This is a genomic window from Nocardioides solisilvae (assembly GCF_003194625.1).
Classification (GTDB): domain Bacteria; phylum Actinomycetota; class Actinomycetes; order Propionibacteriales; family Nocardioidaceae; genus Nocardioides; species Nocardioides solisilvae.
In genome coordinates this window covers 337,477-392,803 of sequence record NZ_QHKX01000003.1, presented here as the reverse complement: position 1 = coordinate 392,803, position 55,327 = coordinate 337,477, and the positions used below count along the sequence as shown (strand labels likewise).

General features: G+C 73.2%; 57 protein-coding genes and 1 pseudogene (2 of these 58 running past the window's edge). 29 read left to right on the top strand and 29 right to left on the bottom strand.

All coding sequences use genetic code 11. The features are described 5' to 3' along the window. Positions 1 to 260, bottom strand: the 5' portion of a protein-coding gene (gene serA, locus DNK53_RS13225; protein WP_110182797.1) for a phosphoglycerate dehydrogenase. Its footprint begins 931 nt before the window's first position; only the first 260 of its 1,191 coding nucleotides appear in the window; its start codon is at positions 258 to 260; its stop codon lies off the left edge, out of view. 72 nt (positions 261 to 332) lie between these two features. Here serA and arfB point away from each other — a divergent pair, with 72 nt between their 5' ends. Together arfB and DNK53_RS13215 are read left to right on the top strand one after the other, a co-directional pair. Next, a complete protein-coding gene (arfB, locus tag DNK53_RS13220; RefSeq protein WP_110182796.1) occupies positions 333 to 737 on the top strand; it encodes an alternative ribosome rescue aminoacyl-tRNA hydrolase ArfB in 405 nt (134 codons plus the stop codon). Positions 738 to 941: 204 nt separating this feature from the next. Next, positions 942 to 1,979, top strand: a complete 1,038-nt coding sequence (locus DNK53_RS13215) for a right-handed parallel beta-helix repeat-containing protein (RefSeq protein WP_162599935.1) — start codon at positions 942 to 944, stop codon at positions 1,977 to 1,979. Positions 1,980 to 2,009: 30 nt separating this feature from the next. On the opposite strand, the gene DNK53_RS13210 is transcribed toward DNK53_RS13215, so the two are convergent. Continuing rightward, the gene (locus DNK53_RS13210; RefSeq protein WP_110182794.1) at positions 2,010 to 2,366 is read right to left on the bottom strand and encodes a biotin/lipoyl-containing protein; all 357 of its coding nucleotides are present in this window, start codon (positions 2,364 to 2,366) and stop codon (positions 2,010 to 2,012) included. Positions 2,367 to 2,495: 129 nt separating this feature from the next. Here DNK53_RS13210 and DNK53_RS13205 point away from each other — a divergent pair, with 129 nt between their 5' ends. Further along, positions 2,496 to 3,722, top strand: a complete 1,227-nt coding sequence (locus DNK53_RS13205; RefSeq protein WP_110182793.1) for a SpoIID/LytB domain-containing protein — start codon at positions 2,496 to 2,498, stop codon at positions 3,720 to 3,722. A gap of 87 nt (positions 3,723 to 3,809) precedes the next feature. Here DNK53_RS13205 and DNK53_RS13200 read toward each other — a convergent pair whose 3' ends face one another. The 5 genes from DNK53_RS13200 to DNK53_RS13180 all read right to left on the bottom strand — a co-directional run bounded on the left by DNK53_RS13200 (position 3,810) and on the right by DNK53_RS13180 (position 11,923). Further along, entirely contained in the window at positions 3,810 to 5,588 is a 1,779-nt protein-coding gene (locus tag DNK53_RS13200; RefSeq protein WP_239456524.1) for an acetyl/propionyl/methylcrotonyl-CoA carboxylase subunit alpha, read from the bottom strand. Between the two features lie 62 nt (positions 5,589 to 5,650). Beyond that, complete coding sequence (locus DNK53_RS13195; protein ID WP_110182792.1) at positions 5,651 to 8,329, bottom strand: AMP-binding protein; 2,679 nt, start codon at positions 8,327 to 8,329, stop codon at positions 5,651 to 5,653. Then, positions 8,326 to 9,375, bottom strand: coding sequence for an ABC transporter ATP-binding protein (locus DNK53_RS13190; protein ID WP_110182791.1), 1,050 nt, complete (start codon positions 9,373 to 9,375; stop codon positions 8,326 to 8,328). Before DNK53_RS13190 ends, DNK53_RS13195 begins: the two co-directional genes overlap by 4 nt. After that, complete coding sequence (locus DNK53_RS13185; protein WP_204163916.1) at positions 9,372 to 10,724, bottom strand: ABC transporter permease; 1,353 nt, start codon at positions 10,722 to 10,724, stop codon at positions 9,372 to 9,374. Before DNK53_RS13185 ends, DNK53_RS13190 begins: the two co-directional genes overlap by 4 nt. 173 nt (positions 10,725 to 10,897) lie before the next feature. Continuing rightward, complete coding sequence (locus DNK53_RS13180; RefSeq protein ID WP_110182790.1) at positions 10,898 to 11,923, bottom strand: extracellular solute-binding protein; 1,026 nt, start codon at positions 11,921 to 11,923, stop codon at positions 10,898 to 10,900. A gap of 141 nt (positions 11,924 to 12,064) precedes the next feature. Between DNK53_RS13180 and DNK53_RS13175 the strand changes: the two genes are divergently transcribed. Beyond that, entirely contained in the window at positions 12,065 to 13,261 is a 1,197-nt protein-coding gene (locus tag DNK53_RS13175; RefSeq protein WP_110182789.1) for an acyl-CoA dehydrogenase family protein, read from the top strand. 75 nt (positions 13,262 to 13,336) lie between these two features. Next, positions 13,337 to 13,807, top strand: a complete 471-nt coding sequence (locus tag DNK53_RS13170) for a GtrA family protein (RefSeq protein WP_110182788.1) — start codon at positions 13,337 to 13,339, stop codon at positions 13,805 to 13,807. On the opposite strand, the gene DNK53_RS13165 is transcribed toward DNK53_RS13170, so the two are convergent. Continuing rightward, positions 13,796 to 14,461 (bottom strand): Maf family protein, encoded by a 666-nt coding sequence (locus DNK53_RS13165; RefSeq protein WP_110182787.1) that lies wholly within the window; start codon positions 14,459 to 14,461, stop codon positions 13,796 to 13,798. The two genes, DNK53_RS13170 and DNK53_RS13165, sit on opposite strands and share 12 nt — an antisense overlap. A gap of 41 nt (positions 14,462 to 14,502) precedes the next feature. On the opposite strand from DNK53_RS13165, the gene DNK53_RS13160 reads away from it, so the two are divergent. Beyond that, positions 14,503 to 15,249, top strand: a complete 747-nt coding sequence (locus DNK53_RS13160; RefSeq protein ID WP_162599934.1) for a hypothetical protein — start codon at positions 14,503 to 14,505, stop codon at positions 15,247 to 15,249. A 32-nt stretch (positions 15,250 to 15,281) separates the two neighbouring features. On the opposite strand, the gene DNK53_RS13155 is transcribed toward DNK53_RS13160, so the two are convergent. Together DNK53_RS13155 and DNK53_RS13150 are read right to left on the bottom strand one after the other, a co-directional pair. Further along, positions 15,282 to 15,521, bottom strand: a complete 240-nt coding sequence (locus tag DNK53_RS13155) for an acyl-CoA carboxylase subunit epsilon (protein WP_110182785.1) — start codon at positions 15,519 to 15,521, stop codon at positions 15,282 to 15,284. Beyond that, positions 15,521 to 17,128, bottom strand: coding sequence for an acyl-CoA carboxylase subunit beta (locus tag DNK53_RS13150; RefSeq protein WP_110182784.1), 1,608 nt, complete (start codon positions 17,126 to 17,128; stop codon positions 15,521 to 15,523). The genes DNK53_RS13155 and DNK53_RS13150 overlap by 1 nt, the downstream gene beginning before the upstream one ends. A 94-nt stretch (positions 17,129 to 17,222) precedes the next feature. On the opposite strand from DNK53_RS13150, the gene DNK53_RS13145 reads away from it, so the two are divergent. The 9 genes from DNK53_RS13145 to DNK53_RS13105 all read left to right on the top strand — a co-directional run bounded on the left by DNK53_RS13145 (position 17,223) and on the right by DNK53_RS13105 (position 25,241). Beyond that, positions 17,223 to 18,011: a biotin--[acetyl-CoA-carboxylase] ligase gene (locus DNK53_RS13145; RefSeq protein WP_110182783.1), complete on the top strand. Its 789-nt coding sequence runs from the start codon at positions 17,223 to 17,225 to the stop codon at positions 18,009 to 18,011. A 12-nt stretch (positions 18,012 to 18,023) separates the two neighbouring features. Further along, positions 18,024 to 18,557 (top strand): PH domain-containing protein, encoded by a 534-nt coding sequence (locus DNK53_RS13140; protein WP_110182782.1) that lies wholly within the window; start codon positions 18,024 to 18,026, stop codon positions 18,555 to 18,557. Between the two features lies 1 nt (position 18,558). After that, positions 18,559 to 19,542: an adenylate/guanylate cyclase domain-containing protein gene (locus DNK53_RS13135; RefSeq protein WP_110182781.1), complete on the top strand. Its 984-nt coding sequence runs from the start codon at positions 18,559 to 18,561 to the stop codon at positions 19,540 to 19,542. Between the two features lie 83 nt (positions 19,543 to 19,625). After that, positions 19,626 to 19,973, top strand: a complete 348-nt coding sequence (locus DNK53_RS13130) for a winged helix-turn-helix domain-containing protein (protein WP_110182780.1) — start codon at positions 19,626 to 19,628, stop codon at positions 19,971 to 19,973. 10 nt (positions 19,974 to 19,983) lie between these two features. Then, positions 19,984 to 21,144: a 5-(carboxyamino)imidazole ribonucleotide synthase gene (locus DNK53_RS13125; protein ID WP_110182779.1), complete on the top strand. Its 1,161-nt coding sequence runs from the start codon at positions 19,984 to 19,986 to the stop codon at positions 21,142 to 21,144. Next, a complete protein-coding gene (gene purE / locus DNK53_RS13120; RefSeq protein ID WP_275425757.1) occupies positions 21,137 to 21,682 on the top strand; it encodes a 5-(carboxyamino)imidazole ribonucleotide mutase in 546 nt (181 codons plus the stop codon). The genes DNK53_RS13125 and purE overlap by 8 nt, the downstream gene beginning before the upstream one ends. Before the next feature lie 14 nt (positions 21,683 to 21,696). Further along, entirely contained in the window at positions 21,697 to 23,124 is a 1,428-nt protein-coding gene (locus DNK53_RS13115) for a heparan-alpha-glucosaminide N-acetyltransferase domain-containing protein (protein WP_110182778.1), read from the top strand. 7 nt (positions 23,125 to 23,131) lie between these two features. Further along, positions 23,132 to 23,578, top strand: a complete 447-nt coding sequence (locus tag DNK53_RS13110; RefSeq protein ID WP_110182777.1) for an SRPBCC family protein — start codon at positions 23,132 to 23,134, stop codon at positions 23,576 to 23,578. 7 nt (positions 23,579 to 23,585) lie between these two features. Next, a complete protein-coding gene (locus tag DNK53_RS13105; RefSeq protein WP_239456523.1) occupies positions 23,586 to 25,241 on the top strand; it encodes a phytoene desaturase family protein in 1,656 nt (551 codons plus the stop codon). Positions 25,242 to 25,315: 74 nt separating this feature from the next. Here the strand turns inward: DNK53_RS13105 and DNK53_RS13100 are convergent, their stop codons facing one another. The 3 genes from DNK53_RS13100 to DNK53_RS13090 are packed head-to-tail and all read right to left on the bottom strand — an operon-like array spanning position 25,316 to position 26,559. Next, positions 25,316 to 25,651 carry a hypothetical protein gene (locus DNK53_RS13100; protein ID WP_162599933.1) on the bottom strand — a complete coding sequence of 112 codons (336 nt, stop codon included), beginning with the start codon at positions 25,649 to 25,651 and terminating at the stop codon, positions 25,316 to 25,318. Further along, positions 25,648 to 26,061: a CoA-binding protein gene (locus DNK53_RS13095; protein ID WP_110182775.1), complete on the bottom strand. Its 414-nt coding sequence runs from the start codon at positions 26,059 to 26,061 to the stop codon at positions 25,648 to 25,650. Before DNK53_RS13095 ends, DNK53_RS13100 begins: the two co-directional genes overlap by 4 nt. Before the next feature lie 39 nt (positions 26,062 to 26,100). Continuing rightward, positions 26,101 to 26,559 carry an SRPBCC family protein gene (locus tag DNK53_RS13090; RefSeq protein WP_110182774.1) on the bottom strand — a complete coding sequence of 153 codons (459 nt, stop codon included), beginning with the start codon at positions 26,557 to 26,559 and terminating at the stop codon, positions 26,101 to 26,103. A 90-nt stretch (positions 26,560 to 26,649) separates the two neighbouring features. Between DNK53_RS13090 and DNK53_RS13085 the strand changes: the two are divergent. After that, positions 26,650 to 27,131, top strand: a pseudogene (locus DNK53_RS13085) (pyridoxamine 5'-phosphate oxidase family protein). Between the two features lie 34 nt (positions 27,132 to 27,165). Here the strand turns inward: DNK53_RS13085 and DNK53_RS13080 are convergent. Then, positions 27,166 to 28,851 carry a ribonuclease J gene (locus tag DNK53_RS13080; RefSeq protein ID WP_110182772.1) on the bottom strand — a complete coding sequence of 562 codons (1,686 nt, stop codon included), beginning with the start codon at positions 28,849 to 28,851 and terminating at the stop codon, positions 27,166 to 27,168. Positions 28,852 to 28,987: 136 nt separating this feature from the next. On the opposite strand from DNK53_RS13080, the gene DNK53_RS13075 reads away from it, so the two are divergent. Beyond that, positions 28,988 to 29,401 (top strand): BLUF domain-containing protein, encoded by a 414-nt coding sequence (locus DNK53_RS13075; protein WP_162599932.1) that lies wholly within the window; start codon positions 28,988 to 28,990, stop codon positions 29,399 to 29,401. Between the two features lie 22 nt (positions 29,402 to 29,423). On the opposite strand, the gene DNK53_RS13070 is transcribed toward DNK53_RS13075, so the two are convergent. From DNK53_RS13070 to DNK53_RS13035, 8 genes are all read right to left on the bottom strand, one after another. Next, positions 29,424 to 31,202: a histidine kinase N-terminal 7TM domain-containing protein gene (locus DNK53_RS13070; RefSeq protein WP_110182770.1), complete on the bottom strand. Its 1,779-nt coding sequence runs from the start codon at positions 31,200 to 31,202 to the stop codon at positions 29,424 to 29,426. Between the two features lie 106 nt (positions 31,203 to 31,308). Continuing rightward, positions 31,309 to 31,599 (bottom strand): DUF1330 domain-containing protein, encoded by a 291-nt coding sequence (locus DNK53_RS13065; RefSeq protein ID WP_110182769.1) that lies wholly within the window; start codon positions 31,597 to 31,599, stop codon positions 31,309 to 31,311. A 43-nt stretch (positions 31,600 to 31,642) separates the two neighbouring features. Next, on the bottom strand, positions 31,643 to 32,404 hold the full coding sequence (locus DNK53_RS13060) for an MOSC domain-containing protein (protein WP_110182768.1): 762 nt from the start codon (positions 32,402 to 32,404) through the stop codon (positions 31,643 to 31,645). Continuing rightward, a complete protein-coding gene (locus DNK53_RS13055) occupies positions 32,380 to 34,131 on the bottom strand; it encodes a S8 family peptidase (RefSeq protein ID WP_204163915.1) in 1,752 nt (583 codons plus the stop codon). The genes DNK53_RS13060 and DNK53_RS13055 overlap by 25 nt, the downstream gene beginning before the upstream one ends. Before the next feature lie 84 nt (positions 34,132 to 34,215). Next, on the bottom strand, positions 34,216 to 35,124 hold the full coding sequence (locus DNK53_RS13050) for a helix-turn-helix domain-containing protein (protein WP_162599931.1): 909 nt from the start codon (positions 35,122 to 35,124) through the stop codon (positions 34,216 to 34,218). Positions 35,125 to 35,176: 52 nt separating this feature from the next. Further along, a complete protein-coding gene (locus DNK53_RS13045) occupies positions 35,177 to 35,683 on the bottom strand; it encodes an SRPBCC family protein (RefSeq protein WP_110182766.1) in 507 nt (168 codons plus the stop codon). Continuing rightward, a complete protein-coding gene (locus DNK53_RS13040) occupies positions 35,680 to 36,042 on the bottom strand; it encodes an ArsR/SmtB family transcription factor (protein ID WP_110182765.1) in 363 nt (120 codons plus the stop codon). Before DNK53_RS13040 ends, DNK53_RS13045 begins: the two co-directional genes overlap by 4 nt. 21 nt (positions 36,043 to 36,063) lie before the next feature. Then, positions 36,064 to 36,756 (bottom strand): TetR family transcriptional regulator, encoded by a 693-nt coding sequence (locus tag DNK53_RS13035; protein ID WP_110182764.1) that lies wholly within the window; start codon positions 36,754 to 36,756, stop codon positions 36,064 to 36,066. A gap of 136 nt (positions 36,757 to 36,892) precedes the next feature. On the opposite strand from DNK53_RS13035, the gene DNK53_RS13030 reads away from it, so the two are divergent. Continuing rightward, entirely contained in the window at positions 36,893 to 38,071 is a 1,179-nt protein-coding gene (locus DNK53_RS13030; protein WP_110182763.1) for an acyl-CoA dehydrogenase family protein, read from the top strand. A gap of 293 nt (positions 38,072 to 38,364) precedes the next feature. On the opposite strand, the gene DNK53_RS17565 is transcribed toward DNK53_RS13030, so the two are convergent. Further along, complete coding sequence (locus DNK53_RS17565) at positions 38,365 to 38,679, bottom strand: hypothetical protein (protein ID WP_162599930.1); 315 nt, start codon at positions 38,677 to 38,679, stop codon at positions 38,365 to 38,367. A gap of 5 nt (positions 38,680 to 38,684) precedes the next feature. Here DNK53_RS17565 and DNK53_RS13015 point away from each other — a divergent pair, with 5 nt between their 5' ends. From DNK53_RS13015 to DNK53_RS12970, 10 genes are all read left to right on the top strand, one after another. Continuing rightward, positions 38,685 to 38,999, top strand: a complete 315-nt coding sequence (locus DNK53_RS13015; RefSeq protein WP_110182760.1) for a S1 family peptidase — start codon at positions 38,685 to 38,687, stop codon at positions 38,997 to 38,999. 363 nt (positions 39,000 to 39,362) lie between these two features. Beyond that, positions 39,363 to 40,220, top strand: a complete 858-nt coding sequence (locus DNK53_RS13010) for a hypothetical protein (RefSeq protein WP_110182759.1) — start codon at positions 39,363 to 39,365, stop codon at positions 40,218 to 40,220. Continuing rightward, positions 40,217 to 42,112, top strand: coding sequence for a YhgE/Pip domain-containing protein (locus DNK53_RS13005; protein ID WP_110182758.1), 1,896 nt, complete (start codon positions 40,217 to 40,219; stop codon positions 42,110 to 42,112). Before DNK53_RS13010 ends, DNK53_RS13005 begins: the two co-directional genes overlap by 4 nt. 632 nt (positions 42,113 to 42,744) lie before the next feature. Then, complete coding sequence (locus DNK53_RS13000; RefSeq protein WP_162599929.1) at positions 42,745 to 43,215, top strand: hypothetical protein; 471 nt, start codon at positions 42,745 to 42,747, stop codon at positions 43,213 to 43,215. Between the two features lie 95 nt (positions 43,216 to 43,310). Next, positions 43,311 to 43,718: a four-helix bundle copper-binding protein gene (locus tag DNK53_RS12995; RefSeq protein ID WP_056863916.1), complete on the top strand. Its 408-nt coding sequence runs from the start codon at positions 43,311 to 43,313 to the stop codon at positions 43,716 to 43,718. A 100-nt stretch (positions 43,719 to 43,818) separates the two neighbouring features. Next, positions 43,819 to 44,511 (top strand): DUF305 domain-containing protein, encoded by a 693-nt coding sequence (locus tag DNK53_RS12990; protein ID WP_239456522.1) that lies wholly within the window; start codon positions 43,819 to 43,821, stop codon positions 44,509 to 44,511. Between the two features lie 313 nt (positions 44,512 to 44,824). Next, positions 44,825 to 47,197, top strand: coding sequence for a heavy metal translocating P-type ATPase (locus DNK53_RS12985; RefSeq protein WP_110182756.1), 2,373 nt, complete (start codon positions 44,825 to 44,827; stop codon positions 47,195 to 47,197). Positions 47,198 to 47,223: 26 nt separating this feature from the next. Further along, positions 47,224 to 47,739 (top strand): hypothetical protein, encoded by a 516-nt coding sequence (locus DNK53_RS12980; protein ID WP_162599928.1) that lies wholly within the window; start codon positions 47,224 to 47,226, stop codon positions 47,737 to 47,739. Positions 47,740 to 47,873: 134 nt separating this feature from the next. After that, complete coding sequence (locus tag DNK53_RS12975) at positions 47,874 to 48,521, top strand: DUF305 domain-containing protein (protein ID WP_056863919.1); 648 nt, start codon at positions 47,874 to 47,876, stop codon at positions 48,519 to 48,521. A 134-nt stretch (positions 48,522 to 48,655) separates the two neighbouring features. Beyond that, entirely contained in the window at positions 48,656 to 49,528 is an 873-nt protein-coding gene (locus tag DNK53_RS12970) for a F510_1955 family glycosylhydrolase (RefSeq protein ID WP_239456521.1), read from the top strand. 243 nt (positions 49,529 to 49,771) lie between these two features. Here DNK53_RS12970 and DNK53_RS12965 read toward each other — a convergent pair whose 3' ends face one another. The 6 genes from DNK53_RS12965 to DNK53_RS12935 form a co-directional block, all read right to left on the bottom strand. After that, positions 49,772 to 50,683 carry a cation diffusion facilitator family transporter gene (locus DNK53_RS12965; protein WP_110182754.1) on the bottom strand — a complete coding sequence of 304 codons (912 nt, stop codon included), beginning with the start codon at positions 50,681 to 50,683 and terminating at the stop codon, positions 49,772 to 49,774. Then, positions 50,683 to 51,354 (bottom strand): methyltransferase family protein, encoded by a 672-nt coding sequence (locus DNK53_RS12960; protein WP_110182753.1) that lies wholly within the window; start codon positions 51,352 to 51,354, stop codon positions 50,683 to 50,685. Before DNK53_RS12960 ends, DNK53_RS12965 begins: the two co-directional genes overlap by 1 nt. Further along, positions 51,347 to 52,036 carry a cation diffusion facilitator family transporter gene (locus DNK53_RS12955; protein WP_110182752.1) on the bottom strand — a complete coding sequence of 230 codons (690 nt, stop codon included), beginning with the start codon at positions 52,034 to 52,036 and terminating at the stop codon, positions 51,347 to 51,349. Before DNK53_RS12955 ends, DNK53_RS12960 begins: the two co-directional genes overlap by 8 nt. Further along, complete coding sequence (locus DNK53_RS12950) at positions 52,036 to 52,818, bottom strand: cation diffusion facilitator family transporter (protein WP_110182751.1); 783 nt, start codon at positions 52,816 to 52,818, stop codon at positions 52,036 to 52,038. The genes DNK53_RS12955 and DNK53_RS12950 overlap by 1 nt, the downstream gene beginning before the upstream one ends. Beyond that, the gene (locus DNK53_RS12945; RefSeq protein WP_110183143.1) at positions 52,818 to 53,204 is read right to left on the bottom strand and encodes an ArsR/SmtB family transcription factor; all 387 of its coding nucleotides are present in this window, start codon (positions 53,202 to 53,204) and stop codon (positions 52,818 to 52,820) included. Before DNK53_RS12945 ends, DNK53_RS12950 begins: the two co-directional genes overlap by 1 nt. A 647-nt stretch (positions 53,205 to 53,851) precedes the next feature. Beyond that, positions 53,852 to 54,205, bottom strand: a complete 354-nt coding sequence (locus DNK53_RS12935; protein WP_110182749.1) for a DUF1801 domain-containing protein — start codon at positions 54,203 to 54,205, stop codon at positions 53,852 to 53,854. Positions 54,206 to 54,473: 268 nt separating this feature from the next. On the opposite strand from DNK53_RS12935, the gene DNK53_RS12930 reads away from it, so the two are divergent. Beyond that, positions 54,474 to 55,327, top strand: the 5' portion of a protein-coding gene (locus tag DNK53_RS12930) for an aldo/keto reductase (protein WP_110182748.1). The gene runs 13 nt beyond the window's last position; 854 of the gene's 867 nt are visible here — the first part of the coding sequence; its start codon is at positions 54,474 to 54,476; its stop codon lies beyond the right edge, outside the window.

Genomic DNA, 55,327 nt, shown 5'->3' with positions numbered 1-55,327 from the left:
CCCTTCTCGCTCGCGGCCACGAGGTCGACCTGGTTGGTGCCGATGCAGAAGCAGCCGATGGCGACGAGGTCGTCGGCCGCGTCGAGGACCGCACGGGTCACCTTGGTGTTGGACCGGATGCCGAGCAGCGAGACGCCCTCGAGCGCCTGCACCAGCTCGACCTCGGAGAGGGACCCGGGCCGCAGGTCGACCTCGATGCCGCGCTGCTCGAGCACCTCGACGGCGCGGGGGTGGATGTTCTCCAGGAGCAAGGCCTTCATGGCGCCACACTATGCAACCCCGACCCCTCCGCCGGACGGGTGCCCCACCCGCGGACGCATACTGGGGAGACCATGGGCCACGCCGGACGAGTCACCATCGACGAGAGCGAGCTGTCCTGGCGCTTCTCTCGCTCCTCGGGCCCCGGTGGCCAGCACGTCAACACCAGCGACACCCGGGTGGAGCTGATCTGGTCGCTCGTCTCGACGAGGGCGCTGAGCCCCGCGCAGAAGGAGCTGGCCGCCCGCCGGCTGCGCGGCCGCCTGGTCGACGGCACGCTCACGGTGACCTCCTCGTCGTACCGCTCCCAGCACCGCAACCGGGAGGCGGCGAAGGCGCGTCTGGAGGAGCTGGTCGCCCGGGCCGTGGAGCCGGAGAAGAAGCGGCGCCCCACCCGTCCGACCCGGGGGTCGGTGGAGCGCCGGCTGAGTGCCAAGAAGCGCCGCAGCGACGCCAAGAAGAACCGTCGCACCTCCTGAGACTGAACCCGGCGCGTCGGCGGTGGTCGGCGGTGCGTCGGCGGTGCGAACCCCGGTCCGGGCCCCCAAAATTGTCGATTCCACCCGTGGGGTCCCGGACGTAGCGTCGAGGGACATCAGCGACGCCATCCGGAGGACCCTCCCGTTCCCGACGCTGTCGGCCGTCCTCCGGTGACGTCCCGGACCACACCCTCGGGGGACCCCATGCGGCACAGCAACGCTCTCGCACTCTCGTTGGCCGGCGCCCTCGCCGGCCTCGCCCTGGCTCAGGCGCCGGCCGGTGCCGCCGCGGTCGGCTGCGGCGACACGGTCACCACCGACGTGCGGCTCACCAGGAACCTCACCTGCGCCGGCGACGGCCTCGTCGTCGCGGCCCCGGGGATCACCGTCGACCTGGCCGGTCACCGGCTCTCGGGCTCGGGCGGCGGCACCGGCATCGACCTCACCGGGGGCCACGACGGGGTCACGGTCCGCGGCGGCCGGGTCGCCGGGTTCGGCTCCGGTCTCGACAACCTCGGCGGCACGCGGGTCGAGGGGGTCACCTTCACGGGCAACGGCTACGGCGCCGTGGCCCGCGGGGGTCGACTGGAGGTGGTCGGCTCGACCTTCCGCGACAACCAGACCGGGATGGGCGGCGTCGGCACGATGGACGTCACCGGCTCTGCCTTCCGGGGCAACGAGCGCGGGATCCAGTGCTACAACGCCGAGCTCGACGTCCGGGGGAGCGCCTTCACGCAGAACCTGCAGGGCATGACCACGTCGCTGTGCGGCGTCGTCCTCGAGCAGAGCACCTTCCGCGGGGGCCAGGTCGCCGCCACCTTCGAGCCGCTCGGCTTCGGCCTCGAGCTGCGGGGCAACACCTTCGCGGGCGCGGGGCTCGGGGTGCGCGTGCGCCAGGCGTTCGAGGGGCCGCGCGACATCAGCGGCAACCTCTTCCAGGGCAACGGCGCCAGCGGGCTGGTGGTGGAGTCCGACGCGGCGCACACCAGTCCCGGCCTCGTGGTCCGGGGCAACACCTTCCGGGCCAACGGCTCCGCCCCCGGCGCGCACACCGACGCCTCGGGACGCCCCCTCACCTCCGGGGCGTGGGTGGACGCCGGCGAGGTGGCGGCCAACCTGGCGGTCGGCAACGCCGGGCACGGCCTCGAGGCCCACGGTGCGGCCACCGACGGGGGCGGCAACGTCGCGCGCGGCAACGGCGCGCGTCCGCAGTGCGTGGGCGTCGTCTGCACCACCCGCTGACCGCAGGGGGAGGTCGCGGGCGGCCCCCGGTCAGCCCAGGACGAGCAGCAGGTCGCCGCCCTGCACCTGGCGGGTCCGCTCGGGGAGGACGCGGAGGACCCGGCCGGCGGAGGGCGCGGTGACCGCCGCCTCCATCTTCATCGCCTCGATGACCGCGACCGGGTCGCCGGCGGCCACCGGGTCGCCCGCGGCGACGAGCAGGGTGAGCGCGCCGCGGAAGGGCGCGGCGACGTGGCCGGGCGTGCCGGGCTCGGCCTTCTCGCCGGGGCGCACGAGGGCGCCGCTGCGGTCGCCGGGGGCGACGGGGCGCCGCCGTCGCTGCGGGGCGGCCGTCACGGTGCGGAGCGGGGACCCGCTCCCTCCGGCGACCAGGACCTTCGTGGGCATGGGACGACGGTAGTCGAAGAACAGCGGCGTAGTTCCCCCGTTCCGTTTGTCCGGCGCCGCCGCGTGTGCTTCCCTGCCGGTGTCACTGCTGTCACAGGGGACCCTCGCGGTCCCGAGAGGTGCTGCTCCATGCGTCCGCGTCCCCTCCTCGCCGGGCTGTCGACCGGCCTGGTCGCCGCCCTCCTCGCCCTGCCCGCCGGACCGGCCGGGGCGGTGCCGAGCGCCGAGACCTGGAGCGTCCTGGGCTCGTCGTCGGTGACGATCACCGGTCGCGGCTTCGGCCACGGGCACGGGCTGTCGCAGTACGGCGCCGAGGGCGCCGCCCGCGCCGGTCTCACCCACCAGCAGATCGCCGAGTTCTACTACCCGGGCACCCAGTGGGGGACGGCGTCGGGCAAGGTCGCGGTGCACCTCACCGCCGACACCACCGACGACGTGGTCGTCCTGGCCAAGCCGGGCGCCACCGTGCGCGACCTCGGCACGCAGCGGCGCTGGCGGCTGCCGCAGAACAGCGCGCGGCAGTGGCGCCTGACGACCAACGCCGCCAACGGCAGGACCCTGGTCCAGTGGCGGGCCAAGGGGGCCTGGCGACGCTGGAAGGTGCTCGTCGGCGACGGTGAGCTGGCCGCCCCCGGCGGCCTGACCCTGGTCACCCCGTCGGGCTCCACGACCTACCGCGGCAAGCTGCGCGCGGCCTCGCCCTCCCCGGGCAGCCGGGCCCGGGACACCGTCAACGTGCTCTCCCTCGAGAACTACCTCAAGGGCGTGGTGCCGCTCGAGATCCCCGCCGCCTGGAGCCAGGAGGCGGTGCGGACCCAGGCGGTCGCGGCCCGCACCTACGCGGCGTTCGAGCGGTCCGAGCCGCTGGCCGCGCACTACCAGATCTGCGACACCACGGCCTGTCAGGTGTACGGCGGCAAGTCGGCCGAGCACCCCCTCGCCACCGCGGCGGTCGAGGCGACGGCGGGGCAGGTCCTCACCGTCGACGGCGAGCCGGCGTTCACCCAGTTCTCCTCCAGCAACGGCGGATGGAGCGCGGCCGGCTCGCGGCCCTACCTGGCGGCGCAGCCCGACCCGTACGACGGGTGGTCGGGCAACCCGAACCACGTCTGGGAGACGACCGTGGGCGACGAGCGGCTCGAGGCCGCCTGGCCCGTGATCGGCGACCTGCAGCGCATCGACGTCACCGAGCGCGACGGCAACGGGGAGTGGGGCGGCCGGGTGCAGCGGATGGTGCTGACCGGCAGCACCGGGTCGGTCACCGTCAGCGGCGACGACCTGCGCCGGGCGCTGGGCCTGCGGTCCAGCTGGTTCACCCTCCAGGTCACCACGCGGACCGCGCGCGGCCCCTGGTAGGTCGTCACCACGCACGACGCCCGCGGCGCCTCTCGGCGGCCGCGGGCGTCGTGCGCTGTGCGTGGTCCCCCGGGGCGGGGGAGCGGATCAGTCCTTGAGCTCGCAGATGACCGCGCCGCTGGTGACCGTGGCGCCCACCTCGGCCGACAGGCCCGTGACGGTGCCGGCCTTGTGCGCCTTGAGCGGCTGCTCCATCTTCATCGCCTCGATGACCACGACGACGTCGCCCTCGGCGACCTCCTGGCCCTCCTCGACGGCGATCTTGACGATGGTGCCCTGCATGGGGCTGGCCACCGAGTCGCCGGACGCCGCGGCGGAGGCCTTCTTGCCCCCGCTGCGCTTGGGCTTCTTCGCGCCCGAGGCAGCGGCGCCGCCGCCGATCCCGGCCAGGCCCGCGGGCAGGACGACCTCGAGTCGGCGGCCACCGACCTCGACGGTGACCTTCTGCCGCTCGCCCGCCTCCTCGGCCTCGCCGGCCTCGCCGGCGTAGGGCTCGATGTCGTTGACGAACTCGCTCTCGATCCAGGTCGTGTAGACGTCGAAGGAGCCCTCGCCCGAGGCGTTGGAGGCACCCACGTAGGCCGGGTCGTCGAGCACCTTCTCGAAGAACGGGATGATCGTCGGCATGCCGTCGACGCGGAACTCGCTCAGCGCCCGCTTGGAGCGGGCGATCGCCTGGGCGCGGTCGCGGCCGGTGACGATCAGCTTGGCGACGAGCGAGTCGAAGGCGCCCGGGATGGTCTCGCCCTTCTCGTAGCCGGAGTCGAGCCGGATGCCGGGGCCGCTGGGCGGGGCCCACTCGGTCAGCGTGCCGGGGGCGGGCATGAAGTTGCGGCCCGCGTCCTCGGCGTTGATCCGGAACTCGATCGAGTGGCCCTTGATCTCGGGGTCGCCGTAGCCGAGCTCCTCGCCGGCCGCGATCCGGAACATCTCCTGCACGAGGTCGATGCCGGTGACCTCCTCGGAGACGCAGTGCTCGACCTGGAGCCGGGTGTTGACCTCGAGGAAGGAGATCGTGCCGTCGGCGGCCACGAGGAACTCGCAGGTGCCGGCGCCGACGTAGCCGGCCTCCTTGAGGATCGCCTTGGAGGACTCGTAGAGCCGATTCAGCTGGTCCTCGCTGAGGAACGGGGCGGGGGCCTCCTCCACGACCTTCTGGTGGCGGCGCTGCAGCGAGCAGTCGCGGGTCGAGACGACCACGACGTTGCCGTGCTGGTCGGCGAGGCACTGGGTCTCGACGTGGCGGGGGCGGTCGAGGAACTTCTCGACCAGGCACTCGCCGCGGCCGAACGCGCCCACGGCCTCGCGGACGGCGGACTCGAAGAGCTCGGGGATCTCCTCGAGCGTGCGGGCGACCTTGAGGCCGCGCCCGCCGCCGCCGTAGACCGCCTTGATGGCGACCGGGAGGCCGTACTCCTTCGCCAGGGCGACGACCTCGTCGGCGTCCTTGACGGGGTCCTTGGTGCCGGGGGCCAGCGGGGCGTTCGCCTTCTGGGCGATGTGCTTGGCCTTGGCCTTGTCGCCGAGGGCGTCGATCGCCTCGGGCGAGGGGCCGATCCAGATCAGCCCGGCGTCGAGGACCGCCTGCGCGAACTGGGCGTTCTCGGCGAGGAAGCCGTAGCCCGGGTGGACCGAGTCGGCCCCCGACTTCTTTGCCACCGCGATGATCTTGTCGATGTCGAGGTAGGAGTCGGCGGGCGTCGCGCCGTCGAGCGAGTGGGCCTCGTCGGCCAGGCGCACGAAGAGGGCGTCGCGGTCGGGCTCGGCGTAGACCGCCACGCTGCCGATCCCGGCGTCCTTGCAGGCGCGGATCACACGGACGGCGATCTCGCCGCGGTTGGCGATGAGGACCTTCTTCAAGCTCACGCGAGGACTCCTGGGGCTGTGGTTTCGTCGAGCGGGATCGAGCAGGGTGCAACCCGCGCAGATTACCTCGCGGCGGGGAGCGCCGACGTCCGGGTCCCGCCCACGGACAGGTGGGTGCGCGCGGGCGCCGGCCTCCGGCGGTGGCAGGCGCGGGCGAGGCGTCGCTGCAGCGGGCGCATCAGCCGGGCGTAGGCGATCCCGACCGCCAGCGCCGCGAGCAGGGCGGCCACCGGGTGGCCGGCGTCCTCCAGCGGCGGGTAGACCTGCCACTGGGTCAGGTAGACGAAGAGCGAGGCGCCCGCGAGGGTCTCGGCGGCGCGGGCGACCGGGGCCGGGCACGAGAGCCGGGGCGGCCACAGGAGCACGACCAGGCCGGCGAGCACGATCGCCTCCCGTCCGGCGTCGCCGAAGAACCCGGGGACGGTCGCCAGGCCGAGGGCCGCCACCAGGAGCCGCTCGCTGCCCGTGGTGGCGCGCGAGGCGGCCCAGCCGAGGGCGAAGAACGATGCGACCACCCACGTGGTGTAGCGCTCCGTGGGCCCCGCCTGCAGGCCGACGAGCGAGAACCGGACGGTCGCGGTGACCAGCACCAGCGCCACGGGCAGCGCGAGGGGGTGCCGCCGCTCGACGCGGTGGACGGCAGGGACGGCGAGGAGCGCGAGGGAGCCCAGCCACAGCCACGCCAAGGCCTCGAGGAACCAGAACTGCCACTGGTCGGTCCACTCCCGGCTGCCCAGCACCTGATTGAGCAGGAGGGCGGTGGCCGGGTGGTAGGCGCCGAGGAGGAGCCCGACGCCGCCGATCCACAGCACGCTGGGCACGACGAGCTGGACGAGGCTGGCCAGGCCGTTGCGCAGCCGCTCCCGCCGGTCTGGGGAGCCGAGCTGGAAGCGCGCGAAGTTGAACCCCGCCAGCACGAGCAGCAGGTGGGCCCCGCCCTCGAGGCCGACCAGGTCGACGTGGCTGGCGACGATGAGGACGATGGCCAGCGCGCGCAGGGCGACGGTGACGTCCAGGCGCTGCCGGCCCGCTCGTGCGGGCCCGGCACCGGTGCTCCCCGACGGGTCGACGGAGCCCGGTCGCCCGGCGGGGCCTGCGCCTTCCGCGGGGTCGGTCGGCCGGGCGAGCCCGGCGAGCCCGGCGAGCTCGGCGACGGGGCGGACGTGCCAGCCCGGCGGCAGGTCGCAGGCGAGCAGCCGCTCGAGGCGGGTGGCCAGCTCGACGAAGGAGAGGGAGTCCCCGCCCAGGCCCACGAAGGTGTCCCGGGGACCCGCGGTGGGCTGCCCCAGGACGAGCGCGTACTGGGCGACCAGCTGGTCGACCAGGGCGCCCGGCATCGCGGCGCGCGGCGCGGCGTCGGGGACCGGTTCGGCGGGCCCGGCGACCTCGGCGACCTCCGCGAGCTCGGTGAGCGCGGCCCGGTCGACCTTGCCCGAGGCGGTGAGGGGGAGTGCGTCGAGGGCGTGGACCCGCACGGCGCCGGCGGGCAGGCCGGCCAGCTCGGCGAGGCGCAGCCGGACGGCCTCGCCGGAGCCGGCGTCGGTGACGAAGGCGTGCAGGTGCCTTTCCTCGCCCGTGCAGTGCGCGGGGAGGCCTTCGGACTCCAGCCGCTGCTCGAGCAGGTCCAGGTCGAGCCGCAGCCCGAAGACCTTGGCCCGGCGGGCGCGGCGCCCGACGACCTCGAGGAGACCGTCCCGCTCGCGGCCCAGGTCTCCCGTGCGCAGCTCGGTGACCTCGGCGCCTCGGGCGAGGTCCGCGGGCGTCGCGGCGTACCCCATCATCACGTTGGGACCGGTGTAGACGAGCTCCCCGACACCGGGGTCGGTCGCCTCGGGCACCGGCTCGACGCGTAGCCGTCCGCCGGGGATCGCGACGCCGACGGCGCCCGGGTGCTCGGCGGCCAGGGAGGGCGGGAGCCAGGCCATCCGCGCGGTCGCCTCGGTCTGGCCGTACATCACCACCAGCTCCCACCCGCGGGACGCGCCCAGCCGGGCGAGGGCGCGGACCCGCTCGGGCGCGAGCCGCCCTCCGGCCTGGGTGACCTGGCGCAGGCTGGGCAGGTGGCGGTCGGCGAACCCGGAGCGTTCGAGCAGCTCGAACGTGTGCGGCACGCCCGCGAGGCTGGTCGCGCCGACCCGGGTGAAGAGGTCCCAGAAGCAGGGGTCGACCACGGAGAGCTCGGTGAGGGCGACGCTCGCGCCGGCCAGCAGGTGGCTGTGCAGCACCGAGAGGCCGTAGCAGTAGTGCAGGGGGAGGGTGGTGACGGCGCGGTCGTCGGGACCGAGGCGCAGGTACTCCGCGATCGCGGCGGCGTTGCTGGCGACGTTGCCCCGCGAGAGCCGGACGAGCTTGGGCGAGCCCGTGGAGCCCGAGGTGCTGAGCAGCAGCGCCAGGTCGGGGTGCAGGTCGTGGGCCGAGCCCGCGCGACGCACCTGGTCGCCGGTCGTGGAGCAGACGACGTCGGGGTCGTACGCCGCCACCATCGCGTCGCGCTGCTCCGGGCGGTCGTGGGGGACCACCAGCGCCACGTGGCCGCCCTCGAGCGCCGCCAGGTAGGAGACCAGCGGGTCGAGCCGGTTGGCCCCCTCGACGAGCACCAGGCGACGCACCGGTCCCCAGCCGGCGGCACGCTCCCGGACCCGGGCGTGCAGCTCGGCGTAGCTGAGCCGGACGCCGCCGGGGAGCAGAAGAGCCACCCGCGAGCCCCCGGCCGCGAGGTCGAAGAGCTCCGTCGTCGTCACGGACGGGCCCCGGGCGGCGCGGGGACGAGGTGGACGCCGCCGCGGACGGTGACGGTGAGGGTCTCGCCGGCGTGCGGGCGCACCCGGGTGACCCAGGCGCGCAGCTGGCGGCCGTCGGGGAGCTCGAGGCCCACCGAGACCCCCGCGCCGGTGAAGTCCACCGTGCGGACGAGGGCGGCGACCCCGTCGGGGTCCGGGACCACCTGCTCCGGGCGGACCAGCGCCGTGACCTCGCCGGCCGTGGTCGCGCCGGGGGCCACCGACCGCACCTCGAGGTCGCCGAGGGCGGTGCGCACCCGGTGGGGCCCCGAGGGCTCGCCGGGCAGGAAGGTGCCCGGCCCGAGGAGCCGAGCGGCCCGGTGGTCGACCGGGGCGTCGTAGACGTCGAAGGGGCGGCCGTGCTGGAGCACCCTCCCGTCGACCATCACCGCGACCTGGTCGGCCATGGTGAGGGCCTCCGCCCGGTCGTGGGTGACCAGCACGCCGGTCGTCTTCTCCTGGCGCAGCATCTCCGAGACCTCGGTGCGGACGGCGACGCGGGTCTGGGCGTCCAGCGGCCCGAACGGCTCGTCCAGCAGCACGACCCGTGGCCGCGGGGCCAGCGACCGGGCCAGGGCCACCCGCTGCTGCTGCCCGCCGGAGAGCTCGCGCGGCATCCGGCCGCCCAGGCCCTGCAGGCCGGCCAGCTCGAGGAGCTCCTCGATCCGGGCCCGCCGCTCGGGTCCGCGGCGCGGCAGGCCGAAGCCGATGTTGGCGGCGACGTCGAGGTGCGGGAAGAGCGCGCCCTCCTGGGGCACGAGGCCGACCCGGCGGAGGTGGGGCTGGACGTGCACCCCGGGCGCGTCGACGACGACGCCGTCCAGCGTCACGATGCCGGCGTCCGGTCGCTCGAGCCCGGCGACCAGTCGCAGCAGCGTCGTCTTGCCGCACCCGCTGGCCCCGATGACGGCGACCAGGTCGCCGGCCTCGGCGTGGAAGTCCAGGCCGTCGAGGACGGCGGTGGACCCGTAGCCGAACCGGAGGCCGGAGACCTCGATGCTGCTCATCGGCGCTCCCAGGTGGTCGAGCGGGACAGGACGACCGCCGGGACGCTGGCGAGCAGCACGAGGGCGAGCGCGTAGGGGGCGGCCGCGCCCTGGGCGGAGGTGGAGGTCCGGCCCCAGATCTCGGTCGCCAGGGTGTCGAAGCCGCTCGGCCGCAGCATCAGGGTCGCGGGCAGCTCCTTCATGGCGGTGATCACCACGAGAAGGAAGCCGGCCGAGATGCCTGGGGCCGCGAGCCGTGCGGTGACCAGCTGGGCGCGGACCCGGCCCCGGCCCAGCGACGTCGCCACCTCGGCGACGCTCGGCGGGACCGCGCCGACCGAGGAGCGGACCGCCCCGACCGCCTTGGGCAGGAAGAGGACGGCGTAGGCCAGGACCAGGACGGCCAGGGTCTGGTAGAGCGCCGGGAAGACGCGGAGCGTGAGGTAGACCAGCGAGAGGCCGACGACGATCCCGGGCAGGGCGTGTCCGGCAAAGCTGGCCGTCTCCAACGCGGAGACCAGGCGTCCGCGGTGGCGCGCCGAGAGGACGCCGACCGCGCCGGCCAGGGCCAGGGCCAGCAGCCCGCCGAGCGTCGAGACCAGCAGGGTCGACCCGACGGCCGTCCCGAGCTCGGCGAGGTCGAGCGGGCGCCGGGTGCCGAGCGAGAGGCGCCGGAGCAGAGCCAGGCACGGCACGACCGCCGCCACCAGCACCGGCAGCAGGGCGAGGCCGAGCGCGGGGACGGTCCAGGCCCCGAGCCGGGCCGGGGGAGCGGGGCGGGTCGCCCCGCGGGAGACCGACCAGCGGGCGGCGTCCCCGCGGACGAGGCGCTCGAGCCCCACCAGCGCCAGTGCCAGCATCACCAGGACCAGGGCGAGCAGGGCGGCCCGCTCGCGTCCCACCATCGAGCCGTACTGCCGGTAGACGGCGAAGGTGAGCACCTCGTGGCGCATCAGGCCGGGGGTGCCGAAGTCGGAGAGCGCGTAGAGCCCGGCGAGCAGCGCCCCCGCCAGCGCGGCCGGCGCGAGCTGCGGCAGCAGCCCGGAGCGGAACGCGCCCCAGCGGGTCCGGCCGAGCGACCGGGCGACGTCGACCAGGGAGTGGTCGGCCGCCCGCAGCGCCGCCACGGTCGGCAGGACGACGTAGGGCACGCAGGCCGCGGAGAGGATGCCCCAGGTGGGCCAGAAGCCGCGGAGCCCGGGGAAGGTGTCGAGCCACCCGAAGGCGCCGACGTAGGAGGGGACGGCGAGCGGGATCGCGCTGGCCACCAGCAGCCAGCGGCGTCCGGGCAGGTCGCTGGCGGCGAGCAGCCACGCGATCGTCGTGCCGGCGACCAGGCAGGTGAGCGCGACCGCCAGGACCAGCACCATGCTGGACCCCGTCCACTCCCACAGCCGCGCGCGCAGGAGCGTGTCCGAGGCGCCCTCGGGCAGCAGGCCCGCCGCCCGGACGACGAGGTAGACGAGCGGGGTGAGGGCGCAGGCGGCGGCCAGCAGCGCCCCGCCCAGCAGGAGGGCCGGGGGACGGCGGCCTCGGGTGCGGCTCAGCTCAGGCCTGCTTCCTCGATCATGGCCAGGGTGGCTTCCAGGTCCTCGAGCTCGGCGAGGTCCTCGATCGGGCCGCGCAGCGAGGTGAGCTCGGGCATGCCCTCGGGCCCCGCGATGCCGGGCACGAGCGGGTACTCGAAGGTCTCCTCGACGAAGTACTCCTGCGCCTCGTCGGAGACCAGCCAGGCCGCGAGCTCCTCCGCGGCCGGGGTGTCGGACAGGACGCCGATGCCGGTCACGTTGACCAGGGCGCCCGGGTCGCCGGCCCGGAGGAACTTCAGCTCGGTGTCGACGTTCTCGGCGCCGAGCTCGGCGCGCATCCCCTGCAGGTAGTAGTGGTTGACCAGGCCCAGGTCGACCGTGCCGTTCTCGACGGCCTCGAGCGTGTCCAGGTTGTTCTCGAAGGTCTGGACGTCGTTGGCCACCATGCCCTCGAGCCACTCGCGCGCGGCGTCGTCACCCTGGGAGGCCCGGAAGCCGGTGACGAAGGCCTGGAAGGACGCGTTGGTCGGGGGCATCCCGACCCGGCCCGCCCACGTGGGGTCGGTCAGGGCGGCCACCGTGTCGGGGACCTCGTCCTCGTCGACCTGGTCGGGGTTGTAGGCGATCACCCGGGCCCGGCCGGTCACGCCGACCCAGCTGCCGTCGGCGGAGGTGAAGTCGGGAAGCACCCGGGAGGTGGTCTCCTCGGGCAGGCTTCGCAGCATCCCGGCCTGGGCCAGCGCTCCCAGGGCTCCCGCGTCCTGGGAGATGAAGGCGTCGGCGGGGGTGTCCTCGCCCTCCTCCATCAGCAGGGCGAGCGTGTCGGGGGTGGCGGCGTAGCGGGTCTCGACCTCGAGGTCGTGCTCCTCCTCGAACTGCTCGATGAGGGGTCCGATCAGCGCCTCGTCGCGCCCGACGTACACCACCAGGTCGGCCTCCCCGCCGCAGGCGGTGAGCGGGGCGAGCGCGAGCGCGGCCAGCACCACGCTGGTGCGACGCAGGCGCTGGGGCCGGGACAGGGAACGGGGGCGGTGCTTCATGGTGACCTCGTAATGCGCGGGGGCGGGCATCTGGCCGGGCTCGGCCGTCAGGGTGAGGTTAGCCTTACCTGTGACGTCCCGGAAAGTTCGTCCCGCCGATCGGTTAACAAACGTTAACTTCGCCCGGTAGAGTCCAGCCGCATGAGCTTCGAACTGTCCCGCGAGCACGAAGAGTTCCGTCGCAGCGTCCGCGACTTCGCCGAGGCCGAGATCGCGCCGCACGCCGCGCAGTGGGACCGCGAGCACCACTTCCCGACCGACGTCGTGCAGAAGATGGGCGAGCTCGGGCTGATGGGGCTGACGGCCCCCGAGGAGTTCGGCGGCGCCGGGATGGCCGGCGAGGACGGCGGCTTCACCAGCCTCTGCCTGGCCATCGAGGAGATCGGCCGGGTCGACCAGTCGATGGGGATCACCCTCGAGGCCGCGGTGGGGCTGGGGATCAACCCGATCCTCACCTTCGGCACGACCGAGCAGAAGGAGGCCTGGCTCCCCGACCTCGTCGCCGGCCGCCGGCTCGCCGGCTTCGGCCTCACCGAGCCCGGCGCCGGCTCCGACGCCGGGGCCACCCGCACCCGCGCCGAGCTCGTCGACGGCGAGTGGGTCGTCAACGGGGCCAAGCAGTTCATCACCAACTCGGGCTCCGAGATCACCAGCGTCGTCACGGTGACTGCCCGGACGGGGGAGCGCGCCGACGGGCGCCCCGAGATCTCCACGATCATGCTCCCCGCCGGTACCCCCGGCTTCACCGCCGAGAAGGCCTACGACAAGCTCGGCTGGCACGCCTCCGACACCCACCCGCTCGCCTTCGAGGACGTCCGCGTCCCGGAGGCCAACCTCCTCGGGGAGCGGGGGCGCGGCTACGCCCAGTTCCTGGCCACCCTCGACGACGGGCGGGTCGCGATCGCCGCGCTGGCCGTCGGCTGCCTCCAGGCGTGCCTCGACCTCAGCCTCGCCTACGCGGGCGAGCGGCAGACGTTCGGCGGCCCGATCGGGCGCAAGCAGGGCGTCGCCTTCCAGGTCGCCGACCTGCAGGTGATGCTCGACGCCAGCCGGCTGCTCACCTACCGGGCCGCGGCGATGAAGGACGCGATGGACGCCGGGGCGTCGGTGACGACGGCCGAGTTCAAGCAGGCCGCCGCGGTGGCGAAGCTCTACGCCACGGAGTCGGCGGTCTCGGCCACCCGGATCGCCACGCAGGTCTTCGGAGGCTACGGCTTCATGGAGGAGTACCCGGTGGCGCGCTTCTACCGGGACGCCAAGGTGCTGGAGATCGGCGAGGGCACCTCCGAGGTGCAGCGGATGCTGATCGCCCGCGGCCTCGGCCTCCCCGTGGAGTGACGCAGTGGAGTGACGCAGCGCGCCACGTGCGCCCGGTGCCGACCGACGCCGGGCGCGGAGGTTAGCCTTCTGCCCATGCCACGGGGTACCAGGCGGGTCGCCGCCGACGCCACGCGGTTCCTCGTCGTCGGCGCCGTGGCGACCACGGTGGCGCTGCTGATCTTCAACGGGCTCGTGCACGGCTTCACCAAGGGGTCGGAGCCGCCGCTCAACGACCGGCCCCAGCTGGCCTACTTCCTGGCCAACGTGGTCGGCATGCTGGTCAGCTTCCGGGGCACCAGGGACTGGGCGTTCCGCAGCCGCGGCACCCGGCACAACGACGGTGGCCGGACGGCGTTCGTGGTGATCAACCTCGTGACCATGGTGATCCCGATGGGCTTCCTGTGGATCAGCCGCAACCTGCTCGGGCTCGACGACCCGGTGTCGGACAACATCGCCGCCAACGTGCTCGGGCTCTTCGCCGGCACCTCCGTGCGGTTCCTGCTGCTGCGCCAGTACGTCTTCCCCCGCAGCTTCGCCGTCACCGAGCCGGTCTCAGGCCCCTGACTGCGTCCCCGGCGAGCCCGGCGTCCCCGGCGAGCCCCAAGTCCAGAGGTCCGGCCACGCGTGCCCGAGCCGCGCGGCGAGGTCACGCACCAGCGGCAGGCTGACCCCGACCACGTTGTGGTGGTCGCCCTCGATGCCGGTGACGAAGGCGGCGCCGAGGCCGTCCACCGTGAAGGCGCCGGCCACGTGCAGAGGCTCTCCGGTCGCGACGTACGCCGCCACCTCGGCGTCGTCGACGTCGGCGAAGTGGACGGTGGTGCTGGCGGTCGCCTCCTCGACGCGGCCGCTCGTCCGGTCGGCCAGGCTGTGGCCGGTGTGCAGCACCGCGCTCCGGCCACGCATCTCGCGCCACCGGGCGGTGGCCTCCTCGGCGGTCCCCGGCTTGCCCAGCGCCCGGCCGTCCAGCTCGAGCACGGAGTCGCAGCCCAGCACCAGCGCGTCGTCGGGGACCTCGGGGAGCCCCGCGACCGCCGCGCACTTGAGCGAGGCGAGCCTCAGCGCCAGCGCGGCCGGCGGCAGGCCCCGGACCTGCTCCTCGTCGACGCCGGAGACGATCACCGTGGGCTCGATGCCGGCCCGGCGCAGGGTGGCCAGCCGGGCCGGGGAGGCCGAGGCGAGGACGAGAGGGGTGCGGGCGGGCGTCGGGGCTGTCACGCCCAGAAGGGTAGGGGCCCGGGCGTTGCTACCGTGCGGCGGTGACCAGCAGGACGCCGGCGACCGTGCGGGAGGGCACCGACCTCGACGTGCCCGCGGTCCCCTCCGGACCCCGGGCACTGGCGGTGCTCTGGTCGGCGCTGGCCCTCATGGGCGCCGTGGGTGTCGGGATCGGCGCGATGTCGGCGCACGACCTGGCTGGGGCGGCCGGGCTGGGGGAGCAGGTGACGGCCGTCGTGGTCGAGAAGGAGCGCGTCGCCGACCCGCCGAGGAGGGGCTGCCGGGACTACGAGTACGTCGTGGAGTGGGCCGGCGGGCGCGCGGATCTCGGCGTCTGCCGGACCAAGGAGGCGGCCGCGGTGGACGAGGGCGGGTCGCTCACCCTCCGCACCCTGCCCTGGAGCTCCGAGGTCTCCGTCGCGGGGGCGTCTGGCGGTGCCGCGTGGGACGCGGCGTTCCTCGGCCTGGGGCTGGCCCTGCTGGGCCGGGGTGCGCTGATGGCGCGGCGCTGGTGGCGGGTCGGCCGGCCGGGCCGCGGCCCCGGCTTCCCGGGACGGGTGCTCGACACCGGGCCGCACTCGGTGGTCGTCGAGCCGGCCGAGCCCAGGACCGGGCCGGTGCTGGTCCTGGTGGCCGCCACGAAGCAGCAGCCCCACCGCGTGGGGGACGTGGTGCAGGTGTGGGCCACCGGCCGCACGTGGCTGCGCCGGCGCCCCCGGGGCCCCTGGGTGATCCGCGCGGGGGCGGAGGTCACCCCGTGGGGTCCCGCGTGGTGGCGCCGGCGCTGAGCCGGGTCAGTGCCTCGCTGGTCGGTGCCTCGTCAGCGGGGCAGGCCGCTGGCCCGCCAGCCGCCCGGGCCGTGCGGCAGGGTGCGCCGCACGAGCCGCTCGGGGGCGGACCACCGCGGACGCGGCTTCGGTGCCGGCGCCTCGCCGCCGCCGAGCGCGGAGAGGACGGCGACCAGGGCCGCCACCTCCTCCGGCGTGGCGTCGGGGTTGACCACCCGCAGCAGCGGGGCGGCCGGCGTCGCGGCCTCCTGCTCCTTCGTCTCGTCGGCCATCAGAGCGGGATGTTCCCGTGCTTCTTGGCCGGCAGGGTCTCCCGCTTGGAGCGCAGGATCCGGAGCGCGCGGATGATCTCCACCCGGGTCTCGTGCGGCGGGATGACGGCGTCGACGTAGCCGCGCTCGGCGGCGACGTACGGGTTGGCCAGCGTGGTCTCGTACTCGTCGATCAGCTCGGCCCGCTTGGCCTCGACGTCGCCGCCCTCGTCCTCGATCTTCTTCAGCGTCTTGCGGTGCACGATGTTGGCGGCGCCCTGCGCCCCCATCACGGCGATCTGCGCCGTCGGCCAGGCGATGTTCATGTCGGCACCCAGGTGCTTGGAGCCCATCACGTCGTAGGCGCCGCCGTAGGCCTTGCGGGTGATGGTGGTGACGAGCGGCACGGTGGCCTCGGCGTACGCGTAGATCAGCTTGGCGCCGCGGCGGATGATGCCGTCCCACTCCTGGTCGGTGCCGGGCAGGAAGCCGGGCACGTCGACGAAGGTGAGCACCGGCAGGTTGAAGGCGTCGCAGAACCGGACGAACCGCGCGGCCTTCTCGGACGCGTCGATGTCGAGGGTGCCGGCGAACTGCATCGGCTGGTTGGCGACGACGCCGACCGGGCGGCCCTCGACACGGCCGAAACCGACGATGATGTTGGGCGCGAAGAGCTCCTGGACCTCGAGGAACTCGGCGTCGTCGAGCACCGCGGTCAGCACGTCGTGCATGTCGTAGGGCTGGTTGGGCGAGTCGGGGATCAGGGTGTCGAGCGCCCGGTCGGAGTCGCTGATCTCGAGGTCGGCGGGCTCGTCGTAGACCGTCGGCTCGTCGAGGTTGTTCTGGGGCAGGTAGGAGAGCAGCGCCTTGACGTACTCCAGCGCGTCGGCCTCGTCGGAGGCCATGTAGTGGGCGTTGCCCGACTTCGTGTTGTGGGTCCGGGCGCCGCCCAGCTCCTCCATCGTGACGTCCTCGCCGGTGACGGTCTTGATGACGTCGGGGCCGGTGATGAACATCGCCGAGGTGCCGTCGACCATGATCGTGAAGTCGGTGACGGCGGGGGAGTAGACGTGGCCGCCCGCGCAGTTGCCCATGATCAGCGAGATCTGCGGGATCACGCCGGAGGCGTGCACGTTGCGGGTGAAGATCTCGCCGTAGAGGCCGAGGGAGACCACGCCCTCCTGGATCCGGGCGCCGGCGCCCTCGTTGATGCCGATGATCGGGCTGCCGGTCTTGATGGCGAGGTCCATGATCTTGACGATCTTCTCGCCGTAGACCTCGCCGAGCGAGCCGCCGAAGACGGTGAAGTCCTGGGAGAAGACGCAGACCTGGCGGCCGTCGATCGTGCCGTAGCCGGTGATGACGCCGTCGCCGTAGGGGCGGCTCTTCTCGAGGCCGAAGGCGGTGGAGCGGTGCCGCGCGAGCTCGTCGATCTCGACGAAGGAGCCCTCGTCGAAGAGCATCTCGATCCGCTCGCGGGCGGTCTGCCGGCCCTTCGCGTGCTGCTTCTCGATCGCCTTCTCGGAGCCGGCGTGGACCGCCTCGTCGATGCGGCGTTCGAGGTCGGCCAGCTTGCCCGCCGTCGTGTGGAGGTCGATCTCGGGCGTGTTGGTTGCTTCGGCGCTCACCGGTCAGGTCTCCTCGGCTGGTGCTGGGTCGGCTGGTGCTGTGTGTCGCTGTGTCGGGGTGTGCTCCCGCGCGGATTGGGCCAATGTAGTCCTCATGCCCGACGCCCCTGCACCGCGCCCAGCACTCGACCCCTCCCGCTTCCTCGACCTCCCCGCCCCGCTGCGGGTCGAGGTGGTGGACCAGGCCGGCTCCACCAACGCCCTCGTCGCCGACCGGGCGAGGGCGGGCGAGGAGGACGGGCTGGTCGTCGTCACCGAGCACCAGACGGCGGGCCGCGGCCGGCTCGACCGGGTGTGGGAGACCCCGCCGCGGGTGGCCCTGACGTTCTCGCTGCTGCTGCGCCCCGACGTCCCCCCGGCCGCGTGGCCGTGGCTCCCGCTGCTCGTCGGGTACGCCGTCCAGGGCTCGCTGGCCGACCGGCTGCCGGAGGTCGCGCTGAAGTGGCCCAACGACGTGCTGGTCGGGGAGCGCAAGATCGCCGGCATCCTGGTCGAGAGGGTGGAGACGCCCACCGGCCCGGCCGCGGTCGTCGGCGTCGGGATCAACGTCAACCAGACGCCCGAGGAGCTGCCGGTGGACACCGCCACCTCCCTGTGCGCCGAGCTGGAGGAGACCTTCGACCGCTCCGACCTGCTCGTCCAGGTCCTGGGCTCGCTGCACGCGCTCCAGCCGCTGCTGGCCGAGACGTCGGCACTGCGACCGGCGTACGCCGACGTGTGCTCGACGCTCGGCCGCACCGTCGACGTCCACCTGCCCGGCGGCGAGGTGGTCCGCGGGGAGGCGCTGGACCTCGACGACTCGGGGGCGCTGGTGGTGAGCAGCGGGACCGGGACCTTCAGCGTCAACGCCGGAGACGTCGTCCACGTGCGCCCCGTCGGGTGAGAGGATCGCGACATGGCCTTTCCGAGCAAGCTGCTGAACGACGGCGAGCACGTGGTCGTCTCGACCCGCACCCACCCCAAGGCGCTGGTCGGCCCCGTGCTGGTGCTGGTCCTCGTGATCGCGGCGGTGGCACTGCTGGGCACCTGGCTCGGCGACCGTGACGGCGCCACGGTCACCGTCGCGGGCGGGCTGGCGGGGGCGGCGAGCGTGGTGGTCCTGGTCTGGTTCGTGCTGCTGCCGTTCCTGCGGTGGCTCACCACGACGTACACCTTCACCAACCGCCGCTTCATCAAGCGCAGCGGCATCATCGCGAAGGAGGGCCGCACGATCCCGCTCAACCGGATCAGCGGCGTGGACTTCGAGATCGGGGTCGTGGACCGCGTCTTCGGCTGCGGGACCCTCATCGTCAGCGACGCGAGCGCCGCCGGGCGCGTCGAGGTGCACGACATCCCGCGGGTCGAGGAGACCCAGCTCAAGGTCGCCGAGGAGCTGCACCAGCTCTCCGAGCGGGCCGACCGCTCCGAGCGCCGGGACGACGGGGCCTGAGGTGAGCGGGCAGGAGAGGCCCAGCCGGGAGCAGCTGGAGGAGTCGATCCTCGGGCGGGCCCCCGAGTTCACGGCGCCCGAGGTGGCCACCGAGGCGGGCGTGACCATCGACCAGGTGCGGCGGCTGTGGCGCGCCCTCGGCTTCCCCGAGGTCGCCGGCGACGCCTACTTCACCCGGGCCGACGTCGACGCCGTGGCGCGGCTCTTCTCGACCGTCGACAGCGGGACGATCGGCTTCGACATGGCGGTGGCGCTGACCCGCGCCCTGGGCCAGACGATGTCCAAGCTGGCCGACTGGGAGGTCGCGACCCTGGCCGGCCGCGTCGAGGAGCTCGAGCAGGGCGAGGACGCGACGGGCAGCCGGATCGGCTCCGCCCTGCGCCTGGTCGACGAGGTCAACCCCGCCTTCGAGGACCTGCTGATCTACGCCTGGCGGCGGCACCTGGCCGCGGCGGTCGCCCGGATGGAGGCGCTGGGCGCGGGCGAGGAGGACCTGCACACCACGCACGTCACCGTCGGCTTCGCCGACATCGTCCACTTCACCGCGCTCTCCAACAAGATCAGCCAGGCCCGGATCGGCGACCTCGTCGAGATCTTCGAGGCCCGCTGCCACGACGTGGTGTCCAACGCCGGTGGCCGGGTGATCAAGTCGATCGGCGACTCGGTGCTCTTCGTGACCGACACCGCCGTGCGCGCCTTCGAGATCTCCGAGGGGATCATCGCCGTGATCGGGCGGGACCCGCGGATGCCCGACGTGCGCCTCGGCCTGGCCTCCGGCTCGGTGGTGACCCGGATGGGCGACGTCTTCGGGCCCCCGGTCAACCTCGCGGCCCGGATGACCGCGGTGGCCCGGCGGAACCGGATCATCGTCGACGCCGCCACGGCCGCGCTGCTCCCCGAGGCCGAGTTCGAGACCCGACGGCTCCCGGCCCGCCCGGTCCGCGGCTTCGGGGTCGTCGAGCCGCTCGCCGTCCGCCGCCGCTGAGCCCGGGGCGGATGGTCTGGACCACCGGGACCAGCTGGCCGGATTCCCCGGCGCCGGCGCCGAGGATTTCCTACGGTCGTGGCGTGATCGTGGTGCAGGACGTCCGCGTCGACCCCGTGGCGCGCCGGGTGTGGCGCGCGGGTCGCGAGGTCGTGCTCTCGCGGATGGAGTTCGACCTCCTCCACGCCCTGGCCTCCCGCGCCGGTGAGCTGGTCACCCGGCAGGAGCTGATGCAGCAGGTCTGGGGCGCCACCTTCTACACCTCGTCGAAGACCATCGACGTCCACCTCGGGTGGGTCCGGCGCAAGCTCGGGGACGACAGCCGCAACCCGACGCTGATCACCACGGTGCGCGGCCGCGGCCTGCGCTTCGAGACCGGTGGCCGCTCGGCGGGCGGCGTCCGCGCGGAGGGGCTCGGCGCCTCGGGCTAGGGTTCTGCCCGTGCCCAACCCGCTCGCCCCCACCCTCGCCGTCATCGGCGGCGGACAGCTGGCCCGGATGATGGCGCAGCCCGCGATCGCGCTGGGCCTGCCGCTGCGGCTCCTCGCCGAGGGCGAGGGCGTCTCGGCCGCCCAGGTCATCGCCGACCGCCTCGTCGGCGACCACCGCGACCTCGACGACCTGCGCGCGGTGACCCGCGGCGCCTCCGTGGTCACCTTCGACCACGAGCACGTGCCGACCGAGCACCTGCACGCGCTCGCCGCCGACGGGATCGCCGTCCGGCCCGGCCCCGGCGCCCTGGTGCACGCCCAGGACAAGGCGGTCATGCGCGCCCGGCTCGACGAGCTCGGGATGCCCAGCCCGCGGCACGCCCTGGTCGCCGACGTCGCCGACGTCGAGGCATTCGGCTTCCCGTGCGTCCTCAAGACCACCAGGGGCGGGTACGACGGCAAGGGAGTCTGGGTCGTGCGGACCGCCGAGGAGGCGGCCGAGGCCTTCGCGTCGGCCGCCCGCAGCGGCGTCCGGGTGCTCGCCGAGGAGCTGGTCGACTTCCGGCGCGAGCTCTCCGCGCTGGTCGCCAGGTCGCCCAGCGGCCAGGCGGCCGCCTACCCGGTCGTCGCCAGCACGCAGGTGGACGGCATCTGCAAGGAGGTGGTGGCCCCGGCCCCCGACCTCGACCCCGAGCTCGCCGGGCGCGCGCAGCAGGTGGCGCTCACGATCGCCGGCGCCCTGGACGTCACGGGCATCCTGGCCGTCGAGCTCTTCGAGACCCGGGACGGCCGCGTCCTGGTCAACGAGCTCGCGATGCGGCCGCACAACACCGGCCACTGGAGCCAGGACGGCGCCGTCACCTCGCAGTTCGAGAACCACCTGCGGGCCGTCATGGACCTGCCGCTCGGCTCGCCCGAGCCCCGCGCCCCCTGGACGGTGATGGTCAACATCCTCGGCGGGCAGCAGGACGCCGGGCGGCTGTACGACGGGCTGAGCCACGCCATGGCGCGCGACCCGGGGCTGCGGGTCCACCTCTACGGCAAGGAGTGGCGCCCGGGCCGCAAGGTCGGCCACGTGAACGCCTTCGGGGACGACCTCGAGGACTGCCTGGAGCGGGCCCGCCACGCCGCGGCGTGGTTCGCCGGAGAGCTGGGAGACGAGAGTGAGTGAGCGCGTGGACGAGCAGCCGGTGACCGGTCGGGTCGGGATCGTGATGGGTTCGGCCTCCGACTGGCCGGTGATGGAGGCCGCGGCGCTCGCGCTGGACGAGTTCGGCGTGGCCCGCGACGTCGAGGTGGTCTCCGCCCACCGGATGCCGGAGGAGATGGTCGCCTACGGACGCGGCGCGGTCGACCGGGGCCTCTCGGTCGTCATCGCCGGCGCGGGCGGCGCGGCGCACCTGCCGGGGATGCTGGCGTCGCTGACGCCGCTGCCGGTGATCGGCGTCCCGGTGCCCCTCAAGCACCTGGACGGGATGGACTCGCTGCTGTCGATCGTGCAGATGCCGGCCGGCGTCCCGGTCGCCACGGTGGCGGTCGGCAACGCCCGCAACGCCGGGCTGCTGGCCGTGCGGATCCTCGCGGCGAGCGACCCCGCGCTGCGGCGGCGGATGATGGAGTTCCAGGCCTCGCTGCGCGAGGAGGCCATGGAGCGCGGCCGGGCGGTCCACCAGGCGGCCCGGGGCGACAAGCCCCGCGTGGGCTTCTGAGGCGCCCCCACGCCATGGACGCGCGGCCCCGCCTCGTCGGCATCGACGTGGCGCGGGCGCTGGCCCTGCTCGGCATGGTGGCGACCCACGTCCTGGAGCCCCGTACGCCGTCCGGCGACCTGGCGTTCGCCCAGGCGGTCGCCGGCGGGCGGGCCTCCGCGCTCTTCGCCGTCCTGGCCGGGCTGAGCATCGCCCTCACCACCGGCCGTCGCCGGCCCCCGCGCGGCCGGGAGCGCGTCGCGGCCTCGGTCGGGCTGGTGGTGCGGGCCGGGCTGGTGGCGCTGGTGGGGCTGGCGCTGGCCGACCTGGACAGCGGCATCGCGGTCATCCTCACCTACTACGGCCTCCTCTTCGTCTGCGCGCTGCCCTTCCTCGGGCTGGGCGCCCGCCCCCTGCTGGCGTGGGCGGCCGCCTGGGCGGTGCTGGCCCCGGTCGCCTCGCACCTGCTGCGGCCGCTGGCTCCCGAGCGTGGCTGGTCCAGTCCCTCCTTCGACCAGCTCGCGGAGCCGGGGCCGCTGCTGGCCGAGCTGTTCCTCACCGGCTACTACCCGGTGCTGCCCTGGGTCGCCTACCTGCTGGCCGGGATGGCGCTGGGCCGCGCCGACCTCGGGCGGCGCCGGGTCGCGGCGTCCGTCGCCGCGGCGGGGGCGCTCCTGGCGACGGTGGCGGCGGTGGCGTCCGAGCTGCTGACCCGTCCCGCCGACGTGGTGCGGGCGCTGCTCGCCGACCCGCCCCCGATCGGTGTCGCGCCCGCCTCCCGGGACGAGCTGCTCGACCTGGTCGCCGGCGGGATGTTCGGCACCACCCCCACCGGGGCGTGGCAGTGGCTGCTGGTCGACGCGCCCCACAGCGCGACGCCGTTCGACCTGCTGCACACCATCGGGACGGCGTGGCTGGTGGTCGGGGCGGCGCTGCTCGTCGTCGACCTGCTGCCCGCGGCCGGACGCCGCGGGGTCGCCGTCCTCACCGGCGCCGGCACGGCGACGCTGAGCCTCTACGCCCTGCACGTGGCGATGCGCTCGGAGCACCTGCCGCCCACCGACGGGCCCGATAGCTTCCGGTGGCACGTGCTGGTGCTCGCCGCGCTGGGCGCGGGGCTGGTGGCGGCCGGACGGCGGGGGCCGCTCGAGGCGTTCGTCGGCGCCGCCGCCCGGGGGAGCGCGCTCGTGGTGCGGCAGGCATGGCCGGAGGGGGGCGCGGGGTACGCAGCCGCCATGGACTCCCACCACGACGACAAGCAGACCCCCGACGAGAGCAGCGGGGGCCAGGTCTCCGAGGTCAGCTCGATGGACGGCGCCGGCGAGGAGATCTCGCCGGGCGACGCCGTCGCGGGCGCCCCGGACCAGTCCGCGGGAGACGACCGCCCGCAGGAGGGGACGGCGGGCCCCGACGCGCCGCCGCGGCACGGCATCCCGGAAGAGTCCAACGAGTCCTCGAGGTGAGCCGGCGATGAGCGAGAACAGGCGGATCGTCAAGGCGCCGGTCGAGGACGTCTGGGCCGTGCTGAGCGACGGCTGGCTCTACCCGCTCTGGGTCGTCGGTGCGTCCCGGATGCGCAAGGTGGACGACGGGTGGCCGGCGGTCGGCACCCGCCTGCACCACTCCGTCGGCAGCTGGCCGCTGCTGATCGACGACACCACCAGCGTCGCCGAGGTGGAGGAGGGACGGCGGCTCGTGCTGACGGCCCGTGCCTGGCCCGCGGGCGAGGCGACGGTCGAGATCGAGCTGCACCCCGCCACCGGCACCTCCTCGCCGACCACCGAGGTGGTGATCCGCGAGGACGCCCGCAAGGGCCCGGCCAGGCTGATCCCGTCGGCGCTCCGGCAGCCCCCGCTGGTCTGGCGCAACACCGAGGCGCTGCGCCGCCTGGCGTACCTCGCCGAGCGCCGGCAGTAGTCTCGGCGTGGCGGAGAGGGAGGCCGGGGACGTGACGGAGGACGGGCGCACCACCACGGGGAGCGACGACGCGGGGTCGGCGGAGCGCTGGGACGCCGTGGTGGTCGGCGCGGGCCCCAACGGCCTGGTCGCGGCCAACCGGTTGGTCGACGCCGGCTGGTCGGTGCTGCTGCTCGAGGCGCAGCCGGGCGTGGGTGGCGCGGTGCGCAGCGACCGCGACGTGCACCCCGAGTTCGTCCACGACACGTTCAGCGCGTTCTACCCGCTCGCGGGCGTCTCGCCGACGATCACGTCGTTCGGCCTCGAGGACCACGGCCTCACGTGGCGCCACGCCCCGGCCGTCCTGGGCCACTTCGTGGGCGACCGCTGGGCGCTGCTGCACCGCGACCGCGAGGTGACCGCACGCAGTCTCGACGCGTTCGCCACCGGCGACGGGCAGGCGTGGCTGGAGCTCTGCGAGGAGTGGGACGCCGTGGGCGACCGGCTCGTCGACGGTCTGCTGTCGCCCTTCCCGCCCGTGCGCGCCGGTCTCGGCCTCGCGGCCCGCCTGCCGCGGGTCGGCGGGCTGGAGATGGTGCGGACCCTGCTCACGCCGGCCCTGGACCTCGCGCACCAGCGCTTCTCCGGTTCCGGCGCGCAGGTGCTCCTGGCCGGCAACGCCGGGCACGCCGACATCCCGCTGGACGCGCCCGGCTCGGGGCTGATGGCGCTGATGATGTCGATGATGGGTCAGACCGTGGGGTTCCCCGTCCCGGAGGGGGGTGCCGGCCGGCTCGCCAAGGCACTGCTGCACCGGTTCACCAGCAAGGGTGGCCGGGTCCGGACCTCCACCGAGGTGACTCGCGTCCTCGTGGAGGGCGGTCGGGTCACCGGGGTCGAGACGCGCGACGGCGACCGGCACGCGGCCGGCGCGGTCCTCGCCGACGTCGCGGTGCAGCACCTGTACGGGAGGATGGTGGCGCCCGAGCACCTGCCCGAGCGGGTGCGCCGCGGGATGCGCCGTTTCCAGATGGACCCGGGGACCGTGAAGGTCGACTGGGCGCTCTCCGGGCCGATCCCGTGGCGGACCGCCCCGGAGCACGCCCCGGGGACGGTGCACGTGGCCGACTCCGTGGAGGAGATGACCCGAGCGCTGACCCAGGTGCACTCGGGCGCGGTGCCGGCCCGCCCGTTCATGCTGACCGGGCAGATGACGACGAGCGACCCCACGAGGTCGCCGCGGGGCACCGAGTCGTTCTGGGCCTACACCCACGTGCCGCAGGTGGTCTCCACCGACGCGGGGGAGGACGGTCTCGTCGGCCGGTGGGACCACGACGAGAACGAGCGCTTCGCCGACCGGATGCAGGCGGAGATGGAGCGACTCGCCCCCGGCTTCGGGGACCTCGTCGCGGCCCGCCGGGTGCTCGGCCCGCACGAGATGGAGTCGCTCGACGCCAACCTCGTCGGCGGCGGGGTCGGCGGCGGCACGGCGCAGCTGCACCAGCAGCTGGTCTTCCGGCCGGTCCCGGGCCTCGGGCGCGCCGAGACGCCGGTCAAGGGGCTCTACCTGGCCTCGGCCTCGGCGCACCCCGGCGGCGGCGTCCACGGGGCCTGCGGCAACAACGCCGCCCGGGCCGCGCTCGCCCACGCCCGGGTGCGGCGGGCCCTGCCCTTCGGCCGCTGATCGACGGCGTCAGCAGGGGGTCTGCGGTGGATCGCAGCCACATGGTGACCGCGATCCACCGCAGACCCTCCAGCTCACCGGCAGGAGGCGACCGCGTCGGTGACGAGCGCCGCCGCATCGGGGTGCCGGGCGACGAGCTGGCGGCTGTGGTCGTCGGTGTCGACGGCGAGGTCGCGGGTGTCGCCGCCCTGCGCCTCGGCGAGGTCGAGGAGCCAGCGCGCGGCGTCGGCGACGCCGGCGTTCCCCGTCTCCCAGGCGACCCACGTCGCGGGCGGCAGGGAGGGCGCGGGGAAGGTGCCGTCGAGGGACCCCCTGTCGTCGGTCGCGGTGAGCACCGGCGAGACGGCGACGAGGGCGCAGACGGGCGGCTCCACCTGCCGCAGCGCGGACAGGGTGACCGGGCGGCTCACCCGCGCCGGCGCCACTCGATCGCCGGGCAGGTGTCCATCACCATCGGGACGCCGGCGCGCGTGGTGCGCTCGAAGGCGTCGTGGTCGACGACGCCGAGCTGGAACCACACCGCCTTCGCGCCGACCTGCACGGCCTCGTCGGCGAACTGCCCGGCCGCCTCGGAGCGGCGGAAGACGTCCACGACGTCGACGGGGAAGGGGATCTCGGCGAGCGAGGCGTAGCCCTGCTCGCCGAGCACGGTCGGGGCGTCGGGGTGGACCGGGACGATCCGCTTGCCCTTCTCCTGCAGCAGCGCGGCGATGGAGTACGCCGTCCGGGAACGGTCTCCGGAGAGACCGACCACGGCCCAGGTCTCGCAGTCGTCGAGCATGAAGTCGATGTGGGCGGGGTCGATCCACGGGACGGTCATGCCCCCGAATGTAGTCCGCCCGCCGCCGGCCGGGGCGGATCAGCGCGCGAGGTGGCGCTCCAGGGACCGGGCGAAGCCCGCGCCCATCACCTCGAGGGCGCCGTGCATCGCGGTCTGCACCACGGGGCGGGAGAGGCGGGGGAGCGGCAGGTCGACCGTGATGGCCAGGTCGATCGCGAGGGCGGTGCCGCCGGGAGTGTCCGCGAGCGCGTAGTGCCCGTCCACGCCCGCTCGCTCGGGCCCCCGGGGTGCGTGCTCGAAGGTGATGGTGTCGTGGGGCTCGAAGGTCATCAGCTCGGTGAAGTGGAGGTCGTAGTGCCGGCCGAGCACGGGGATCCGGCTCAGCGACCAGCGCCAGTGGTCGCCGTCGGCGGCGATGCCGGAGACCATCGGCGTCATCCCGGCGACCAGGGCGGGGTCGACCAGCACGTCCCAGACCCGTCGACGGTCGTGCCGGACCACGGCCTCGGACGTCTTGCGTGCGGTGAACTCGGTCAACTCATCCCCCTGGGGCGGGCCGGGTACGGGAGCCGCGGGCCGCGCACCGCGCCGCCCGCCTGACCGACCCCGTACCCAGGAGGAGCCCGGATGAGCCACGAGACCCCCGACCGCGAGCGCGTGCTCGAGATCGCCCGGGACGCCCGGATCGCGATGCTGACCAGCACCAGCGCGGACGGCGACCTGCACGCGCGCCCGATGACGCCGCAGCGGGTCGACGACGACGCGTCGATCTGGTTCCTGGTCGCCGCCGACACCGACCAGGCGCGCGACGTCGGAGCCCGGCCGCAGGTCAACGTGTCGTTCGCCGAGAGCGGGGCGTGGCTCTCCGTCGCCGGTCACGGCGAGCTGCTCGACGACCGGGACCGGATCGAGGAGTTCTGGTCCAGCGCCTCCGAGGCGTGGTTCCCCGAGGGCCCCGACGACCCGGGCTGCGGGTGCTGCGCGTCCGCGGGGTCTCGGCGGAGTACTGGGCCGCCCCCGGCGGCCGGGTGGCCACCCTGATCTCCTTCGTCAAGGCGAAGGCGACCGGCGACACCCTGGACGCCGAGAACGAGGAGGTCGGCCTCTAGGGAGGTCGGCGTCGGCCGCCGGCGCGGCCCCCGCTCAGGCGTCGACGACGATGCTGATGATGAGGGGGCTGCGCCGGAACTTCTTGTGCGACCAGCGACCCACCTCACGGGTGATCATGTGCTCCAGCTGCTGCGGGTCGCCGATGCCCTCCGCGGCCGCCCGGGCCAGGGTCTTCTGCACGACCGGCACGGCCTCGGAGAAGGTCTGCTCGTCGTGGACGAAGCCCCGGATCAGGAACTCGGGCGGCTCGGCCAGGGCGCCGGTGTCGGCGTCGACGAGCGCCAGCACGGTGACCACGCCCTCCTCGGCGAGGGTGCGCCGGTCCTTGAGCGTCGCCTCGGTGGCGCCGCCGACCGTCTGCCCGTCGACGTAGACGTTGCCCGCCGGGACCTTGCCCGTGATCTTCGCGCGGCCCCTGACGAGGTCGACGACGACGCCGTCCTCGGCGATCACGACGCGCTCGGGGTCGATGCCGGTGCGGATCGCCAGGTCGGCGTTGGCCTGCAGGTGGCGCCACTCGCCATGGATCGGCATGACGTGCTTCGGCTTGACGATGTTGTAGCAGTAGACCAGCTCGCCGGCGCTGGCGTGGCCCGAGACGTGCACCTTGGCGTTGCCCTTGTGCACGACCTTGGCGCCCCACCGGGTCAAGCCGTTGATCACGTTGGAGATCGCGTTCTCGTTGCCCGGGATGACCGAGCTGGCCATCAGCACGGTGTCGCCCGCGCCGATTCGGATCTTGTGCTCCCGGTTGGCCATCCGCGAGAGCGCGGCGAGCGGCTCGCCCTGGGAGCCGGTGCAAACGATGGCGACCTTGCGCGGGTTCATCTTCTCGAGCTGCTCGAAGCCGACCACGAGGTCCTCGGGGTAGGTCAGGTAGCCCAGGTCGCGGGCCACCCCCATGTTGCGGACCATGGAGCGGCCGACGAAGGCCACCTTGCGCCCGTGCTCCTGCGCGGCGTCGAGCACCTGCTGGATCCGGTGCACGTGGCTGGCGAAGCTCGACACGATGACCCGGCGCGGCGCGGTCCGGAAGACCTGCTCGATGGCCGGCGACAGCTCGCGCTCCGACATGGTGAAGCCGGGGACCTCGGCGTTGGTGGAGTCGGTCATGAAGACGTCGACCCCCTCCTCGCCGAGGCGGGCGAAGCCCCGCAGGTCGGTGATCCGGTCGTCGAGGGGGAACTGGTCCATCTTGAAGTCGCCGGTGTTGAGGACCAGGCCGGCGGAGGTGCGGATCGCGACGGCCAGGCCGTCGGGGATCGAGTGGTTGACGGCGAGGAACTCGAGGTCGAAGGGGCCGCGCTGGATCCGGTCGCCCTCCTTGACGGCGTCCAGGACCGGCTTGATCCGGTGCTCCTTGAGCTTGGCCTCGATGAGCGCGAGGGTCAGCGTCGAGCCGATCACGGGGATGTCCGCCCGCTCCCGGAGCAGGTAGGGGACGCCGCCGATGTGGTCCTCGTGGCCGTGGGTGAGGACGATCGCCTCGATCTTGTCGAGACGGTCCCGGATCCACGTGAAGTCGGGGAGGATCACGTCGATGCCGGGCTGGTGCTCCTCGGGGAAGAGCACGCCGCAGTCGACGACGAGCAGCCTGCCGCGGTGCTCGAAGACGGTCATGTTGCGACCGATCTCGCCGAGGCCGCCGAGGCCGATGATGCGCAGCCCGTCCTTGGGGAGTCGCGGGGGCAGCTTCAGCTCGGGATGGGGGTGGCTCACGACGTCACGCTAGCCCAGCCGTCGGCCGGACGCCGTACTGGCCCTCGCCGCGGTGCGCGGGATGCGCGCTTCGGCTGCGCGCCGCGGCCGGCTTCCAGATACTGCGGGTACGCCTGCCGCCGACCCCGCGGAACCCATGCTCTCGCTCACCTACATCAGCACCGCCACCCGTCCGCTCGACGACGACGAGCTGTCGTCGCTGCTCGCCGCGACGCGGGAGCGCAACGCTGAGGCCGGTCTCACGGGGATGCTGCTGCACGCCGACGGCCACTTCCTCCAGACGCTGGAGGGGGAGACCGCGGTGGTGGAGGCCGCGTTCGAGCGGATCCGGGTGGACCGCCGGCACCGCAACGTCGACGTGGCGCTGCGCGAGGAGCTCGGCGAGCGACGGTTCCCCGACTGGTCGATGGGGTTCCGGTCCGTCGACGGCGACGCGCTGTCGTCGCTGCCCGGCTTCACCCACTACCTCGACGGGGGTTCCGTCGCCGCGCTCGACGGGCCGGGGCACGCCGGCGTCTTTCACCGGGTCTTCCGCGACTCCATGCGCTGAGGGCCGGGGTCGGGCGCGGGGCTCAGGCGCTGCGGACCAGGAGCAGGGCGAGGTCGTCGGCGAGCTCGTCGCCGTGGAAGGCCCGCACGGCCTCGCTGACCCGCGCCGCCAGCTCGTCGACCGGCAGGCGGGCGTGCTCGACGAGCACCCGGGCGAGACGTTCGGTGCCGAACATCTCGTCGTCCTGCCGGGCCTCCACGATCCCGTCGGTGAAGGCGCAGAGCAGCTCGCCCGGCTCCAGGGCGAGGGCGACGTCGTGCAGCTCGGGGGAGTCGAGCAGGGCCAGGGCGGTGCCGGCCGAGCCGACCTCCTCCACCCGGCCGTCGCGCCGCAGCACCAGGGGCGGGTGGTGGCCGGCCAGCGCCAGCACGACGAGGGTGCCTCCCTCGGTGGGGCGCAGGTGGCCGAGGACCAGGGTGCAGTGCCGCTCGACGTCGACCTGGCCGAGCAGCGTGCGGTTGACCTCGGCGAGCGTGTCGGCGGGGGAGCGGTCGGCGCGCGCGAAGGCGCGGAGGGTGTAGCGAGTCGCGGCGCTCACCGTGGCGGCGGCCGCCCCCTTGCCGCTGACGTCCCCCAGCACGAACGCCCACGACGGGCCGCCCGGCCCGGACCCGTCGAGCTCGAAGACGTCGAGGAAGTCGCCGCCGACCTCGCTGCCGTCGCCGGCCGGCTCGTAGCGGCTCGCCAGCTCGGTGCCGGCCACCTCGGGCAGGCGCGGCGGCACCATGCTGGCCTGCAGCTGCGCCGCGATCCGCGACTTCTCCGACAGCACGCGCTGCAGGCGCTCGCGGTCCCGGACCCGCTGGGTGACCTCCCCGAGCACGACCAGCTGCCCGGCCGTGCGGCCCGAGTCGTCGGTCAGGGTGCTCCGGGAGACGTCGAAGACCCGGTCCCCGGCCCCCGGCGGGACGTCGTCGAGCACCATCTCGCCGGTCGCCCCGGTGCCGGCGGCCTCGGGCAGCACGTCCTCGAGGTGGCGGCCCACCAGCGTCGAGCGCCGGCCCGAGGCGAGGGCGGCGGCCGCCGGGTTGACGTCGACGATCCGGCCGAAGGCGTCCAGCACGAAGACGCCGTCGGCCATGCTGTCGACCACGGCGCCGCGGGCGAGCGGGGCGAGGTCGACCAGTCGCTCGTGGAAGAGCCCCCACACCAGCAGGCCGCCCGCGACGATGAAGGCGAACGGCGTGAGGTCCATCCGGGCGAACCAGCCGACCTGCAGGTTGTGCAGCAGGTTGGCGGCCCAGGGCAGCACGGCGCTGGCCAGCAGCAGCCACGCCATCCGCCGGTAGGTGCGCGCGAGGCGGACCATGCTGGCGACGAAGAGCACGGTCGCGGCGACGAGGATCAGGTTGTTGTAGACGAGGACCACCCAGAAGACGGGCCCGGTCTGCACGACGGGCAGCTCGTCGGCCGAGGTGGTCTCGGGGTAGTAGCGGACCAGGTCGTGGGTCGCGGGGACGACCAGGAGGGTGAGGACGACGACCGGCTCGACCGCCAGCAGCGCGAGGAGGCGACGGGTGACGAACCGGCCGCGCCCCGTGTACTGCAGGACGAACGTCAGCCACGCCGGCGCCAGCGCCTGCACGCCGACGTACTTGACGATGCCCCAAACGGTCTTGTCCGCCACGTCGTCGACGGTGAGCTCGACGGCGTAGGCCAGTCCCCAGACGGCCACGGAGACCAGCACTGCTGCGAGGCTCCACCCCAGCCGCGACTCGCGGCGCCACGCCACCCAGGCCGCGAGGGCGGCCATGGTGAGGCCGGCCCCGGCCATCAGCGTGGCGAGGACGAGGGTGAGCACGCCGCCATCCTTCCGCACCCGGGGCCGCTCCGCGCGGCTTCGCGCGACACGCGGGCAGCCCGATTCGTGGACGACCCGTCAACACGCGTGCGTCAGGCGCGCCCCCTCACCCCACGCCGGGGACGATGCGCAGGTCGCGGACGGCACCGCCGTCCAGGGCGGCCAGGGCCGCTTGGTAGGCGGGGGAGTCGTGCGCGGCGACGGCGGCCTCGACGGAGTCGAACTCGATGAGCACGGTCCGCGTCGCCTCGCCGGCCTCGTAGACCTGCTCGGGCATGCCGCGGACGAGGAAGCGGCCGCCCGCCGACTCCAGCGCGGGGAGGGCGAGCCGGGCGTACGCCGCCAGCTTCTCCTCGTCCGTCGTCTCCCGGTAGAGGCTGATCCAGTAGGCGCTCATGGGCCCATCCTCCTCCGGCCGCGCGCCGGGCCGCCCGCGCCGGTCACCCCTCGGGCAGTGCCACCGGGTCGCCGACCCGCACCCGGCCGGGGCGGAGCACCTCCGCGTCCACGCCGAGCGCGAGGGGGTGGTCGCTGCGCCCCCGCGCGGCGAGGGCCCTGAGCAGGGACAGGTCGCGCCGGCCCGAGACGGGGTCGACCTCCACCACGGCGCAGCGGTCGACCGGGCCCAGCACCCGCAGCTCTGCGGCGCCGACGTGCAGCCGGCGCCCGGCCCACGCCTGGTCGACGTCGGGGGCGGCGCCGGGGCCGTCGTCGACCACCAGCGTGGCGCGGAACCGGGCAGGGTCGACGGCGGCACCCACCGCGCGGGAGAGCGCGGCGAGCGAGGAGCGGGTGACCAGCGAGACCGGAGCGTCGAAGACGACGACACCGGGGGCGCAGCGGGCCAGGACGACGTCGCGGCCCAGGAGGCGCGCGTACGCCGCCGCCCACGGTCCGGCCACGGGCTCGACCGCCGCGGGGCGCCCCCAGTAGTCGACGACGAGCCGCTCGCCGGTCGGCGCCGGCTCCCCCTCGACGACGAGGCCGCCGGGCAGGCGGGTGACCAGCCGCTCCCCGTCCCACTCCGCCTCGGTGCCCAGCAGCGCGGGGTGCTCGACGGTCCGCAGGCAGCGGGCCGCGACGGGGTCGACGAGGCAGAACGCACGGTCGCCCGCCGGCCCGGCTGCGTCGAGCAGCACGGACCGGCGGGCGAGGTGCCGGGCCCCCTTGAGGGGGGTCAGGCCGAGCCGGGAGACGTGCACGCCACCAGCCTCGCAGGCGAGCGGCGTGCGCGTCGTGGTCGGGCCGTGGTCACGGCCGGGGTCGCGGCCGTGACCACGGCCGGGGTCACGGGCGGTCGAGCCCGAAGGTGTAGGAGCCGCTCCCCGAGGCCGAGACGACCCGCCAGGAGTAGTAGCCCGCGGTGCCGGAGTAGGTGACGCTCTCGTCGGGCGCGGCGGTGATGCCCCGGGCCACGGTGGACCACGAGAAGCCGTTCCACCGCTGCAGGTAGAGGTCGAAGTCGACCCCGGCCGGCCCGTCGAGGCAGCCGACGTGGGTCCCGGCGGCCGAGTAGTAGTTGCCGCTGGTGCCCGGGTACCGGTCGGAGTCGCCGCTGCCGCTCAGCGAGCCGGTGAACCGCTCCGGCAGGTTGCAGCCCGTCGGCGTCGGCGTGGGCGTCGGCGTCGGCGTGGGGGTCGGCGTGGGGCTGGGTGCCGCCGGTGCCGACGTAGAGCAGCCGGTTGGGGGAGCCGGAGCCGGGGTTGGTCACGACGCCCGTGGTGGCCGCGGAGACGATCGCGTTGTTGACCGTGGCGGAGGAGGCGCTGCGGTTGCCCTGCAGGTAGAGCGCCGCCGCCCCGGCGACGTGCGGGGCCGCCATCGAGGTGCCGCTGATGGTGTTGGTGGCCGAGTCGCTGGTGTGCCAGGCCGAGGTGATGCTGGAGCCCGGCGCGAAGAGGTCGAGGCAGCTGCCGATGTTGCTGAAGCTCGACCGGGCGTCGGTCTGCGTCGACGAGCCCACGGTGAGGGCGTCGGTGACCCGGGAGGGCGAGCCGTTGCAGGCGTTGGCGCCGGAGTCGTTGCCGGCGGCCAGCGCGTAGGTGACGCCGTCGGCGATCGAGTTGCGGACCGCGGTGTCCAGCGCGGTGGAGGCGCCGCCGCCGAGGCTCATGTTGGCGACCGCCGGGGCCCCCGCGGCGTGGTTGCTGGTCACCCAGTCGACGCCGGCGATCACCCCGGAGTTGCTGCCGCTGCCGTTGCAGTCGAGGACGCGGACGGCGACGAGCGAGACGTCCTGGGCGACGCCGTACGTCTCGCCGCCGATGGTGCCGGCGACGTGCGTGCCGTGGCCGTTGCAGTCGGTGGTGCCGCGCCCGTCGTTGATGGCGGTGTAGCCCGAGCGAACCCGGCCGCTGAGCTCGGCGTGGCTGGCGCGGATGCCGGTGTCGATGACGTACGCCGTCACGCCGGAGCCCGAGGTGCCGTAGGTGTAGGAGTTGTTGAGCGGGAGCGCCCGCTGGTCGATCCGGTCGATGCCCCACGTGGCGGGGGTCTGCGTCTCGGAGATGCTGACCGGGAGGTCCGGCTCGATGTAGGCGACGCGCGGGTCGGCGCGCAGGGTCTCCAGCGCCTTCGCGTTGAGGCGGCCGGCGAAGCCGTCGAGCGCCCGGCTGAAGGTGTGGGTGACCTTGGCGCCCTGGCCGCGCACCTTGGTGCTGAGGTTCTCGACCTTGGTCGCCGAGACGCCCTGGTCCATGACGACGATGTAGCGGTCGTCGGCGGCCTCGCCGAGGACGGGCGCGAGACCGTCCTCGCCGGCGGCGGGGACCTCCGGGGCGGCGGGCAGCCCGGGGGCGGCGGCCGGTGCGGGCAGCCCGGGGGCGGCCGGGTCGGGGGCGGCCGTGGCGCCGAGCGGCGCCAGCGCGAGGCCGACCCCGGTGGCGAGGGCGACCACGCCGAGGGGGAGGCGGGTGTGACGTGCGGACATTCTGGATCCTTCCCGAGAAAGACGGACGCGCTGAGCGTCGTCGCAGTCGTCGGGCGGCCACAAGGCCCCGGGGGGCGTTAACAGTTAACTGGGTGCCTCGCCGACGTCGCCGACGTCGTCCGCCTCGTCGTCGTCCCAGGACCAGGCGATCCCCGCGGTGCTGAGGCCCGACCCGACGAGGTGGACCCGGTGCGCCGGGTCGAGGGCGAGCGGGACCTGCTCGTCGGGCTCGCCCATCGTCGAGCAGGAGGTGGGCAGGGCCCGGGCCGCGAACTCGACCTCGAGCAGGTAGTCGGTGGTGGGGGTGCGGAACTTGCGCCCGTACGCCGACTCCAGCGGCCCGTGGTCGGGGGAGGCGAGCTCGTACTCCAGCACCACGGTCTCGCCGCGCAGCAGCGGCCGCAGGAAGAGCAGCTCGGACCCGACCACCCCGCGTTCGGCGTCGCTGGCGGTGCGGCCCAGGGTGCAGCCGCGCAGCGCGCGGATGCGGGGCGGGGTGGCCGCGGTGTCGTCGTGGAAGTGGAGCACCACCCTGCGGTCGGGCCCGTCGCCGCGAGCCCGCAGCACCTGGCGCACCACGAGGGAGGACTGGCGACGGTCGGCGCCGACGACGAGCCGGTCGTGGACGCTGAGCCGGTCGAGCTCGGTGTCCCAGGTCGCGTCGAGCCGGGCCAGCACCCGTTCGTGGCGGGAGCCGGGCCACAGGGCGTCGAGGTCGACGACGGGCGCGCGGCGGCGCCGGGTATGGGTGACGCCCAGCGAGGCGTGCAGGGTGCCCGGCGGCACCTCGAGCACCCGCTCGAGGTGGGGGAGCGCGGCCAGCGAGCTCTTCCGCTCGGGGCGGCTGCGGCCGGACTGCCAGTAGCTCAGCGTGGCCACGCTGAGGGAGACGCCCCGCTGGGCGAGGTGGTCGCGGATCCGCTCGAGCCCGAGCCCGCGGCGCTCGATGGCGTCGCGGAGCACGTCGGCGAAGCCGGCTGCCGGGGCGGACACCCGGCCCATTCAAGACCGCGCCCGCGGGAGTGGCAAACCCCCGGGTCGGGCCTCAGGCGAACAGGGAGCGGTAGTGGTCGCCCTGGGCGGGGTGGTAGTCGTCGAAGTCGACCGCGGCAACGTCGCCCCCGGTCTCGGCGGCGACGAGACGGTCCAGGTAGTACTCCCACCCGGGTCCGACGCCCGCGGCCGTCTCGGCGTCGGATACGAACTGGCTGAAGGTCAGGGTGGTGCTGCCGTCGTGCTCGTCCAGCTCGAGCAGGAGGTGCCAGCCCTCCTCCCCGCCCTCGGCCCCGGCGGTCAGCTCGAGCAGCCGCGGGGGCTCGCAGGCCAGGATCGTGAACGTCTGCGGACGCACGTCGTCGCCCTCGGCGTTCATGAGGAGCGCCACCGACCCCGTGGCGGGGTCGCCGGTCCACGTCCCGATCCAGCGGGCGAGCCGCTCCGACTCGGTGACCGCGGCCCACACGGCCTCGACGGGCGCGGCGAAGGTGCGCTCGAGGACGAGGCGGTCCTGCTCGCCGCGCGTGCCGCGGCGTCCGGTGGGGCGGGGGCTCATGCGGTCTCCTCGGTGAGGTCGGCGGGTGGTGCTGCGCGGTGGTCCCGCACGGTGCGTCGCACCTCGAGGTCGAGGCCGTCGAGGGCGGAGGCGTCGAAGGGCGGTCGCGGCGCCAGCTCGTCGAGCAGGCGGCTGAGCGGCTGCAGGCCCGCCGTCCGCAGGGCGTAGTGGCGCTCCCGACCGTGCGTCCGGGCCTCCACCAGCCCGCTGTCGGCCAGCACCCGGAGGTGCCTGCTGACCGCCGGGCGGCTGATGGGGTGGGCGGCCGCCAGGTCGACGACCCGCGCGGGAGCGGCAGCCAGGGTCCGCAGCAGCGCCCGGCGCACCGGGTCGGCGAGGGCGTGGAACGGGTCCGTCACCCCACATTGGTAACGCTGCGGTTACCTTTCTGTCAAGTGTCCGGCGATCTCGCGGAGGGCGGGGAGGAGCTCCTCCATCGGTCGGGTGGTCCGCAGCACGACCAGGGAGGCCTCGCCCCCGGCCGCGTCCCCGCCGTCGCCCGGGCCGCGTCGCGTGCCGTGCAGGCGGAGCACCTCGGCCATCGCGTCGCGGAACTCCGCCTCGGCGGCCGCCCGGTCGATCCGGCCGCGCAACCAGCGGCGGAGCACGTGGTTGTGCGCGGTCACCACGGCGTTGGCCATCAGCTCGGCGCGCAGGTCGCTGCCCGGCGCGTCGCCGAGCCAGGCGTGGACGAAGGTGCGGAAGGCCTGCTGGTACTGCCGCTGGCTGGCGATCTCGCGGGCCCGCAGGGCGGGGACGCTCCGGGTGAGCCGGTAGCGGATCCGGGCCCGCTCGCCCTCGTCGAGGTAGTGCTGCAGGACCAGCCGGGCCGCCTCGACGACGGCCACGGGGGCGGTGTCGTCGGTCGCGGTCGCGAGCCGGTCGCGCACGGTCCCGAGCACCTCCGCGTGGTCGGGGAAGATCACGTCCTCCTTGGAGCGGAACGCCCGGAAGAAGGTGGTGCGGCCCACCCCGGCCCGCTCGGCGACGTCGTCGACGGTGGTCTCCTCGAAGCCGCGCTCGTCGAAGAGCGCGAAGGCGGCCTCCACCAGGCGTTCGCGACTGCGGCTCATCCGTGCTCCCGGGGGTCGTGGGGTGTGGCTGGTTTGGGTGACTGATCGGTACTGAGTACCGTAGGGACGGTATCGAGTGCCTCTGCGGTTCCGCTGCTGGCGCTCACCGTACGGTCGCGACCCGAGAGAAGGACACATGAGCAACCCCGACTTCGACACCTACCGGCTCTCCGAGGACCACGAGGAGCTGCGCGCGGCCGTGCGCGAGGTCGCGGAGGCCAGGATCGCGCCGTACGCGGCCGAGGTCGACGCCGAGATGCGCTACCCCCAGGAGGCGCACGACGCCCTCGTCGCCTCCGACTTCTTCGCCCCGCACGTGCCGGAGGAGTACGACGGCGTGGGCGCCGACGCGCTCGCCACCTGCCTGGTCATCGAGGAGGTCGCCCGCGTCGACGCCTCGGCCTCGCTCATCCCGGCCGTCAACAAGCTCGGCTCGATGCCGCTGATCCTCGGCGGGGACGACGACCTGAAGAAGCGGTACCTCACGCCCCTGGCCCAGGGCCACGCCGGCTTCTCCTACGGCCTCTCGGAGCGCGACGCCGGCTCCGACACCGCCTCGATGCGGACCCGCGCCCGGCTCGACGGCGACCACTGGGTGCTCAACGGCCAGAAGTCGTGGATCACCAACGCCGGCGTCTCGGAGTACTACACCGTCCTCGCCGTCACCGACCCCGACGGCGCCCGCGGCAACAACGTCAGCGCCTTCGTCGTCGAGAAGACCGACGAGGGCTTCACCTTCGGCGAGAAGGAGCGCAAGCTCGGGATCAAGGGCTCGCCCACCCGCGAGCTGCTGCTCGACGACGTGCGGATCCCCGCCGACCGGGTGATCGGCGAGCCCGGCAGCGGCCTCAAGCTGGCGCTGCGCACCCTCGACCACACCCGCGTCACCATCGGCGCCCAGGCCGTCGGCATCGCCCAGGGGGCGCTCGACTTCGCGGTCGGCTACGTCAAGGAGCGCAAGCAGTTCGGCAAGCACATCGCCGACTTCCAGGGCATCCAGTTCATGCTCGCCGACATGGCGATGAAGCTCGAGGCCGCCCGCCAGATGGTCTACGTCGCCGCCGCCAAGTCGGAGCGCGACGACGCCGACCTCGGCTTCTTCGGCGCCGCCGCGAAGTGCTTCGCCTCCGACGTGGCGATGGAGATCACCACCGACGCGGTCCAGCTGCTCGGCGGCTACGGCTACACCCAGGACTTCCCGGTGGAGCGGATGATGCGCGACGCCAAGATCACCCAGATCTACGAGGGCACCAACCAGGTGCAGCGGATCGTGATGGCACGGCAGCTCCTTGCAGGGGTTCAGTCGACGCTCTGACCTGCGAGTTCTCCGAAAGCTGGGCGTCGATTGCACGGTCATTGTGCCCTCGCCGAGCGGGCTTGCAGTCATGGTGACTCGGCACCTGGTGTGCGTGCGATGGCACCGGGCAGCACGGGCTGTGTGTCGCTTGTGTGACGGCGCGACCGGCCCAGTAGTCACGGCGACGGGAGTCAGCCGTCCGGTTGCTTGAGCCCGCGTGAAGCTGCGGTAGCTACTTCAAGGGCGCCCGAGGCGGCGAGGAGAGCACCGCTGATGGCGCTGCCCGGTGGTCGGTGTGAAGCCGCCGGTGGTCAGCTGAGGGAAGGCAGCTGGGGGAGTGGCCGGGCGCAGAGCTCGTCTGCCTCGTCGGCGTCGATTCCGAGGGCTCGCAGGACGCGGGCGGTGAACCTGTCGGAGACGTCGCCGTCGTCGACGTGGGGGTTCTGGTCGAGCATCTGGAGGAGCCCGAGGAGCGCGCCGCCGGCGGCCATGAGGCCCAGGTCGACGTCCTCGAGCAGGAGCAGGACTTCCCACGCTACGTGGAGGCGTTCTCCCGCGAGAAGATCCGCCCCGTGGCGCCCCCAACCAAGGACGTGGTGAGCGACACGGACGTCGTCGCGGCGCACGATCGGTGCTGAAGGTCATCAGCCGCGAGAGCCCCGTCACCGCCGACGAGGGCACCGCGTTCCTCGTCGCTCCCCACCGGATGATGACCGCCGCCCACGTCGTCGACGACACACGCGGCATCACCGTGAAGGCCGGGGACGACACGCTCCCCGTGACGGTCGTGTACTGCGACCCGCTCCATGACGTTGCCGTCCTGGACGTTCCCGGGGTCACCTGTGACGTGCTGTCGTTCGCCGACGCGGCCAGAGGCCAGGCTGCGGTGAGCATCGGCTACCCCAACGACCGGCCGCTGACCCTGCGGCCCGCACGGGTACTGTGAGCGCCTCACCTGGCTGGCGGCGAATATCTGGGGCGAGGGCCGCTACGAGAACGACGCCCTCGTCATCCGGGGGGTGGTGCGTGGTGGAAATTCCGGAGGTCCGCTCGTCGACGTGGACGGCCACGTCCTGGGCGTCATCGTGGCGTCCTAGCGCGCAGACGCCGACACCGGCTACGTCCTCAGCGGGAGCGAAGTCGCCCCGGCGCTGCGCGCACGACCGCTGACGAGGTCACCACATGCCAGCGATGACCACTGGCTCGGGGCACCCCACCGCTCCGAGGGGTCAGGCCTGCAACCCGACGCCGACCCGCCGCCGACCGACGCCTACCCTCCGCAGCACTGCCGCACACACAGGAGCCTCAGATGCCTGAACTCGAGCCGTCGAACCCCACCGACCTCGACCACGAAGTCGCCCCCGACGGGCCTGCAGACGGAGCTGAGCCAGAGGCGCCCGGCACGACGCCCACCAGAAACGCCCCTGATCTCGCGGACCTCGCCGACCTCGCCGACCTCGCTGACGCCAGCGACTCACACCCCGTTCCGAACGCAGGTCAAGGCTCGCGTCTCGAAGCCCAGGGCATCTCCGTGCGTCGGCGTCGAGCATGGCTGCTGCCGCCCACCACGTTGCACGTGCTCGCCGGTGAGGTGAGCCTCGCCGTGGGCGAACCAGACGACCGCCACACGTTCCTCGCCTTGGCGATGGCCGGCCGGCTCAGCGGACACGAAGGCAGGACACTCATCGACGGCGTGGCCGACACCCGCCGGCTACAGCGACTGGTGTCCCTGGTCGACGTCGTCGGAGTCACTGCTCCCGAGCCCGTACTCCCCGTGCGGGCCGTCGTCGGTGAAGAGCTCGCGATGAGCGGACGACGGGCCTGGTCGCGCAACGTCGCCGACTGGCTCGAGGCCACACAGCTTCGGGTCGACGGCGATGACCTCATCGGCGACCTGGAACCGGTCGCACGGGTCCGGCTCCTGACCGAGCTCGCCCTGTTGCGCGAACCAAGCTTCCTCGTCCTCGCCCTCCCCGAGCGGTTCGGCGCCCTGCCGGCAGGCTGGTGGCAGGTCGCTCAGGACGCCGCCCGTCGCGGACCGGGCGTGCTCGTCACCGCCAGCCCAACAGCCGCGGCCCACCTGCCCGGCGCGGCGAACCAATTCCCCATCGGCGCTCAAACCGCCCCAGCGGCTTCGGCCCCGACCGAGAAGGAGGCGTCGTCGTGACGTCGTTCCGCATGGCACTCAACGAGCTCCGCCGCATCCTCGCCGGTCGACTCCCCAAGGCTGCGGTCGTCGCGCTGGTCCTCGTCCCGACGATGTACGCCGGGCTCTACCTGTGGGCGAACTTCGACCCCTACGGGAACCTCAACCAGGTCCCAGCCGCGCTGGTCATCGACGATGAGCCGGCCACGCTGCCCGACGGCACGAACCTGGAGGCGGGCCGACAGGTCGGCGACGACCTCCTCGACCGCAACGACTTCGACTGGGACCAGGTGTCCATGTCGGAAGCCGAGACGGGTGTCGAGGACGGCACCTACGACTTCGCGCTGCACATCCCGGCCGGGTTCTCGGCCTCGTTGGCCAGCACCGCGGCGCTGGACCCCGAACGAGCCCGGTTGTCCCTGCTGACCAACGACGCGAACTCGTACCTGTCGACCACCATCGCCGGCACCGTCACCGACCGCGTGCGGGACGCGTTGGCCCGCCAGGTCGGCACCGAGGCCGCGACCGCGTTTCTCACCGGCTTCGGCGACATCCGCACCCAGCTGACTTCAGCCGCCGACGGCGCCGGCCAGCTCGCTGACGGGCTCAACGAGGCCAACACCGGCGCCACCAGGCTCGCCGACGGCGCCACCAAGCTCGACACCGGCGCCGGAGAACTCTCCGACGGGCTCGACCAGCTCGTGTCCGGGACCGCATCGCTCCCACAGCAGACCCGCAAGCTCGCCCAAGGGGCGCGGCAGGTCGCCGACGCCAACGAGCAGATCGCCGGCGTCGGTGACGAAGCCGCTAGGGCAGCCACCGCGATCGACCAAGCCCGCGCCCGACACCGCCGAGAGCTCGTGCAACGCATGCAGGCGGCAGGGCTCACCGCCTCCGAACGCCGAGCCGTCCTCGCCGTGTTCGACGACCTCGGCACCTCCATCACCGAAGGCACCCAGAAAGTCCGCGCCACCTCCGCCAAGCTCGACCAGCTCGCCAGTGGCGCCGACCAGGTCGCCGACGGCAACGAGGCCCTCGCCGCCAACGTGCCGACCCTCGTCGACGGCATCACTCAGGCCCACGGCGGCGCCACCCGCCTGCAGAGGGGCGCCGGGCAGCTCGCCGACGGCGCCACGCAGCTCCAGAAGGGCACGGCGAAGCTGGCCAAGGGCGCCAGGAAGCTCGAGCGCGGTCTCACCAAGGGCGTCGAACAGGTTCCTGACGTCGACGACACCACCCGGGACAAGCTCGCGCAGGTTCTCGGCGACCCGGTGAAGGTGTCCTCACGCTCCGATGCGACCGCAGGCACCTACGGCGCCGGCCTCGCCCCGTTCTTCCTCAGCCTCGCCGCGTGGATCGGCGGCTACGTGCTGTTCCTGCTCGTACGCCCTCTCTCGCCGCGCGCTCTGGCCAACGACCAGCACCCCGCCCGCATCGCGCTCGGCGGGTGGATGGCCCCCGCACTCCTCGGACTGGTCCAGATGGCCGTCATGTCGCTGGTCGTGTTCGGTGCGCTCGACATCCGGCCAGCGAACATGCCAGGCGCACTCGCGTTCCTGCTCCTCAGCTCGGCCGTGTTCGTGTCCATCGTGCACGCCCTGTCCGCGTGGTTCGGGAAGGCCGGCCAGTTCCTCGGCCTCGTACTCATGGTGCTCCAGCTCATCACGGCCGGCGGCACCTTCCCGTGGCAGACCCTGCCCGCGGCTCTGCATCCGGTCCACCACGCGCTGCCGATGACCTACGCCGTCGACGGCCTGCGACAGCTCATCTACGGCGGACTGCACACGCGTGTCTTGAGCGACGTCGCCGTCCTGCTCGCCTGGCTGCTCGGAGCCCTTCTGCTGACGAGTTTCGCGGCACGGCGTCAGCGCGTCTGGGCCCCCAAGGTCGTCAGTCCTGAGCTGCAGATGTAGGCGACCCAGGGCAAGGAGTAGAGACTGGGCGCCAGATGGCGGTTGAAAGCACCCGTCGGCACACCCTGTGTGTCAGACGCGTGTCGCGATGCGCGCTTTCACGGAGGTGAGGTCTTGCCCCCAAGCCCGGACGAGAACTCGTCTAGTGCGGAGACCTCGTCGCCGGTCAACCGGAGGGCCGCTCCGTCGAGGAGAGCGGGCAGCTGACCGACGTTGCGGGCGCTGGCGGTGGGCGCGGTGACCTGCGGCTTTGGTCAGCCGGGTGTTTGCGCAGGTGAGAGCGGGTGTGTGTCAGTGGCTTCCAAGATCACCCAGATCTACGAGGGCACCAACCAGGTCCAGCGCATCGTGATGGCACGGCAGCTCCTTGCAGGGATTCAGTCACAGCTCTGACCTGCGGGTTTGCGGTCCAAAGCGGCGATTCCTGTGGCCATGGTGCCAGACAGGCGCGACGTGACAATGGCCGAGTTCGGCATCTTCAAGCACCGAGACGCACCCGTCCGCACGGTCTGTGTGTCGCTTGTGTGACACGTCCGCGACCGTGATCCTGCTCGACGACGAGCACGAGCGCCGGCCGGCCGCCGTTCCGGCGGATCGGCATGTGAGGACGGCGACTGGGTACGGTGTTGCTGATGCGCGCGCACAAGACGATGTCCTTGGAGCGGCCCCATGGGTGGCTGGTTGCGTGCGTGATGGCCTCGCTCTTCGTCCTGATGGGGGCCTCCGGCGATGACGTGTTCGCGCGCCATGTCGGCATGTCGGCCTCCGGGTCCGCGACGTCCGGCACCGCCCCTGGGGCCGACAGCCTGACCGTGCCGACGGACCCCCGGCTGGCCGCTGGCGAGGTTCTGACCGTCCGGCCCGACCACAGCAGCGACGACGGCGGCACTGCCGCTCACACGCTTCACCTGCTCGGCGCCTGCTTGGCGATCTTGTGTGCCGCTGCGGTGCTTCTGCATCGCCGCGGATGGTGGCCTGGGTCAACACACGCGACTGCAGCACTGTCACCGCGGCTGACGTTTCCCGCCTCCTGGCTCGCGCGCGTGCTCAGGGGCCCTCCGCCCCGAGATCCGCCTCGCTTCTCTCCGGTGATCCGGACCTGAGGGCTGGTGCGTTCGCCTGCGCCACGGCTTGGCCGTGACGCCACTACGCACACCCGTACAGCAGGTCCACACCAACGAGAGACGGAGAGAAGACAATGTCCAGCACGATCACCGAGATGATGAAGACCTACCCCGCCGAGATCAACGCCGACCGCGAGCTCCTGGCACAGTGCGTGGCCGCATGCGTGGAGTGCGCCCAGACGTGCACCGCGTGCGCCGATGCGTGCCTCAGCGAGGAGATGGTCGCCGACCTGACCAAGTGCATCCGCACGAACGCCGACTGCGCCGACATCTGCGAGACCACCGGACGGGTGTTGTCACGCCACACCGGCTACGACGCGAACATCACCCGGGCCGTGCTCCAAGCGTGCACGCAGGCGTGCAAGTCCTGCGCCGAGGAGTGCGAGCAGCACGCCGAGATGCACGAGCACTGCCGCATCTGCGCCGAGGCCTGCCGCCGCTGCGAGGACGCCTGCAACCGCCTGCTGGCCGCCATCGGCTGAGAACCGACCGCACCGGCCGATGGCCGGGCCCCACGGGGTCCGGCCATCGGGCGCGCCGTTCACGCGCTGCGCGGCTCACAGACTGGAAGGACCGACGACCATGACTCAGCACCAGCAGGACGACCAGCACCACCACCAGCACGAGGACCACAACACGAGCGACAGCGGTGAGGACCACGGGGGACGGCACGAGGCGAAGATGTACCTCAGGTTCGGCCTGATGATCGCGACGTCCACTGTCGTGATGTTCGCACTCACGTACACGAACGCCTTCAGTGCCGACCATGTCCGCTTCAGCGAGGAGCGCCTCTACATGGCGCTGCTCATGGGCGCGGCGATGGCGCTCATCATGCTGGCCTTCATGTGGGGGATGATGTACCGCAACCGCACGGTGAACGTGGCCATCGTCGTGGGCGCGCTCCTTCTCGGCGGCACGGCGCTCTATCTGTCCCGCTCGCAGGCGCTCGTCGAGGACGAGAGCTACATGAAGGCGATGATCCCGCACCACTCGATCGCCATCCTGACCAGCGAGAGGGCGGGCATCGAGGACGTCCGGGTGCGCGAGCTGGCCGACGGCATCACCGCCGCGCAGCGCAAGGAGATCAAGGAGATGGACTGGCTGGTCCAGGACATCGAGGAGAACGGCCCGGCGACCACTCCGGAGGAGGCCGAGCAGCGACCGGTCCCGGACTTCGAGGGCTCGGCCATGGGGCAGCGGGACGCATGGCGCGCCGCGCAGACACTCCTGCGTGCGCTTCTCGCTCTCCCGTTGGTCGGCAACGTGGCCCGCTGATCTCTCTCGCGTCTGGAGACCTGACCGGGGTCCACAACTCTTCGGTCAGGCCTCCACCACCCGGCGCGGACGCATGTCTGTCACGAACGGACGAGCCTGGTGATGGCGCTCATCGCCTCATCCACCCCCGCCTGAGCGTCGTGGCCGTCGAGCCGACCGGGCCCAGCCTCGAACGGCTCGGACGCACCGTGTGGTTCTGCTCCGACGGGTGCCAACGCGAGTACGACGGCGACCCCGACCGCTTCGCCACACCTCACCCGCCCACCACCGAGTCGGGGGTTGCGAACATACCCCCAGGGGGTATTATCGAGTCATGAGCAGCCACCAGCACCACGTCACCGCTCAGAGCGGAGCGGTCAAGGACCCCGTGTGCGGCATGGACGTCGACCCCGCCACGACCGAGCACGTCGCCGAGCACGAAGGCGTCACCCACCACTTCTGCTCCGAGCGCTGCCGGTCCCGGTTCCTCGCGGACCCGGAGGCGTTCCTCCACGCGTCCAACAGCGCCCCCGGCAGCGCCCCCGGCAGCGCACCCAGCCAGCCGGTTCCGGCCGCATCCGGTGCCGAGGTGGTCGAGTACACGTGCCCGATGCACCCCGAGATCCGGCAGGACGGGCCGGGCACCTGCCCGATCTGCGGCATGGCCCTCGAACCCGTGATGGTCACCGCTGACGCGGGGCCCTCCGAGGAGCTGCGCGACATGACCCGTCGGTTCTGGATCGGCGTCGCCCTGTCCATCCCGGTCCTCATCCTCGGCATGGGCCGCGACCTCGTCCCGTGGCTGCACGACAACGTCTCCGCGACCGGGTCGACGTGGATCCAGCTCGCCCTCGCCACCCCGGTGGTGCTGTGGGCCGGCTGGCCGTTCTTCGTCCGCGGCTGGGCATCGGTGCGAACCCGGAACCTGAACATGTTCACCCTCATCGCGATGGGCACCGGCGTCGCCTGGCTGTTCAGCGTCGTCGCCACCGTCGCGCCCGGCATCTTCCCCGACGCCTTCCGCACCGACGGCGCCGTCGACGTGTACTTCGAGGCGGCCGCCGTCATCACGACCCTCGTCCTGCTCGGCCAGGTCCTCGAGCTCCGCGCCCGCGAGGCGACCTCGGGTGCCATCAAGGCGCTCCTCGACCTCTCCCCGAAGACCGCCCGCCGCATCCGCGACGACGGCACCGACGAAGAAGTCACCCTCGACCAGGTCCAGCTCGGCGACCTGCTGCGCGTGCGCCCCGGCGAGAAGGTCCCGGTCGACGGCCTCGTCGAGGACGGGAACTCCGCCGTCGACGAGTCGCTGGTCACCGGTGAGTCGATGCCGGTGACGAAGCACGCCGGCGACAACGCCATCGGCGGCACCCTCAACCAGACCGGCGCGCTGCTGGTGCGCGCCACCGCGGTAGGCCGCGACACGATGCTGGCCCGCATCGTGAACATGGTCGCCGAGGCGCAACGCTCCCGAGCCCCCATCCAGCGCACCGTCGACCGGGTCTCCGCGGTGTTCGTGCCCACCGTGATCGGCATCGCCGTGCTCGCGTTCGTCGTCTGGGCCCTCGTCGGACCCGACCCGCAGCTGGCGCACGCCCTCGTGGTCGCGGTGAGCGTCCTCATCATCGCTTGCCCGTGTGCTCTCGGCCTGGCCACACCCATGTCCATCATGGTCGGCGTCGGCCGCGGCGCCCAGATGGGTGTCCTCATCAAGAACGCCGAAGCGCTCGAGCGGATGGAGAAGGTCGACACCGTCGTCGTCGACAAGACCGGCACCCTCACTGAAGGCAAGCCCGCCGTCACCGCCATCCACCCCGCCACTGGCCACGACGCCCACGAGCTGCTCCGTCTCGCAGCCGCGGTTGAGAACGCCTCCGAGCACCCCCTGGCCCGCGCCATCGTCGAGAAGGCCCAGGCCCAGTCGAGCGGCAGGCTGTCTGAGGTGGCTGACTTCGACGCGCCCGCCGGCAAGGGCGTCCTCGGCACCGTCGAAGGCCGCCGGGTGCTCATCGGCACGACCGGGTTCCTCACCAGCCAGGGCGTCGACCCGGCAGAGTTGGCTGGGCCGGCGGACGAGCTGCGCCGCAGCGGCGCCACGGCCGTCCTCGTCGCCATCGACGGGCAGCCGGCCGGCGTCATCGGCATCGCCGACCAGGTCAAGGACACCACCCCCGCCGCCCTGGCCGCGCTCCGCAAGGAGGGTATCGAGGTCATCATGCTCACCGGCGACAACCAGGTCACCGCGCAGGCCGTCGCCGCCGACCTCGGCATCGAACGCGTCGAGGCTGAGGTGCTGCCCGACCACAAGGCAGACGTCGTGAACCGCCTGGGCGCCGAAGGCCGCGTTGTCGCGTTCGCCGGCGACGGAGTGAACGACGCCCCCGCCCTCGCGGCCGCCGACGTGGGCCTGGCCATGGGGACCGGCACCGACGTCGCCATCGAGTCCGCCGGTGTCACCCTGCTCCGCGGCGACCTCAACGGCATCGCCCACGCCCGCCAGCTCTCCCACGCCGTCATGTCGAACGTACGCAGGGGCCTCTTTCTCGCCTTCGCGTACAACACCGCGGGCATCCCCATCGCGGCCGGCGTCCTCTACCCCGTGTTCGGGTGGCTGCTGTCCCCGGTCATCGCCGCGGCCGCCATGGCCCTGTCGTCGGTCAGCGTCATCATCAACGCCCTGCGACTGCGCACCCAGCGGCTCGGCTGACCGCGCCGTCCGTAGCATCGAACCCGATGAGCCCCGCGCCCAGGACCACCGCCGCCGGCACCCGCAGACCCCTGCGGGTGCCGGCGGCTGCGCGCGTCAGCGGCCCCACTGCGCTGGCAGCGCTCGTCGTGGCCCTCGTTGTCGGCATCCTCGGCATGCACGCCCTCACCAGCCACGGCACCACCGTCGCGCCAGTGGCTGCCACCGGCATGACGGCGCCTGCCCACGCCGCGGAGATGGTGGCCAGCACTTCCCACCACGCCCACGCCCACGCCGCGGAACCCGCCACAGGCACCACGGCCGTGCGCACCGAGGCTGACCGGGGCTCGGGTTCGGGACACGACATGGCGGGCATGGCCATGCTGTGCGTCGTCATGCTCGCCGGCGCGGCGCTCACCCTGCTCGTCCTGCTGGCCGTCGGCGTTCGGCGGCCGCTGCTGCCGGCCACGTTCGCACCCGCCGCCGTACGCGCCCGGGTCCAGCGGCGGGTCCGCGGCACCGGCCCACCGCCCGTGTGGCAGTTCTCCGTCATCAGGTGCTAACAGGCAGGTAGCCCGCCGACCCAGCACGGTCCCTGCTGCGCCTGCACCTTGTCGCGCGCCTGGATCAAGTGCTGCCCGAGCGGTGCGCACCCGACCTGCCTGACCCTGATGACCTCGAACAGGAGAACCACCTCATGCGCTACCCCCGACCCGCCGCGCTCGTACGCCGGCCCACCCTGCTGCTCGGCAGCCTGACCCTCGGCCTGGCACTCACGCTCACCGCGTGCGGCAACGACGAGGCGCCCGGCAACACGTCCGCGCAGGTGTCCGAGACCGACCACAACGACGCCGACGTCGCCTTCGCGACCGACATGATCCAGCACCACGCCCAGGCCCTCTCGATGGTGGACCTGACCGTCGACCGCACCCTCGACCCCGAGGTGCAGCAGCTCGCCGACGACATCCGCGAGGCCCAGGGCCCCGAGATCGAGACCATGAGCGACTGGCTCCAGGACTGGGACGAGGAGATCCCCGCGACGATGCGCGACCACTCCAACGCCGGGCACGACATGGGTGGGATGGGTGACTCCATGGACGGCCTGGCCTCCGACATGCCCGGCATGATGTCGGGCGAGGACTTCGACGAGCTCGAGAACGCCTCCGACGCCGAGTTCCAGAACATGTGGCTCGAGATGATGGTTGAGCACCACGAGGGCGCCGTCGAGATGGCCCAGGAGCAGCAGGAGAACGGCCAGTACAAGCCGGCCGTCGACCTCGCCGGTGATGTGGTGGACACGCAGACGGCCGAGATCGAGAAGATGAACTCGCTGCTCGGCTCCTGAGGCACCAAGCATCCGCGCTCGTCCGCGGCGGGGCGGTCACCCCATGTCGGGTGACCGCCCTGCACCACCGGGTTGTCCCCGAACCGCGTAGACCACCCACCCACCCAGACCCACTCACCCCCACCCGGAGTGTCATGTTCCACCGCCCGCAACGCCGCATGACCGCAACCGTTCTCACCGTCGGAGCCGCCGCTCTCGTCCTGACCGGCTGCGGCACCGGCGACAGCCCGACCCCGCCGGGGGCGCCGAACGCTGCCGAGGACACGGCGCTGGGCCACGTGCACGGCCTCGGCGTCGACCCAGGCGACGGCACCTTGTACGTGGCCTCCCACTTCGGCGTCTTCCGCGTCGGCCAGGACGGGACGCCCGAACGGGTCGCCGACCGATGGCAGGACACCATGGGCTTCGCCGTGGTGGGCCCAGGTCACTTCCTCGGGTCCGGCCATCCCGACCTGCGCGAACGACTCCCGGCCAGCTTGGGACTGATCGAGTCCACCGACGGCGCCGAGACGTGGGAGACAGTGTCGCTGCTCGGCGACGCCGACCTGCACGCCATCGAACCGGCGGGCGACCGCATCTACGCCTACGACTCCGTGAGCGGGTCGCTCCTCACAACCACCGACCGCAAGAACTGGACCACCCTCAGCACGCAGCCGCTCTACGATCTCGCCGCTGATCCCGCCGACCCGGACACCGTCTACGCCACCACCGACCGCGGCGCCCTTGTCCGCTCCACCGACGGGCAGGAGCCCCGCCCAGTAGCCGGGGCGCCAACGCTCACGGCCATCGACTGGCAGCCCGACGGACCGCTGGTAGGCATCGGCGCCGACGGCACGGTCATGACCAGCTCCGACGCCGTCCAGTGGCAGAAGGCAGGCCAGCTCGACGGGCCCGCCGAAGCACTTGACGCCGTAGCGGGCAGGTGGCACGCAGCCACCGAGAAGGGCGTGTACGAGTCCACCGATGACGGCCAAACCTGGCAGCCGCTGATCACCCACAGCCCCTGACTGCTCGCACGTAGGAGCCACAGCACGCCGCCCACATTGATCAAACGAGATGCACTCATCTCGGCCAGGCGCGCCCGCATCGAGGAGGGTCCGGCTGATTCAGTCGAGGTCCCGGCCTGATCGACCCCAGGCTTCAGCGTCACGTCGAAGTGTCCAGCAGGGTTCGGCGATGAGAGGAGGCGTGTCCTTGGGAGCACGCTTCACACCGGCCTGCGAGCGCAGGCTGCCGGGTCGGTCGTCGCGCTACCAGTCGAGTTCTTGGCAGCCGCGGTCGACGGCGGCTTCGACCTGCAGGGTGGCGTGCTCGATGCCGTGGCCGGCGCGCAGCACCCGCCGTGCTTCGGTCAGCACGGAGGCGGCGGTGGTCGTGTCACGGGCGACGAGGTGCGCGGTGGCCACGTGCATGCCGGAGGTGAGGGTCCACACGTGCAGGTCGTGAACGTCGTCGACACCGTCGATGGCCTCGAGATCGGCGGTGACGTCGTCCATCTCCATGCCAGCGGGCACGTGCTGGCCGAGGACGGCGAGGACTTCGCGACCGAGCATGACCGCACGGACGGCAACGAACGTGCCAATGGCGAGTGCCACCAGCGTGTCCCAGTTTGAGTTGCCGGTGGCGGCGACGAGGAGCCCGGCGGCGATGACGCCGACGGACCCGGCGGTGTCGGCGACGACCTCGAGGTAGGCGCCCCTGACGTTGAGGCTCTCCGATGCGCCGCCGCGCAGCAGGACCATCGCGATGACGTTGACGGCCAGGCCGAGCGCACCGACGACGAGCATCGGGCCGGTCTCGACCGTCACGTCGTCGCCGACGCGACCGACGGCTTCGACAACGACGTACACGGCGACGCCGAGCATGAGGAGGACGGCCAGGCCGGAGGCGAAGACCTCGGCGCGGTACGAGCCGTAGGTGCGACGTCCCGTGGTGTCGCGGCGGGTGGCGATGCGGGTGGCGACGAGCGCGGCACCCAGGGCGACGACGTCGGCGGCCATGTGGCCGGCATCGGAGAGCAGCGCCAGCGACCCGGACAGCAGGCCGTAGGTGAGCTCGACGACGAAGAAGACGGCGATGAGGCCGAAGGAGACCGCGAGACGCCACCGGTGCCGCCCGCAGGCGTGACCGGCCGGGGGGCCGTGGCTGTGTCCGGCGCCCATCAGAGGACTTCCTGGGTCGGCTGGGGACTGCGGGTGGCGGGTTCGGCCGGGACTCGTCCGAGCCCGGGGACGAACCGGCCCACCGTGGCCGCGTAGGCGGCGTACGCCGGACCGTGGGTGCGCAGCAGGTACGGCTCTTCAACGACGCGCACCTGCAGCTGCAGTGCGGCGAGCAGCAGGACGAACCCGAGGAGCGCCACCAGGTTGGGCACCATGAGCGCGAGGCCTAGGCCGGTGGTGGCCATGGCGGTGAAGATGGGGTCGCGCACGAGGGCGAACGGGCCGGCGGTGACGAGGTCGGTGCGTTCGGTCTCGTCGACGCCGATGCGCCAGCTGGTGCCCATCGCGAGTTGTGTGAGGAACGTGGCGAGCACGCCGGCGACCCCCACCGCGAAGCCGAGCAGCTGGACAGGCGCTGCGTCGAGGGCTGCGACCGGCTCGAGTCCGAGCAGGGCGGTCACTGGGCCCAGCACGCCGGCCACCAGCGCGACGGTGAACAGGACGCCAGCCCACCACTCGGGGGAACCGAACCGGCCGGAGATGCCTCGCCGGCCGGTGTCGCCGGTGCGGCGCCACTGAACCCAGGTGCGTAGTCCGAAACCGACGCCGAGGTAGACCGCGTAGATGGCCAGAGCTGCCACGTCGACCGCGTCGTTGCCGAGTTCAGTCATCGTCCTCATCCTGTTCGTCGTCGTCGTCCTCGACGAGCTCGCCTTCCCACGCTTCGCGGCCTTCGTGGACGGCGAAAGCGGCGATGACGAACCCGGCGACGGGGTCCAGCCACGCGGCGCCGGTGAGGGCGTACAGGCCGAGACCGACCAGCGTGGAGATGCTGAGCAGGACGCAGATGCGGGTCTCGGCGGCGTCGGCCAGGATGAGCGGGTCTCCGCCGAGCTGTTCTCCGACGCGGCGTTTGGCACGTGCGAGCAGCGGCATCACGAACACCGACGCGGCGAGCAGCACGATGCCGACCATCGAGTTCTCCGGCGGCTCGTCTTCGAGCAGGGACCGGATGCCCTCGAAGACGACGTATGCGGCCAGCACGAAGAACGTGACGGCGACGGCCTTCAGGGTCCGTCGCTCCTTGGCCTCGTCGGCCTCGCCGTGCCGAAGCCGGGCTGCGAGCCGGAGCCCGACCAGGACGGAGGCGGCGGACTCGATGCCGGAGTCCAGACCGAACCCGACCAGGGAGACGAGTCCGGCCATCAGGCCGGCGGTGATGGCGACCGCTCCCTCGACGATGTTGTAGGCGACGGTGAACTGAGCCAGCCGCAGCCCGCGGCGCGTGAGCCGTTCGGTCTCGGCGTCGGTCAGCGAAGGAGAGCCGGGAAGGTTGTGCGTGGGTCGAGACATCAGGGTCGCCTGCCGATCTCGAACACCTCGGAACCCGGGGCGGTGGGCTCGTCGTTCTGGTCGGCGGGTGTGCAGCACCCGTCGGTGCACGTGCCGCCGCTGCAGCAACCGTCATCCGGGTCCTCGGCGCCTGCGCCGAGACCGACGGGTCCGCAGCCACAGTTCTCCCCGCGCCACGCCTCGCGGCCCTCCTTGACGGCGACGGCGGCGATGATGAGGCCGGCGATGGGGTCGGCCCACGACCAGCCTAGGGTCGCGTTGAGGAGGAGCCCGACGAGCAGAACCGCGGACAGGTACGTGCACAGCAGCGTCTGCGTGGAGTCGGCGACCACCGCGTTCGAGCCGAGGGCTTTGCCGGTGCGCCGCTGGGCCCAGGACAGGAACGGCATGATGACCAGCGACGCCGCGGCCAGCGCGATGCCGACCGTCGAGGTGTCCGGGTCGTGGTCGCCGAGCAGGGCGCGAACCGACTCGAAGGTGACGTAGGCGGCGAGCGCGAAGAACGACGGCGCCATCAAGCGCAGCGCCTGCTGTTCGCGGGACTCGGGGAGCCGGTGGCGGAACTGCCACAAGATGATGAGCCCGGACGAGACCTCGACGACTGAGTCGAGTCCGAACCCGACGAGTGCGACTGACCCCGCGATGATGCCGGCGGTGATGGCGATGACCGCCTCGATCAGGTTGTAGGCCACGGACGCGCCGGCGAGGAGCTGGGCGCGACGACCGAGACGCGCCTTGTCGTCGGCGGTGAGTGCGGCGGGGGTGTGCACGTGGGCGGTCATCAGGCGTCCTTGCGGGTGGCGGTGCCGAAGTTCGGGCACAGCGTCACAGCGTCGCCAGTCAGGCCGAGAAGCCGTTCCGCGGCGGTGAGCAGCTCGAGGACGGCCTCGGGGTGGGTCAGGGAGAACAGCGACGCGCGGCCCTGGGGACGGGAGTCGACGAGGCCGCAGTCCTTGAGGCAGGCAAGGTGCTTGGACACGGTCGACTGCGCGAGCCCGAGGTGCGCCATCAGGTCGACGACGCGGTGCTCGCCGAGGGCGAGGTGGCGAAGGATGATGAGCCGGTTCGGGTCGCTCAAGCCGTGGAACAGGCAGCCAGCCGCTTCCAGGCCCGCGCGCTCGAGCGAGTCGGGAGGCGCGGGAGCGGTAGCAGCATCGGTCGTTGGCATCATAGTCCGGCGATGTTAGCACTCTCGACGCGTCCCTGCGGTGGCGGTGTCCGACGAGCAAGCCCCGGAGCTGTCCCGGAGGCGTCGGCCGCGACCGACAGGCGGTACGGAGCCGGCAAGGCTGCGTCCGCACCTCTCCGCGGTCCGCGCGCCCGGAACGAGTGACAGACGCCCCCACTCCCGCAGGACCTCTGCCTCGTCCGCCGACCAGCGGAGACGGGCACGATGAAAGGTGGAGGTGGTGAGCATGTCTGACTCGCCCCAACCCCGACGTCACATGCGCCGAGGCGGCTGGATAGCCCTGATCGTCGTCGTCGTGCTGTTGAGTCTCATGGGTGGCTCCTACGCCCTCGGCCGGAGCAGCTCTGACCCCGCGGCCACCACCGTGTCGGCTCAGCCAGCAGCCGGGACGTCGAGCCCAAGGATGATGACGTGGGCGCAGCGCCATACCGATGAGGTGTCCTGGATGCGCACCCACCGGGCCGAGGTGCGGTGGATGCGAACCCACGGCGACGACGTGCGGTGGATGCGGGTCGTGATGGCTCGCAAGCTCCTGGGCTGATGCGGCGACGAAGGGGTCACTCGGAGAGGTTCGGACACCCCGTCCACCCCTCCGAGTGACCACTTCCCGCTTCCGGGGGCGTGTGTCAGTCGACGACCGAGCGGACGATCTCGGCGATCCGCTCCTCCGTGGCGGCGTCCACCTCCTTGAAGTACCACGCCGCCGGCATGAGCGTCCCGTCCGCACCTCCGGCCGCGCGGAAGGGCGCCTTCTCGGTGAGGGCCAGGTTGAGCCGCTCGTCGTGACGCAGCGTGACCAGCGCGGGAGTGCTCGCCGACCGCGCGTAGGCGGGCATCCCGTACCAGATGCGCGGCTTGAGGTCGGGGGCCGCCGCCATGACGACGTCGTGCACGCGCCGCATCAGGGAACGGACCGGCTCGTCCATCTCCGCGATCTTGGCGGTGACCTGCTCGAGGTTCTTCTCGTCCTTGGCCGACATGTCGTGTCCTCTCGTCTGCCGGTGCCGGGCACCGGTCGAATGAAGTCGACGCACGGGTGCGTCGCACCCCATCCGGACATGTCCCGAGCGGCTCCGGCTCTCTGCCCGGCGCTCGGTGCTCTCCGCGATGATTCACGTGGCCCTGCCACGTGGAGGCGCGGTCGGTGGCTCACCGACCGCCGTCAGGCTAGCGGATCCACCGGAGGCCGGGGAGCGGGCCTTCGGTCGTCGCTGACCGGGTCAGGGCCGGCTCCGTAGGGTCGTGGTCATGCACACACGCACTCTCGGATCGTGGCAGGTCGGCGCCGTCGGCCTCGGCCTCATGACCTTCACCCAGAGCGGGGAGCAGCCGCGCGAGCAGCTGCTCGACACGCTGCGGACCGCGCTCGACCACGGCGTTACCCTGCTCGACACCGCCGACGCCTACGGGCCGGAGGAGGCCGGCGCGCAGGCGCAGGGCGTCAACGAGACGCTGGTCGCCAGCCTGCTCGACGAGCTCGGCGTCCGGGACGAGGTGGTGCTGGCGACCAAGGGCGGCCATGTGCGCACCGACGGGGCCGGGTGGGGGACCGACAGCAGCCCCGAGCACCTGCGCTCCGCCGTCGACGCGAGCCTGCGCCGCCTCGGCGTCGAGCAGATCGCCCTGTGGCAGCACCACCGGCCCGACCCGCAGGTTCCCTACGCCGACGTGATCGGGACGCTCGCCGAGATCGCCGCCAGCGGCAAGGTGGCGGCGATCGGGCTCTCGAACGCCGACCCGCAGCAGATCCGCGACGCGCACGCGGTGCTCGGCGACTCGCTGGTCAGCGTGCAGAACCAGTTCAGCCCCGCCTTCCGCTCCAGCCGGCCCGAGATCGACGTCTGCGCCGAGCTCGGTCTCGCCTTCCTGCCGTGGAGCCCGCTGGGTGGCCTGGGCGACGCCAAGGAGCTCGCCGCGCATCACCCTGCCTTCGCCGAGGTGGCCCAGCGGCGCGGCGTCTCCGCGCAGCAGGTGGCCCTGGCCTGGGAGCTGGCCCAGTCGCCGTGCGTCGTCCCGATCCCCGGGGCCAAGCGGCCCGAGTCGATCGCGGACTCCGCGGCCGCGGCCGACCTCGTGCTCGAGCCCGACGAGCTTGCCGCGCT

Excerpts from the sequence above, each read along its gene's own strand:
- arfB (WP_110182796.1), top strand. The coding sequence starts at position 333 with ATGGGCCACGCCGGACGAGTCACCATCGACGAGAGCGAGCTGTCCTGG.
- DNK53_RS13215 (WP_162599935.1), top strand. The coding sequence starts at position 942 with ATGCGGCACAGCAACGCTCTCGCACTCTCGTTGGCCGGCGCCCTCGCC.
- DNK53_RS13210 (WP_110182794.1), bottom strand. The coding sequence starts at position 2,366 with ATGCCCACGAAGGTCCTGGTCGCCGGAGGGAGCGGGTCCCCGCTCCGC.
- DNK53_RS13205 (WP_110182793.1), top strand. The coding sequence starts at position 2,496 with ATGCGTCCGCGTCCCCTCCTCGCCGGGCTGTCGACCGGCCTGGTCGCC.
- DNK53_RS13190 (WP_110182791.1), bottom strand. The coding sequence starts at position 9,375 with ATGAGCAGCATCGAGGTCTCCGGCCTCCGGTTCGGCTACGGGTCCACC.
- DNK53_RS13185 (WP_204163916.1), bottom strand. The coding sequence starts at position 10,724 with ATGGTGCTGGTCCTGGCGGTCGCGCTCACCTGCCTGGTCGCCGGCACG.
- DNK53_RS13180 (WP_110182790.1), bottom strand. The coding sequence starts at position 11,923 with ATGAAGCACCGCCCCCGTTCCCTGTCCCGGCCCCAGCGCCTGCGTCGC.
- DNK53_RS13175 (WP_110182789.1), top strand. The coding sequence starts at position 12,065 with ATGAGCTTCGAACTGTCCCGCGAGCACGAAGAGTTCCGTCGCAGCGTC.
- DNK53_RS13170 (WP_110182788.1), top strand. The coding sequence starts at position 13,337 with ATGCCACGGGGTACCAGGCGGGTCGCCGCCGACGCCACGCGGTTCCTC.
- DNK53_RS13155 (WP_110182785.1), bottom strand. The coding sequence starts at position 15,521 with ATGGCCGACGAGACGAAGGAGCAGGAGGCCGCGACGCCGGCCGCCCCG.
- DNK53_RS13145 (WP_110182783.1), top strand. The coding sequence starts at position 17,223 with ATGCCCGACGCCCCTGCACCGCGCCCAGCACTCGACCCCTCCCGCTTC.
- DNK53_RS13140 (WP_110182782.1), top strand. The coding sequence starts at position 18,024 with ATGGCCTTTCCGAGCAAGCTGCTGAACGACGGCGAGCACGTGGTCGTC.
- DNK53_RS13115 (WP_110182778.1), top strand. The coding sequence starts at position 21,697 with ATGGACGCGCGGCCCCGCCTCGTCGGCATCGACGTGGCGCGGGCGCTG.
- DNK53_RS13110 (WP_110182777.1), top strand. The coding sequence starts at position 23,132 with ATGAGCGAGAACAGGCGGATCGTCAAGGCGCCGGTCGAGGACGTCTGG.
- DNK53_RS13095 (WP_110182775.1), bottom strand. The coding sequence starts at position 26,061 with ATGACCGTCCCGTGGATCGACCCCGCCCACATCGACTTCATGCTCGAC.
- DNK53_RS13075 (WP_162599932.1), top strand. The coding sequence starts at position 28,988 with ATGCTCTCGCTCACCTACATCAGCACCGCCACCCGTCCGCTCGACGAC.
- DNK53_RS13065 (WP_110182769.1), bottom strand. The coding sequence starts at position 31,599 with ATGAGCGCCTACTGGATCAGCCTCTACCGGGAGACGACGGACGAGGAG.
- DNK53_RS13055 (WP_204163915.1), bottom strand. The coding sequence starts at position 34,131 with ATGTCCGCACGTCACACCCGCCTCCCCCTCGGCGTGGTCGCCCTCGCC.
- DNK53_RS13045 (WP_110182766.1), bottom strand. The coding sequence starts at position 35,683 with ATGAGCCCCCGCCCCACCGGACGCCGCGGCACGCGCGGCGAGCAGGAC.
- DNK53_RS13035 (WP_110182764.1), bottom strand. The coding sequence starts at position 36,756 with ATGAGCCGCAGTCGCGAACGCCTGGTGGAGGCCGCCTTCGCGCTCTTC.
- DNK53_RS13030 (WP_110182763.1), top strand. The coding sequence starts at position 36,893 with ATGAGCAACCCCGACTTCGACACCTACCGGCTCTCCGAGGACCACGAG.
- DNK53_RS13010 (WP_110182759.1), top strand. The coding sequence starts at position 39,363 with ATGCCTGAACTCGAGCCGTCGAACCCCACCGACCTCGACCACGAAGTC.
- DNK53_RS13000 (WP_162599929.1), top strand. The coding sequence starts at position 42,745 with ATGCGCGCGCACAAGACGATGTCCTTGGAGCGGCCCCATGGGTGGCTG.
- DNK53_RS12995 (WP_056863916.1), top strand. The coding sequence starts at position 43,311 with ATGTCCAGCACGATCACCGAGATGATGAAGACCTACCCCGCCGAGATC.
- DNK53_RS12990 (WP_239456522.1), top strand. The coding sequence starts at position 43,819 with ATGACTCAGCACCAGCAGGACGACCAGCACCACCACCAGCACGAGGAC.
- DNK53_RS12985 (WP_110182756.1), top strand. The coding sequence starts at position 44,825 with ATGAGCAGCCACCAGCACCACGTCACCGCTCAGAGCGGAGCGGTCAAG.
- DNK53_RS12980 (WP_162599928.1), top strand. The coding sequence starts at position 47,224 with ATGAGCCCCGCGCCCAGGACCACCGCCGCCGGCACCCGCAGACCCCTG.
- DNK53_RS12975 (WP_056863919.1), top strand. The coding sequence starts at position 47,874 with ATGCGCTACCCCCGACCCGCCGCGCTCGTACGCCGGCCCACCCTGCTG.
- DNK53_RS12970 (WP_239456521.1), top strand. The coding sequence starts at position 48,656 with ATGTTCCACCGCCCGCAACGCCGCATGACCGCAACCGTTCTCACCGTC.
- DNK53_RS12965 (WP_110182754.1), bottom strand. The coding sequence starts at position 50,683 with ATGGGCGCCGGACACAGCCACGGCCCCCCGGCCGGTCACGCCTGCGGG.
- DNK53_RS12960 (WP_110182753.1), bottom strand. The coding sequence starts at position 51,354 with ATGACTGAACTCGGCAACGACGCGGTCGACGTGGCAGCTCTGGCCATC.
- DNK53_RS12955 (WP_110182752.1), bottom strand. The coding sequence starts at position 52,036 with ATGTCTCGACCCACGCACAACCTTCCCGGCTCTCCTTCGCTGACCGAC.
- DNK53_RS12950 (WP_110182751.1), bottom strand. The coding sequence starts at position 52,818 with ATGACCGCCCACGTGCACACCCCCGCCGCACTCACCGCCGACGACAAG.
- DNK53_RS12945 (WP_110183143.1), bottom strand. The coding sequence starts at position 53,204 with ATGCCAACGACCGATGCTGCTACCGCTCCCGCGCCTCCCGACTCGCTC.
- DNK53_RS12935 (WP_110182749.1), bottom strand. The coding sequence starts at position 54,205 with ATGTCGGCCAAGGACGAGAAGAACCTCGAGCAGGTCACCGCCAAGATC.